This is a genomic window from Kluyvera fluvialis (genome assembly GCF_059725275.1).
Map to the genome: position 1 here is coordinate 2,581,241 of NZ_AP046142.1, position 56,166 is coordinate 2,637,406.

57 protein-coding genes (1 of these 57 running past the window's edge) are annotated in these 56,166 nt (G+C 51.1%); 26 read left to right on the forward strand and 31 right to left on the reverse strand.

Annotated features, from left to right (window positions below):
- Nucleotides 1–1,192, reverse strand: the start of a protein-coding gene (locus AC6I4B_RS12265) for a molybdopterin cofactor-binding domain-containing protein (RefSeq protein ID WP_497765451.1). It extends 2,015 nt beyond the left edge of the window; only the first 1,192 of its 3,207 coding nucleotides appear in the window; the start codon lies at nucleotides 1,190–1,192; the stop codon falls past the left edge of the window.
- 365 nt (nucleotides 1,193–1,557) lie between these two features.
- On the opposite strand from AC6I4B_RS12265, the gene AC6I4B_RS12270 reads away from it, so the two are divergent.
- Nucleotides 1,558–2,871, forward strand: a complete 1,314-nt coding sequence (locus AC6I4B_RS12270) for a glycoside hydrolase family 10-like protein (RefSeq protein ID WP_497765453.1) — start codon at nucleotides 1,558–1,560, stop codon at nucleotides 2,869–2,871.
- 250 nt (nucleotides 2,872–3,121) lie between these two features.
- Nucleotides 3,122–4,165, forward strand: coding sequence for a hypothetical protein (locus tag AC6I4B_RS12275; protein ID WP_497765454.1), 1,044 nt, complete (start codon nucleotides 3,122–3,124; stop codon nucleotides 4,163–4,165).
- A 61-nt stretch (nucleotides 4,166–4,226) separates the two neighbouring features.
- On the opposite strand, the gene cfa is transcribed toward AC6I4B_RS12275, so the two are convergent.
- Nucleotides 4,227–5,381, reverse strand: a complete 1,155-nt coding sequence (gene cfa / locus AC6I4B_RS12280) for a cyclopropane fatty acyl phospholipid synthase (protein WP_497765455.1) — start codon at nucleotides 5,379–5,381, stop codon at nucleotides 4,227–4,229.
- Between the two features lie 108 nt (nucleotides 5,382–5,489).
- On the opposite strand from cfa, the gene AC6I4B_RS12285 reads away from it, so the two are divergent.
- Nucleotides 5,490–6,293 carry a helix-turn-helix domain-containing protein gene (locus tag AC6I4B_RS12285; RefSeq protein WP_497765456.1) on the forward strand — a complete coding sequence of 268 codons (804 nt, stop codon included), beginning with the start codon at nucleotides 5,490–5,492 and terminating at the stop codon, nucleotides 6,291–6,293.
- Here the strand turns inward: AC6I4B_RS12285 and AC6I4B_RS12290 are convergent.
- Entirely contained in the window at nucleotides 6,290–6,640 is a 351-nt protein-coding gene (locus tag AC6I4B_RS12290; RefSeq protein ID WP_497765458.1) for a PerC family transcriptional regulator, read from the reverse strand. The genes AC6I4B_RS12285 and AC6I4B_RS12290 overlap by 4 nt on opposite strands.
- 224 nt (nucleotides 6,641–6,864) lie before the next feature.
- Between AC6I4B_RS12290 and AC6I4B_RS12295 the strand changes: the two genes are divergently transcribed.
- The gene (locus AC6I4B_RS12295; protein ID WP_497765460.1) at nucleotides 6,865–7,821 is read left to right on the forward strand and encodes a GlxA family transcriptional regulator; all 957 of its coding nucleotides are present in this window, start codon (nucleotides 6,865–6,867) and stop codon (nucleotides 7,819–7,821) included.
- Nucleotides 7,822–8,310: 489 nt separating this feature from the next.
- On the opposite strand, the gene AC6I4B_RS12300 is transcribed toward AC6I4B_RS12295, so the two are convergent.
- The 8 genes from AC6I4B_RS12300 to sad form a co-directional block, all read right to left on the reverse strand.
- Nucleotides 8,311–9,225 (reverse strand): bestrophin family protein, encoded by a 915-nt coding sequence (locus tag AC6I4B_RS12300; protein ID WP_497772132.1) that lies wholly within the window; start codon nucleotides 9,223–9,225, stop codon nucleotides 8,311–8,313.
- Nucleotides 9,226–9,471: 246 nt separating this feature from the next.
- Nucleotides 9,472–10,290, reverse strand: a complete 819-nt coding sequence (locus tag AC6I4B_RS12305) for a hypothetical protein (RefSeq protein ID WP_497765461.1) — start codon at nucleotides 10,288–10,290, stop codon at nucleotides 9,472–9,474.
- A 290-nt stretch (nucleotides 10,291–10,580) separates the two neighbouring features.
- Nucleotides 10,581–12,032 carry a tagaturonate reductase gene (locus AC6I4B_RS12310; protein WP_497765463.1) on the reverse strand — a complete coding sequence of 484 codons (1,452 nt, stop codon included), beginning with the start codon at nucleotides 12,030–12,032 and terminating at the stop codon, nucleotides 10,581–10,583.
- Nucleotides 12,033–12,146: 114 nt separating this feature from the next.
- Nucleotides 12,147–12,674, reverse strand: a complete 528-nt coding sequence (locus AC6I4B_RS12315) for a GNAT family N-acetyltransferase (RefSeq protein WP_497765465.1) — start codon at nucleotides 12,672–12,674, stop codon at nucleotides 12,147–12,149.
- 86 nt (nucleotides 12,675–12,760) lie between these two features.
- On the reverse strand, nucleotides 12,761–13,753 hold the full coding sequence (locus tag AC6I4B_RS12320) for a sensor domain-containing diguanylate cyclase (RefSeq protein WP_497772133.1): 993 nt from the start codon (nucleotides 13,751–13,753) through the stop codon (nucleotides 12,761–12,763).
- A gap of 165 nt (nucleotides 13,754–13,918) precedes the next feature.
- Complete coding sequence (locus tag AC6I4B_RS12325) at nucleotides 13,919–14,284, reverse strand: DUF4186 domain-containing protein (RefSeq protein WP_497765466.1); 366 nt, start codon at nucleotides 14,282–14,284, stop codon at nucleotides 13,919–13,921.
- The gene (gene glsB, locus AC6I4B_RS12330; RefSeq protein WP_497765468.1) at nucleotides 14,284–15,210 is read right to left on the reverse strand and encodes a glutaminase B; all 927 of its coding nucleotides are present in this window, start codon (nucleotides 15,208–15,210) and stop codon (nucleotides 14,284–14,286) included. The genes AC6I4B_RS12325 and glsB overlap by 1 nt, the downstream gene beginning before the upstream one ends.
- A gap of 70 nt (nucleotides 15,211–15,280) precedes the next feature.
- Entirely contained in the window at nucleotides 15,281–16,666 is a 1,386-nt protein-coding gene (gene sad, locus AC6I4B_RS12335) for a succinate-semialdehyde dehydrogenase (RefSeq protein WP_497765469.1), read from the reverse strand.
- A 106-nt stretch (nucleotides 16,667–16,772) separates the two neighbouring features.
- On the opposite strand from sad, the gene ptrR reads away from it, so the two are divergent.
- A complete protein-coding gene (ptrR, locus tag AC6I4B_RS12340) occupies nucleotides 16,773–17,639 on the forward strand; it encodes a putrescine utilization regulator PtrR (RefSeq protein ID WP_497765471.1) in 867 nt (288 codons plus the stop codon).
- A 31-nt stretch (nucleotides 17,640–17,670) separates the two neighbouring features.
- Here ptrR and AC6I4B_RS12345 read toward each other — a convergent pair whose 3' ends face one another.
- Nucleotides 17,671–18,465 carry a PhzF family phenazine biosynthesis protein gene (locus AC6I4B_RS12345; protein ID WP_497765472.1) on the reverse strand — a complete coding sequence of 265 codons (795 nt, stop codon included), beginning with the start codon at nucleotides 18,463–18,465 and terminating at the stop codon, nucleotides 17,671–17,673.
- A gap of 211 nt (nucleotides 18,466–18,676) precedes the next feature.
- On the opposite strand from AC6I4B_RS12345, the gene AC6I4B_RS12350 reads away from it, so the two are divergent.
- Nucleotides 18,677–19,876, forward strand: coding sequence for a sugar transporter (locus AC6I4B_RS12350; RefSeq protein ID WP_497765473.1), 1,200 nt, complete (start codon nucleotides 18,677–18,679; stop codon nucleotides 19,874–19,876).
- Between the two features lie 42 nt (nucleotides 19,877–19,918).
- Here the strand turns inward: AC6I4B_RS12350 and AC6I4B_RS12355 are convergent, their stop codons facing one another.
- Nucleotides 19,919–20,587: a MarC family NAAT transporter gene (locus AC6I4B_RS12355; RefSeq protein ID WP_497765475.1), complete on the reverse strand. Its 669-nt coding sequence runs from the start codon at nucleotides 20,585–20,587 to the stop codon at nucleotides 19,919–19,921.
- 226 nt (nucleotides 20,588–20,813) lie between these two features.
- Here AC6I4B_RS12355 and marR point away from each other — a divergent pair, with 226 nt between their 5' ends.
- Genes marR through marB form a run of 3 tightly spaced genes read left to right on the forward strand, consistent with a single transcriptional unit; the run spans nucleotide 20,814 to nucleotide 21,895 of the window.
- On the forward strand, nucleotides 20,814–21,248 hold the full coding sequence (gene marR, locus AC6I4B_RS12360; protein ID WP_497772135.1) for a multiple antibiotic resistance transcriptional regulator MarR: 435 nt from the start codon (nucleotides 20,814–20,816) through the stop codon (nucleotides 21,246–21,248).
- 20 nt (nucleotides 21,249–21,268) lie between these two features.
- Nucleotides 21,269–21,652: an MDR efflux pump AcrAB transcriptional activator MarA gene (marA, locus tag AC6I4B_RS12365; protein ID WP_497765476.1), complete on the forward strand. Its 384-nt coding sequence runs from the start codon at nucleotides 21,269–21,271 to the stop codon at nucleotides 21,650–21,652.
- 30 nt (nucleotides 21,653–21,682) lie between these two features.
- On the forward strand, nucleotides 21,683–21,895 hold the full coding sequence (gene marB / locus AC6I4B_RS12370) for a multiple antibiotic resistance protein MarB (RefSeq protein WP_497765477.1): 213 nt from the start codon (nucleotides 21,683–21,685) through the stop codon (nucleotides 21,893–21,895).
- 386 nt (nucleotides 21,896–22,281) lie between these two features.
- Here marB and eamA read toward each other — a convergent pair whose 3' ends face one another.
- A complete protein-coding gene (gene eamA, locus AC6I4B_RS12375; protein WP_497765479.1) occupies nucleotides 22,282–23,184 on the reverse strand; it encodes an O-acetylserine/cysteine exporter in 903 nt (300 codons plus the stop codon).
- A gap of 193 nt (nucleotides 23,185–23,377) precedes the next feature.
- Between eamA and ydeE the strand changes: the two genes are divergently transcribed.
- Nucleotides 23,378–24,568, forward strand: a complete 1,191-nt coding sequence (gene ydeE / locus AC6I4B_RS12380; protein ID WP_497765480.1) for an efflux MFS transporter YdeE — start codon at nucleotides 23,378–23,380, stop codon at nucleotides 24,566–24,568.
- A 120-nt stretch (nucleotides 24,569–24,688) separates the two neighbouring features.
- On the opposite strand, the gene AC6I4B_RS12385 is transcribed toward ydeE, so the two are convergent.
- Entirely contained in the window at nucleotides 24,689–26,176 is a 1,488-nt protein-coding gene (locus tag AC6I4B_RS12385; RefSeq protein WP_497765482.1) for a PhoPQ-activated protein PqaA family protein, read from the reverse strand.
- Between the two features lie 271 nt (nucleotides 26,177–26,447).
- On the opposite strand from AC6I4B_RS12385, the gene mgtS reads away from it, so the two are divergent.
- Entirely contained in the window at nucleotides 26,448–26,543 is a 96-nt protein-coding gene (gene mgtS / locus AC6I4B_RS12390; protein WP_497765483.1) for a protein MgtS, read from the forward strand.
- A 648-nt stretch (nucleotides 26,544–27,191) separates the two neighbouring features.
- On the opposite strand, the gene dcp is transcribed toward mgtS, so the two are convergent.
- Nucleotides 27,192–29,237 (reverse strand): peptidyl-dipeptidase Dcp, encoded by a 2,046-nt coding sequence (gene dcp, locus AC6I4B_RS12395; protein WP_497765484.1) that lies wholly within the window; start codon nucleotides 29,235–29,237, stop codon nucleotides 27,192–27,194.
- A gap of 280 nt (nucleotides 29,238–29,517) precedes the next feature.
- On the opposite strand from dcp, the gene AC6I4B_RS12400 reads away from it, so the two are divergent.
- From AC6I4B_RS12400 to AC6I4B_RS12415, 4 genes are all read left to right on the forward strand, one after another.
- Nucleotides 29,518–29,958: a hypothetical protein gene (locus AC6I4B_RS12400; RefSeq protein WP_497765486.1), complete on the forward strand. Its 441-nt coding sequence runs from the start codon at nucleotides 29,518–29,520 to the stop codon at nucleotides 29,956–29,958.
- Between the two features lie 7 nt (nucleotides 29,959–29,965).
- Complete coding sequence (locus tag AC6I4B_RS12405) at nucleotides 29,966–30,268, forward strand: hypothetical protein (protein ID WP_497765487.1); 303 nt, start codon at nucleotides 29,966–29,968, stop codon at nucleotides 30,266–30,268.
- Nucleotides 30,269–30,405: 137 nt separating this feature from the next.
- Nucleotides 30,406–31,155 (forward strand): bifunctional NADP-dependent 3-hydroxy acid dehydrogenase/3-hydroxypropionate dehydrogenase YdfG, encoded by a 750-nt coding sequence (gene ydfG, locus AC6I4B_RS12410; RefSeq protein ID WP_497765488.1) that lies wholly within the window; start codon nucleotides 30,406–30,408, stop codon nucleotides 31,153–31,155.
- A gap of 92 nt (nucleotides 31,156–31,247) precedes the next feature.
- Nucleotides 31,248–31,934, forward strand: a complete 687-nt coding sequence (locus AC6I4B_RS12415) for a GntR family transcriptional regulator (protein WP_497765490.1) — start codon at nucleotides 31,248–31,250, stop codon at nucleotides 31,932–31,934.
- A gap of 80 nt (nucleotides 31,935–32,014) precedes the next feature.
- On the opposite strand, the gene AC6I4B_RS12420 is transcribed toward AC6I4B_RS12415, so the two are convergent.
- From AC6I4B_RS12420 to AC6I4B_RS12445, 6 genes are all read right to left on the reverse strand, one after another.
- A complete protein-coding gene (locus AC6I4B_RS12420) occupies nucleotides 32,015–33,475 on the reverse strand; it encodes a mannitol dehydrogenase family protein (RefSeq protein WP_497765492.1) in 1,461 nt (486 codons plus the stop codon).
- Nucleotides 33,476–33,643: 168 nt separating this feature from the next.
- Nucleotides 33,644–34,921 carry a TRAP transporter large permease gene (locus AC6I4B_RS12425; protein WP_497765493.1) on the reverse strand — a complete coding sequence of 426 codons (1,278 nt, stop codon included), beginning with the start codon at nucleotides 34,919–34,921 and terminating at the stop codon, nucleotides 33,644–33,646.
- Nucleotides 34,912–35,400: a TRAP transporter small permease gene (locus AC6I4B_RS12430; RefSeq protein ID WP_497765495.1), complete on the reverse strand. Its 489-nt coding sequence runs from the start codon at nucleotides 35,398–35,400 to the stop codon at nucleotides 34,912–34,914. The genes AC6I4B_RS12425 and AC6I4B_RS12430 overlap by 10 nt, the downstream gene beginning before the upstream one ends.
- A gap of 48 nt (nucleotides 35,401–35,448) precedes the next feature.
- Nucleotides 35,449–36,432 (reverse strand): C4-dicarboxylate TRAP transporter substrate-binding protein, encoded by a 984-nt coding sequence (locus tag AC6I4B_RS12435; RefSeq protein ID WP_497765496.1) that lies wholly within the window; start codon nucleotides 36,430–36,432, stop codon nucleotides 35,449–35,451.
- A gap of 194 nt (nucleotides 36,433–36,626) precedes the next feature.
- Nucleotides 36,627–37,841 (reverse strand): starvation-sensing protein RspA, encoded by a 1,215-nt coding sequence (gene rspA / locus AC6I4B_RS12440; RefSeq protein WP_497765498.1) that lies wholly within the window; start codon nucleotides 37,839–37,841, stop codon nucleotides 36,627–36,629.
- 161 nt (nucleotides 37,842–38,002) lie between these two features.
- A complete protein-coding gene (locus tag AC6I4B_RS12445; RefSeq protein WP_497765499.1) occupies nucleotides 38,003–38,329 on the reverse strand; it encodes a YnfA family protein in 327 nt (108 codons plus the stop codon).
- Between the two features lie 151 nt (nucleotides 38,330–38,480).
- Here AC6I4B_RS12445 and AC6I4B_RS12450 point away from each other — a divergent pair, with 151 nt between their 5' ends.
- The gene (locus AC6I4B_RS12450) at nucleotides 38,481–38,822 is read left to right on the forward strand and encodes a DUF1283 family protein (protein ID WP_497765501.1); all 342 of its coding nucleotides are present in this window, start codon (nucleotides 38,481–38,483) and stop codon (nucleotides 38,820–38,822) included.
- A gap of 55 nt (nucleotides 38,823–38,877) precedes the next feature.
- Here the strand turns inward: AC6I4B_RS12450 and AC6I4B_RS12455 are convergent, their stop codons facing one another.
- Both AC6I4B_RS12455 and AC6I4B_RS12460 read right to left on the reverse strand, forming a co-directional pair.
- Nucleotides 38,878–39,201 carry a YmdA family protein gene (locus AC6I4B_RS12455; RefSeq protein ID WP_497765503.1) on the reverse strand — a complete coding sequence of 108 codons (324 nt, stop codon included), beginning with the start codon at nucleotides 39,199–39,201 and terminating at the stop codon, nucleotides 38,878–38,880.
- Between the two features lie 313 nt (nucleotides 39,202–39,514).
- On the reverse strand, nucleotides 39,515–40,225 hold the full coding sequence (locus AC6I4B_RS12460; RefSeq protein ID WP_497765505.1) for a YnfC family lipoprotein: 711 nt from the start codon (nucleotides 40,223–40,225) through the stop codon (nucleotides 39,515–39,517).
- 103 nt (nucleotides 40,226–40,328) lie between these two features.
- On the opposite strand from AC6I4B_RS12460, the gene AC6I4B_RS12465 reads away from it, so the two are divergent.
- The 6 genes from AC6I4B_RS12465 (at nucleotide 40,329) to clcB (ending at nucleotide 46,672) form a co-directional block, all read left to right on the forward strand.
- On the forward strand, nucleotides 40,329–40,583 hold the full coding sequence (locus AC6I4B_RS12465) for a DUF1161 domain-containing protein (protein ID WP_497765507.1): 255 nt from the start codon (nucleotides 40,329–40,331) through the stop codon (nucleotides 40,581–40,583).
- Between the two features lie 195 nt (nucleotides 40,584–40,778).
- Nucleotides 40,779–43,214, forward strand: coding sequence for a selenate/tellurate reductase subunit YnfE (gene ynfE / locus AC6I4B_RS12470; RefSeq protein WP_497765508.1), 2,436 nt, complete (start codon nucleotides 40,779–40,781; stop codon nucleotides 43,212–43,214).
- A 10-nt stretch (nucleotides 43,215–43,224) separates the two neighbouring features.
- Nucleotides 43,225–43,842 (forward strand): DMSO/selenate family reductase complex B subunit, encoded by a 618-nt coding sequence (locus tag AC6I4B_RS12475; protein ID WP_497765509.1) that lies wholly within the window; start codon nucleotides 43,225–43,227, stop codon nucleotides 43,840–43,842.
- Between the two features lies 1 nt (nucleotide 43,843).
- Nucleotides 43,844–44,701, forward strand: coding sequence for a DmsC/YnfH family molybdoenzyme membrane anchor subunit (locus AC6I4B_RS12480; protein WP_497765511.1), 858 nt, complete (start codon nucleotides 43,844–43,846; stop codon nucleotides 44,699–44,701).
- Nucleotides 44,702–44,748: 47 nt separating this feature from the next.
- Entirely contained in the window at nucleotides 44,749–45,363 is a 615-nt protein-coding gene (dmsD, locus tag AC6I4B_RS12485; RefSeq protein ID WP_497765512.1) for a Tat proofreading chaperone DmsD, read from the forward strand.
- A gap of 13 nt (nucleotides 45,364–45,376) precedes the next feature.
- A complete protein-coding gene (gene clcB / locus AC6I4B_RS12490; RefSeq protein WP_497765514.1) occupies nucleotides 45,377–46,672 on the forward strand; it encodes a voltage-gated ClC-type chloride channel ClcB in 1,296 nt (431 codons plus the stop codon).
- Here the strand turns inward: clcB and bioD are convergent.
- From bioD to ynfL, 3 genes are all read right to left on the reverse strand, one after another.
- Nucleotides 46,616–47,320, reverse strand: coding sequence for a dethiobiotin synthase (gene bioD, locus AC6I4B_RS12495; RefSeq protein ID WP_497772136.1), 705 nt, complete (start codon nucleotides 47,318–47,320; stop codon nucleotides 46,616–46,618). The genes clcB and bioD overlap by 57 nt on opposite strands.
- 130 nt (nucleotides 47,321–47,450) lie before the next feature.
- Complete coding sequence (gene mlc / locus AC6I4B_RS12500) at nucleotides 47,451–48,668, reverse strand: sugar metabolism global transcriptional regulator Mlc (RefSeq protein WP_497765515.1); 1,218 nt, start codon at nucleotides 48,666–48,668, stop codon at nucleotides 47,451–47,453.
- Nucleotides 48,669–48,777: 109 nt separating this feature from the next.
- Nucleotides 48,778–49,695 carry a multidrug efflux transcriptional activator YnfL/SxtR(Kp) gene (gene ynfL / locus AC6I4B_RS12505; protein ID WP_497765516.1) on the reverse strand — a complete coding sequence of 306 codons (918 nt, stop codon included), beginning with the start codon at nucleotides 49,693–49,695 and terminating at the stop codon, nucleotides 48,778–48,780.
- Nucleotides 49,696–49,810: 115 nt separating this feature from the next.
- On the opposite strand from ynfL, the gene ynfM reads away from it, so the two are divergent.
- The 4 genes from ynfM to AC6I4B_RS12525 all read left to right on the forward strand — a co-directional run bounded on the left by ynfM (nucleotide 49,811) and on the right by AC6I4B_RS12525 (nucleotide 52,850).
- Entirely contained in the window at nucleotides 49,811–51,061 is a 1,251-nt protein-coding gene (ynfM, locus tag AC6I4B_RS12510; RefSeq protein WP_497765518.1) for a multidrug efflux MFS transporter YnfM/SxtP(Kp), read from the forward strand.
- Nucleotides 51,062–51,291: 230 nt separating this feature from the next.
- Nucleotides 51,292–51,768, forward strand: coding sequence for an acid resistance repetitive basic protein Asr (gene asr, locus AC6I4B_RS12515; protein ID WP_497765519.1), 477 nt, complete (start codon nucleotides 51,292–51,294; stop codon nucleotides 51,766–51,768).
- Nucleotides 51,769–51,840: 72 nt separating this feature from the next.
- Nucleotides 51,841–51,924, forward strand: coding sequence for a small membrane protein YdgU (gene ydgU / locus AC6I4B_RS12520; RefSeq protein WP_455648420.1), 84 nt, complete (start codon nucleotides 51,841–51,843; stop codon nucleotides 51,922–51,924).
- Nucleotides 51,925–52,025: 101 nt separating this feature from the next.
- On the forward strand, nucleotides 52,026–52,850 hold the full coding sequence (locus tag AC6I4B_RS12525) for a trypsin-like serine peptidase (RefSeq protein WP_497765521.1): 825 nt from the start codon (nucleotides 52,026–52,028) through the stop codon (nucleotides 52,848–52,850).
- Here AC6I4B_RS12525 and AC6I4B_RS12530 read toward each other — a convergent pair.
- From AC6I4B_RS12530 to AC6I4B_RS12545, 4 genes are all read right to left on the reverse strand, one after another.
- On the reverse strand, nucleotides 52,847–55,012 hold the full coding sequence (locus AC6I4B_RS12530) for a putative bifunctional diguanylate cyclase/phosphodiesterase (protein WP_497765523.1): 2,166 nt from the start codon (nucleotides 55,010–55,012) through the stop codon (nucleotides 52,847–52,849). The two genes, AC6I4B_RS12525 and AC6I4B_RS12530, sit on opposite strands and share 4 nt — an antisense overlap.
- A gap of 92 nt (nucleotides 55,013–55,104) precedes the next feature.
- On the reverse strand, nucleotides 55,105–55,434 hold the full coding sequence (gene mdtI, locus AC6I4B_RS12535) for a multidrug/spermidine efflux SMR transporter subunit MdtI (RefSeq protein ID WP_497765524.1): 330 nt from the start codon (nucleotides 55,432–55,434) through the stop codon (nucleotides 55,105–55,107).
- Nucleotides 55,421–55,795: a multidrug/spermidine efflux SMR transporter subunit MdtJ gene (mdtJ, locus tag AC6I4B_RS12540; protein ID WP_497765526.1), complete on the reverse strand. Its 375-nt coding sequence runs from the start codon at nucleotides 55,793–55,795 to the stop codon at nucleotides 55,421–55,423. Before mdtJ ends, mdtI begins: the two co-directional genes overlap by 14 nt.
- A 96-nt stretch (nucleotides 55,796–55,891) precedes the next feature.
- The gene (locus AC6I4B_RS12545) at nucleotides 55,892–56,023 is read right to left on the reverse strand and encodes a protein YdgV (RefSeq protein ID WP_497765527.1); all 132 of its coding nucleotides are present in this window, start codon (nucleotides 56,021–56,023) and stop codon (nucleotides 55,892–55,894) included.
- Between the last annotated feature and the right edge of the window lie 143 nt (nucleotides 56,024–56,166).

Sequence of the window (56,166 nt, forward strand, 5' to 3'; positions counted from 1 at the left end):
GGCCGGTAACAGACGCATCTCCCTGACGTAAGGCGTTTATCTCACGCACGGTGACCGGCGACATATTCAGGTACTCGGCAATTTCATCCATCAGTGATTCATTCGCATAAACCACCTGCGGCGAACCAAAACCCCGCATTGCGGAGGTGTAACTGTTGTTGGTGTACACCGCCGTAACGTCGATATACACGTTCGGAATGGCATATGGCCCAGCGGCCTGCACCGACGAGCGCCAGGTGACAAACGGCGATGACGCCGCATAGCCGCCGCTGTCCGCCAGAATCTTCACCTGCATCGCCTGAATATGACCGTTGTCGTCTAACCCGACTTTATATTTCATCTTGTACGGGTGGCGTTTGCAGCTTTCAATAATCGACTGTTCGCGGGTATAGGCGAATTTCACCGGCCGCCCGGTCAGGCGAGTTAGCAGCGCCGAGCGGCAGGCCAAATGGTCAATTACATCATCTTTACCGCCGAACGAGCCGCCCATCACAGCGCGTTTGACGTTAATCAGGCTTTGCGGGCAGCCCATAAACTTAGCGACAAAACTGCGAACGCGGTGCGGGTTTTGAATAGAGCCAGAAATGACCAGACTGCCGTCTGTAGGGTCAAGCCAGCTCAGCACTACTTCGGGTTCAATATAAGCGTGCTCCTGAAAACCCACTTCATATTCCCGTTCCAGAATATGGCGTGATTGCGCAAAGCCTTTTTCAACATCCCCTTTGATAGTGTGATGATGCGCGGCAATGTTGTCGCTGCGCTCGGGGTGAATGCGGCGTGCATCTGGCGCAAGCGCGGCTTCAACATCGGTTAACGGCGCGTATGGCGTATAACGCACGCGGATTTTATCGGCGGCCTCGCACGCCGCTTCGTAGGTTGTGGCCGCGACCACAGCGATAACGTCGCCGTGAAAAACCACCTCATCTTTAATGATTGGCAGGTAATCTTTGACGATAATGCCAACCACCGGCGTACCGGGGATATCCTGCCAGGTGGCGATTTTAACCCCCCCCTCGACCGCCAGCGCTTCGCTTAAGTCGAGTTGCTCAACTTTACCTGCCGGAATATCCGCATAACGGCAGACGCCGTAGAGCATATCTGGCAGGGTGATATCATCGCCGTAAATGGCGGTTCCTTTGACCTTTGCCAATCCATCCACGCGTCCTGGCGACGCTGAACGCAAAGCACACATAACGTTCCCCTTATTATCAAACCGGTAAGTCACTCACGGGAGAAGCCCATCGGCACTGATAAATCCAAGATTTGTGCCAGAAATCAAAGAGGTGGCTGTTAGCGTGTGTTTTTGTGATTAAGCGCGCGGAAAACAGCACTCAGAAGCGGAGTTGTTTTACTCAAAGGATAAAAAGCAGCGGTATTGTGTGCCTGGCAATGCGGATATTCTCAAAGTAATAATCATCGATTATCAAAATAATAATTCATGCGGCATAAGCGTTAGCCTATCCCTAAAGACGATATTTGATACGCGCCAGGTAATTGACTTCGCCGCGAATAGTACGAAAATGTCCCCCACTCGTGATAACCCGAATAATGGCCTCTATGACATTTCGTTCTTTTCGTTTTTCCCGCCTGGTAACGGTGAAAAAGGCTGGCGCATTGATTGCCGCCGCACTTTTATTGGTGAGCTGTGATACCAAATCGCCAACCACCCCGTCATCGACGGTCAATCACGGCAAAAATCAGCATAACCCACAGCCGATGCGTGGCGTGTGGCTGACCACCGTATCTCGCCTCGATTGGCCGCCAATGAGTTCGATTAACGTGGTGAGCGCGTCAGCGCGCGCTATCCAACAGCAAACGGCACTGACCTATAAACTCGATAAGCTCAAAAGTCTGGGCATCAACACTGTTTTCTTCCAGGTAAAACCAGACGGTACGGCGCTCTGGAAATCTGACATTTTGCCCTGGTCAGACATGCTAACCGGCAATATCGGCGAGTATCCGGGCTACGATCCGCTGCAATTTGTCCTCGACGAAGCGCACAAGCGCGGGATGAAAGTTCATGCATGGTTTAACCCGTATCGCGTTTCAGTCAATACGAAACCCTCAACCATTGCAGAACTTAATAGCACGATGTCGATGACGCCGCCGAGCGTGTACGTGCAGCACCGCGATTGGATCCGCACAGCGGGTGATCGCTTCGTGGTTGATCCCGGTATTTCTGAAGCACGTGACTGGATAACTCGCATCGTGGCAGAAGTGGTGTCGCGCTACGACGTCGATGGCATACAGTTTGATGATTATTTCTATAGCGAATCGCCACGTTCCGTGATGAACGATAACGCGACATTCCGCCAGTACGGACAGGGTTTTGCCTCGAAAGCCGACTGGCGTCGATATAATACCCAGCAGTTGATTGCAAAGGTTTCTTACACTATTAAGCAGTTAAACCCGAATGTCGAATTTGGCGTCAGCCCGGCAGGCGTATGGCGTAATCGCTCGCACGATCCGGCAGGGTCAGATACGCGCGGCGCAGCGGCATATGATGAATCTTACGCCGACACCCGCCAGTGGGTGCAACAAGGCTTGCTGGATTACATTGCCCCGCAGTTGTACTGGCCCTTTGCTCGCGACGCTGCGCGTTATGACGTGCTGGCAAAATGGTGGGCCGACGTAGTGAAACCGACCAATACCCGGTTATATATCGGCATCGCGTTGTACAAAATAGGTGAACCGTCGAAGAATGAGCCAGACTGGGCGATTGAAGGCGGCGTGCCGGAACTGAAAAAACAGATCGACTTTAACGAGTCGGTAGCCAATATTGATGGCACGATTCTGTTCCGTGAAGCCTATCTTGAACAGCCGCAAACTCAACAGGCTGTCGATTACCTAAAAAGCCGTTGGGGCAATTAATTCCCCATAGTAGTTGTGGACAATTAATTACCTATAGTAAAGGCCGTAGATGCGCAATATTTGTTGTGTCTCCACGGCCTTTTCATTAACAAACAGCAACGTAGTCAGGTTCATCGGTTATCTGGAGGTAAGCACGGGGAAATACGGTAATCACCTGTGTGTTTTTATATTCAAGAAATGTAAAAATCTCGAATGAGAATTTCCATTAGGATTTGACCGATCTCCCCCTCCATATATGAGAAAATAACAGATGGAAATAAATACAAATACAGTGGCCTTCAAACCAGTGTCTGATTTTATTGAATCTGCCCGGAGTGACAGGCGTGAGCAGATGTCACCTATTGCACGATTAGTCGATTTAATTCTCTCATATATAGGGATTCGTCCCACTGACTCAAAATATTCTGAATCCTTTGCTAAAGAACTGTCAGAGCATTTGCACACAATAATGATAGAACATACTCGGCAGAGCATTACGCTGAGAGATGGCATAAGTCTGTCCGTCGATCCTGATAAAAGGACCGCTGTATTGCGTTCTCCATATGGAAAGGAGGCCAGCATTCCTTATCCTCTACTGCTGACAATCTGCATGAATGTTCATCTGGATGCTCAGCATTTTCAGAATGAAGGGGTTATCTATCCGGCTTCTATATCTTATAAAAAATGTTTGCCAGAAAAAGAAATTGATACATTCCTGGCAGATCAGAAGCGGGGTTTTAACGCAAATACAACCATAAACTATCGTGTTGAAAATGGTCAGGAACCTCACTATCTCGATAATAACAGTTTATCTACCCTCGCGAATATCTTAGCCGCCCGGACAAACAACCAGGAAAACGATATTACGCAAAGTAATGTCAACTCATCACATCCTCAGAATATAGATAAAATAGAGGATTTTAACGATACCGACATCAACCGCATTGTATCGGTCTGCAATCAAGGATTTATGTCTATCGTGCCCAATAATCTCGTCCTGGGTATCCGCAGTGCAAGTGGAGACATCAATATCATCGGTGCTGAACCCGTGGTAGGGCTACTGCATAAAACAGAAATACCGTATACATTAGTTACGCAATTACTATGCCGCACCTCGCTACCACAAGAGTCGCCAGTAAACCACACACTAATAGGTGACGATATCACCTCAACATGGTCTGGCGTTGGACTCCCTATCTATGACCAGACCAGACAGGAATGGGAATACACGAAATGTGATATAACCGTCTCTGATTTCAGAAACGGCACGGCTTTTATGAGTTTGAATTTCCACTCGCCTGAGGAAATTTTTTAAAAAAGGTTGCAGCGCAACGTTTAAATAAAGGCCGCCACTCGGCGGCCAGCGTAATATTAATCTAACGGTACACGTACATTCCACCCTGAGTACCACGGCTGAAAAGCACCTGCCACAGTTCAATATCTCTGGCGCGGAACGCCCCGGCACAAGCACACAGATAGTAGTTAAACATCCGGCGGAAACGCGGCGTATATTGCGGCGCTAACTCTGGCCATGCAGCGTTAAAACGCTGGTGCCATGCCATCAGCGTTTTGTCGTAATCACTACCAAAGTTGTGCCAATCCTCCATGATTAAGCGTGATTCACTGACATTCGCAATCTGGCGAATCGATGGCAGGCAGCCGTTCGGGAAGATGTATTTATTGATCCACGGATCAACGTTAACCCCTGTCTGGTTGCTACCAATGGTGTGCAGCAAGAATAAGCCGTCAGATTTCAGGCAACGATCGACCACGCTGAAATAGGTGTCGTAGTTTTTCGGCCCGACGTGCTCAAACATACCGACAGAAACGATGCGATCGTAGGTTTTATTCAGATCTCGATAATCCTGAAGCAGGATGGTGACATCCTCACCTTCGCAGCGTTGCTGCGCCATTTTTTGTTGTTCACGGGAAATCGTCACCCCCTCTACGCTAACGCCATAATTACGCGACGCGTAGGCGGCAAGCCCACCCCAACCACAGCCAATATCCAGCAAGGTCATGCCTGGTTTAAGCTGCAACTTTTCACAAATCATTTTTAATTTGGCGTTTTGCGCCTCTTCCAGTGATTTTGCTTCTTTCCAGTAACCACAAGAATACTGCATGTGCGGATCCAGCATCAGCGCAAACAGATCATTACCGATATCGTAATGTTCTTTACCCACAATCCATGAGCGGTTACGAGACTGGAGATTAAATAACCGAGCACTGGCAATGCGTAAAATATCTTTCAGATTGCCCGGCATTTTTTTATCGAGTTTGGCTTCAAGAATTTTGCAAAATAAAATATCCAAACGCTCACAATCCCACCATCCTTCCATATAGCTTTCCCCGAGGCCTAAAGAACCCTGGCGAAATACGCGCTTGAAGAAGTCCGAATGATGGATCTGAATATCCCATGGCCGCGATCCGTTAATCTTAATATCGGCCTGACTGAGCAGGTCGTTACCCATCCGCGACCAGTTATCATTTAATTCATCAATATTTATAACGTCTGAGCAAACGGTGGCCATGATCTCTTTCCATAAACAGTGTGTATACGATGGCGAAGATTATTATTGATAACGTGATGGTATGTATTATGATGCGAGGACAATATTTATCGAATAGACGCCATCACAATGGATGACCGCCCTTCTTTTACACCAGGCCAAGCCAAACAGTGGATTTCATCGCAAGATGACTCGATGAAAGAGCTGCCGCAGTCGGTCTATTTTCGCTCTTACGTGCTGGAAGCCAACAACCACGTTGACCAGCATAGCCATTCGTTTGCCCAGTTTCACTTTGCCCGTAAAGGCAGTATGCGTATTGATGTTGCGGGGAAATGCTGGGTGATTCCCGCCCACTATGGCATCTGGATCCCGCACAATACTCCCCATGCGGTGTGGGCGTTAGATGACGTGTATCTGGAGAATCTGGATATCGAAGCGGACTTTCTGCCTGAACCAATTGATGAGTGTAAAGTGGTGGCAATCAGTGATTTTGTTCGCGAATTTATCCATTATGCCACCACTAAAACGCCAGAGCGCTACGATATTGATGGCAAAGAGGGACGGCTTGTCAGTGTGCTAATTGATGTGATTTTGCAGCTACCGGAAGTCGAACTGATGCTCCCCTGGCCGCAAAACACGACCTTAATGAAGGTGTGCAGAACCATTCAGGAGTCGCCTGGGTTAGAGCATTCGATGGAGTATTGGGCCAGCCAACTTGGCATGTCGCCTCGTACGTTCTCGCGTCATTTTAAGAAAGAAACTGGGATGCCCTTTAGCGCGTGGAAGCAAAAAATGCGTATTCTTGAATCAGTAATTTTCCTGAAGAAAAATAAAAATGTTACCGCCGTGGCGTTGGAAGTCGGCTATTCCAGCACGGCGGCATTTAGCTATGCATTTCGTCAGGCGTTGGGTGTGCCCCCATCCTGTTATTAACGGATGGATTTACCTCTGGGATTATATTTATAGATAAATGCACTGGATCTTCCAGTCATATGCTGAATTTCTTTAATGCTATACCCCTGACGGAGGAGTTGCCTGATTTTTATCTTATCGCGCTCAACATCTTTTTTCTTGGAGTTACAAGGAGCAATCTCACTAGTGGATTTCATTTGCAGTTGAAGGTTGCAATCATTTATTTTTTCCCTGGCCAGATGGCACTGTTCTCTATCAGCAAGAAAGCTGGTGGATATTTCTTGCCAGATACGCAGCGCACGGCGATAAAATCCTTTAGCTTCGTTTAGCTGAGCAAGCATAATTAGAGAATTAACTTCTGCAGTCATAATTGAAAACCCACAAGTGAATGAGTAACACGAATACGCGCATGGCTTATCTTATTCACATAATAAATATAAATTAACTATCTTGTCTATGCCTATTACCCCGTCATTTCTATACTTATTTTTCATGATTACTATGCCTTAAGGGCATTATTCGGCACAAAAGTTGGCCCAATTCCACCGAAAGTTGTCTTTCAGACAACGGCAGGATACAAGGAAACAGAGTGATGGCCACTACCACCGTCGGCATTGTTGCCAGTGAAGGATTTAGTACCTTTCACTTTTCCGTCCCGCTCATTTTGTTTGGCGCTAGCGCAGGTGATAAACCCCGCTTTATGCGCCGTATTTGTGCACAAACGCCAGGGCTGGTGTGGTCGAAAGAAGGCACAGCGGTGCAAGCCGAGGATGATTTTTCTGTGCTGGCGCAGTGTGACATTGTTGTCGTTCCGTTCTGGCGTCATGTGGATGAAAAACCATCAACTGCACTACTGAACGCGCTGATTGCCGCACGTGATAATGGTGCAACGCTGGTTGGCCTGTGTCTTGGCGCTTTTGCTCTGGCCTATGCTGGCCTGCTCGATAACCGCCGCGCGGCAACGCACTGGGAGTTTGAGAAAGATTTCCAGCGCCTTTTCCCCCAGGTGAAGCTCGACGTTAACGTGCTGTATACCGATGATGACGGGTTGATTACCTCCGCAGGAACGGCGGCGGCGATGGACTGCTGCCTGTACGTTATTCGCCAGCGGTTCGGGGCGAATGTCGCCAACCAAATTGCTCGCAAAATGGTCACTCCACCCTACCGTGAAGGCGGCCAGGCGCAATACATTGAGCAGGTAGTGCCGCACAGCACCAGCGATCAGCGCATCAATCAGTTGCTGGAGTACTTACAGCACAACGTTGAACAGACGCATAATATTGATTCCCTGGCACAACGAACCGCCATGAGCCGCCGGACGTTAACTCGTCATTTTCAAAAAGCGACGGGAATGTCGATTGGTGAATGGATAACCACAGAGCGGCTTCGGCGCAGCCAGGTTCTGCTGGAGAGCAGTTCGCTGCCGATTGAACGAGTAGCGGAACAGTCTGGTTTCCAGTCCTCGATTACTTTTCGGCAGGTTTTTCGTGAGAAACTGGGCGTCAGCCCCGGTGAATGGCGGAAAACGTTTCAGGGCGCGCGGGTGTAAATGGAAAGGCAATGTTATCCACAGAAACGGTGCACAACCTTGTGGGTAATTAGCCTAAAAGCCGTTGATTATTGGGTGGTTCGCACGTTGTACAAGAGCACAGCAGTTTCTGCGCCCGAACCGGATGTTCAGCTTACCAGTTGAAGGCGCGAACTAATGATAAGTCCCAGGCCGTGGCAAACAGTGAAATGAACACGATAATGTTAACGGCGGTTTCGATTCTCTTTTCCATCTTGATTCTCCCTATGTCGATGTAACCATTAAACACGGAAAACCTTAATGATTTATTCTGCACATTGTGGCTAAAGCGTAACACATTATCGTACGTAATCATCCGCCACGATGAATTCATCATAAAGATTACGGGCTGGGTTACGGACACGAGTATGCCAGTAGATGCGTGATCATTTTTGACCTTTGGCCTCGTTTAGCACAAATAGAATGAGTTGTCGGGCAATTTCCTGCCCGCAGAGCGAGCAGATCCTCAAATTAGGTTAATTGATAGTGCTTATCGGCGGTTATCCGGGTTGGTATCTGCGATTCATCGTTCATTTGCAGTAAATCAATCTCGATGGCGTTACAGATGGCATCCAGCGGTAAGTCATTATTTTCCATACCGAAAGGTTCTTCTAGTTCTTCCGCCAGAGTGTCCAATGCGATAAAGGTATAAGAAATAAGCACTGACACAAAGGGCGTCATGTAATGCAGGTCAACCACCAGAGCAAACGGCAGCATGATGCAGAACAGGTACACAGTACGGTGCAAAATCAGCGAATAAGCAAACGGCACTGGCGTGTTCTGGATTCGTTCGCAGCCCGCGAGGACGATAGACATATCATTAAGGCGAATATTTAGACTGTGAAACAGGATATCCGATAGCGCGCCCGCGCGGCGGCGTTCCGCCAGCCACTCCCCCATAATCAGCAAGATGCGGTTAGCCGGTGATTGTGCGGCTAAAACCTGCGCTAAATGCGCTTTGGAGAGGTATTTTTCAAGTACAACACTCGTCGGCTGGCGGCGAAGCGTTAGCCGCAGGCAGTGCACGAAAGCAATTTGTAAACCGACAAATTCGCTCAGGTGGGCATCGGTATGCAGCGTATTTTTCACTTCTCGCAGCAAAGAACGTGAAGCTATCATTAATTGCCCCCACAACTGGCGAGCCTCGACATAGCGGGCGTAACAGGCGTTATTACGAAAACCGAGGAAGATAGCGATAGCCACCCCGAGAATGCTGAACGGCGCGACCGTCAGCTTAATACCCAGCGATGAATACCACGGCAGAATAAGGATAACCACTATCGACAACAGGAAGTTGAGCAACAACCGGGAGATGATTTTTGGTAAAACGGAGCCGTGCCAGACTAAAATGCGGGCCAGCCAATGCTGGTGAGGACGAACGATCATGTTTTTTTCAATCAGGTTAATAAGTTGTTTATTAAACGTGATCTTCGTCATGTATTCAAGCCAATCTCTCACTTTCATTTTGTTTAGCAGAGGTTCTACGGCGGAACCGTCGAAATTTCCGTCACTCTCGTTTCACCCCGGGAACTCGCGTCCCCAGGTTGGTAATTTCAGGTGTAGTGCCCACGCTCACGGAGCGCCTACACCTGTTACTCCTCTGTTGTTGCAACAGAGTCATCAAATGAATCGTTAAAAATGCTTTTTAAAAAACGCACCTGCGTCTTTTTTGTTAGCATTATCCACATTTCCGTCAGTGGCAATTTGAGCTGCATAGTAGGCGGCAAAACGACCACAATCATTACCATTTAACAGGGATTGCTCCCCACGATGTTCGACAGCCACAGAAAAATCATCACTAACCAGATTCGCCTTGCGAAGGGTTTCTGTTAAACGACCAGCACCGTCATAAAACGTATCAACAAAACCACCTTTAGAGTCATGAAGAACGGCGTTTTTTATCATGCCATTATTGATGTCTACTTCTAACAAAGTAAAATGCCCACGCGCACCAAATGGTCCATAGGTATTGCTCTGAGCGATGGGTATTAGCGCTTTTACCGAACCTTGTGGATACGCATCAGCTAATGCGGTATATGTTTGGATAAGAGAGCGGCCGCCCGACATATGTGCTGCGATAGAATCAGACTCTGGTAAGTCATGAGTCGTGGCGCAAACGACATAGGTATTCCCGGCAAATTGTTTTTCCCTGAAGAGAGTCTGATCCACTCCCCCTACTTCGAAACGTCCTTTATGCTGCCATCCATTTTCTTCTGAAAAAATCTTATCCAGGCCCCGATTTAATTGACCTGGCGATAGCTTTTCACCAAAAATACCTAAGAGTCTGTTGATTAAAGAGTTAAGCCATGAATAAAAACCCTTACTTTGTGGGTCGTTAACGATGTTAGCCAACTCCCCCTGTTCCTGATGCGTAAGAGGGGTGACGTCGTTAAAAGATAGCTCGCCAAAATCGCCCACTGCTAATGCATTTGATTCATTTGAAACAATCATAATAAGCCTCGTTAATGGAACACTTGCTCTCTCATCATATTTACAGTGTCGATTATTACTATCAGCGTTTAACCCTACTCAGCAACGAAACTGATTCAATAAAATCGCGCCGATTGCGCTATAGACCTTCTGGTAGAGGCATTTTCTCCATGACTTAATTAGCTCTCCGTTGTTTCATATGTTGAGGAGGTTTAAAATAATAAGTATGTTGTAACTAATAAGTCTATTTTGCTCTGCTTATGTCATAAAAAACCCGGCAAAGGCCGGGTTAAATTCGCGTTGTGGCGCCATTAGCACAGTGGTTTTACTGCCTCACGCATCCCCTTCGCCAGAATAGCGTCGAGATCGGCGGTGACTTGTTCGACCAATCCAGAAACCTGTGTAAGATCTTGTTCCCAGTGCTCGCTAACGGAAAGCACCGCGCTAACTAAATCACCTGTGCTGATTTGCTGACCACGATGCTGCGCCCACAGTTGCTGATAACGCTCAATCCAGTGCGCGTCGTCTTGTACGGGATAGGCTTCACCGTGACGTTCTGCACGATAGAAAGCAATCAGCGCCGCCAATGCAAAGGTCAGACGCGCAGGTAATTTACCGGTTGCCTTCTGCCCTGCCAGTAACTGCGGCAGAATACGAGTACGGAATTTCGTCATCCCATTCAGCGCGATAGACAGCAACTGGTGCTTAATGTACGGGTTGCGAAAACGCCCAGTCACAGCGCTGGCAAAAGATTCCAGCTCGTCTTTTGGCAGATCCAGCACTGGGATGATTTCCTGGTGAATCGCCTTTTCGACGAATGCGCAAATTTCCGCGTCATTCATTGCTTCGCCAACGGTATCAATACCCGCCAGGAATGCGACAGGCACCAGCGCGGTGTGCGCACCGTTAAGAATCGCGACTTTACGCTCTTTATACGGCTTGATGTCGTCAACAATCAGGACGTTCAGCGCCAGTTTGTCCAGACGCAGTTCGCTGGCCAACGATTTCGGCCCCTGGATAACAAACAGGTAGAAGTGCTCAGCCGTATCCAGGAAACCGTCTTTATAACCGAGTTCAGACTCCAGTTTTTCCGCTTCGTCTCGTGGGTAGCCGGTCACAATGCGGTCAACCAGCGTCGAGCAGAAAACGTTGGATTCATTCAGCCAAGCCATGAATTCTGTAGGCAGCGCCCACTCTTGCGCATAACGAACCACCAGTTCATGCAGCGCTTCGCCGTTATAGTCGATAAGCTCGCACGGAATGATCACCCAGCCTTTATCAGCAGCGCCGTTAAAGTGGCTAAAACGCTCGAACAGCAGACGCGTCAGTTTTGCCGGATAACTCACCGCTGGCGCATCATCAAATTTGTCACCGGCATGATAGCTGATGCCCGCTTCGGTGGTGTTGGAAAACACGAAGCGCATTTCCGGGTTATGAGCCAATTTCAGGAACTCTGCGTAGTCGCTGTAAGCACTGATCTCACGATTGACGGAACGAATCAGGCGAGCATCGCTAACCGCTTCACCCTCTTCATTCAAACCGCGAATGATTGTGGTGTACAGGCCATCCTGAGTGCTGAGTGACGGTGGAAAGTCGGTCGCGATTGGGCGAACGATAACCACACCAGAATTTAGGTCAGTGTGTTCATTCAGCAGGTCTACCTGCCAGTCAACAAACGCGCGCAGGAAGTTTCCTTCGCCAAACTGGATAATACGTTCAGGGTATTTGGCTCCGGGGAAATCATGACGGTTCAGTGTTTTCACAATGGGTTCCTTTCTGGATTAGTCATACAACCTGCTAAATTGGTCCAATAACTTATCAGATTTTCCTCTTATGAAACCCTGTTTTGATCAAAACTGAGAGAAGAAATGGCGAGTTTATAAAAATTTGTAAAAAATTGAGGTTGCCGTTAACTCACCGTCGGGCATCAGCGCATAACGCGGGATTTCGCCCACTTTTTGCCAACCGCATTGCTGATAGAAATGCTCTGCGCCGCTGCCTGTTGCGGTATCCAGCACCAACACCGTTTTGTGTGCATCGGCGGCAACGTCTTCCAATTGCTGCATTAACGCCCGCGCAACACCGCCACGACGGGCACGAGCGTGCACCAACAACTTGGCGACATCCGCACGATGCGGTTGGTTTTCTGGCTGGTCGATGATGAGCTGCACCGTGCCGATCACCTGCTGCCGGGCATCTTTCGCTACCAATACCACACGTTCATTACGCGCCACGCTGGCAGCACAGCGACGCCAAAAAGCCTGCGCGCTATCTTGCGAAAAAGGCAGCATAAAACTCACCGATGCGCCGCCATTAACGCAGTCCATCAGGACGTCGGTCAGTCCATCCAGATGAGCAAGAATATCGGCATCGGAAAAAGTGTGTAGCGTAAAAGAAAGGGTCATGGCGCGCTCTCGTGATGAAGAAAGCTCCACTATTACGTTAACTATTTGATAACGCAATAACCGTTGCCATTGCGTTTTCTTATACCTTAATGGGCGAAAATTTGGTTCTTACCGCGACGTTTAGCTTCGTACAACGCCGTGTCTGCCGCTTGCAGCCAGTCGGCAACTTCGTGCATCTCCGGCAAAGCGTCTGCAATCCCGATACTGAGCGTGATGGTCTGCTGGTTCCCCGGCCTGTCGGTTACCACTGCCGTGGCATCCATAATCCGCTGCGCAATCGCGCGCCCTTCTTCAAGCGTCGTGCGCGGCAGGAGTATAACAAACTCATCCCCGCCTAAACGCGCGGGCGTATCGGTGGCGCGCGTGGCAACTTGTAAAATCTGCGACACCGTTTTCAGCATCGCATCCCCCACTTTATGCCCGTAACGGTCGTTAATTTCTTTGAAATTGTCGAGATCGATAAACATCAGCAGTGAATGGCCACACTGCTGTTTCAGGCGGATCAGCTCCCAGTCAATACGCTGTTCCAGTAAGCGGCGATTGGCAATATCCAGCAGTGGATCAAGCATTGCAATGCGCTCAAGTTCCTGGCTTTTAAGACGCAGTTTAACGGCGATGCTGTCCGTCAGCAGGCTAAGTGCCAGCACATAGAGGGAAATCAGCGGCAGCGTAGCCAGCATGGTTTGCTGCGAAACAGCAGCGTAAAGCGGCATCCCGCAAGACAACCAACTAACCAGAAACACGCCCAACAAGATTATCGCCGCTTTGCGCATTAAGGGAATGCCGCCCGCCGAGAGGCGATCCGCCAGCAGGATCGTGGCGATCGTCACCGAAGGCAGCGGATTAAGCGCCATCATCGCAATCCAAAAACCACCGGCTGCTGCATCGAATAGCAGGTTCTGAAACTCAGCCTGCCGTGGAACCGGTGCACGTTTGGCGCGCAGATACGCAAGCGTAGGCCAGATAAAAGCATTGGCCGCCAACAGCAGCAGTAAAAGCTGCGGCTGATGACGTTCCGTAAGCACTGAAAAGATAGGAAGAAAACAGAGAAAAGTGCCGAGCAGCCGCATCAGATACATACGTCTGACAAACTGGGTTCCCGCTACCCCATTATTCGTGATTAGTTTGCCAAAAGTGTTCATAACACAAATTATTCCGATACGACGCCCGCCCTATCATATTGAGCCGCCGCTGTCGTTGCAAGCTATCAAAAACGATAGTTTTTCGGAATAAACTGAACGGCATCAGCTATCATTGCGGTTCATCTGAATCACCAGCCAGTGGTGGATCACGCCGACAATATAGTGCTGCTGCGCTTCGCTAAGCACCTGCCCCTGCGGGATTTGGTGCCATTTTTCCAGACAACCACGGCAGCATGTCGCCGTGGCATGTTGGGCGATGAACACCGGATGACCGCGCATCGGCGTTTGCTTACCATCGTTTTTGGGCAGCGCCGGAGCCAAACGCCGGGTGACAAAATCTGCCGCGTGGCTATCAATCACGTCCGGGCCTTTATCAATACAATACTGCCGTTCTTTTACGCCCAGGCGAAAGCGGCTGCGAAAGGTCGAGCGCTGTAGGCGCGAGAACAAACTTTCCAGAGCGTCCATCAGTAAACCGAGCGTCCTATCTGTTGAGTGAGTTTTTCCAGTACCGCGACCCCCGCCAGCGAGTTCCCCGTCTCGTCAAGTTCAGGGCTCCAGACGGCAATCGCCATTTCGTGTGGCACAATCGCCACCACCCCGCCCCCTACGCCAGATTTTGCCGGTAACCCCACGCGCCAGGCAAATTCACCCGCGTTTTGGTACATGCCGCTGGTCGCCATTAGCGCATTCACCTGGCGGGTTTGCATCGGTGAAATCACCGGCTTATCGAGGTGCTCAGCCTTACCCTGATTTGCGAGGAACAAAAACGTCTTCGCCAGCTCAACGCAGTTCATCTTTAATGCGCAGTAGTGGAAATAGTTTTGCAGTACCGTCGTCACGTCGTGATGGAAATTACCGAACGATTTCATCAGCCAGGCGATGGCGGCGTTACGCGCAGAGTGTTCAAACTCCGAGCGCGCAACCTGCACATCGTAGCCAATATCCGACACGCCGCTAAGCTGGCGAATAATTTCCAGCATTCGCTGGCGCGGCGCGCTTAATCGCCCTTGCAGCATATCGCACACCACCAGTGCTCCGGCGTTGATAAACGGGTTGCGGGGAATACCCTGCTCCATATCTAGCTGTAAAAGTGAGTTAAACGGTTGTCCAGACGGATCTTTTCCTACGCGAGACCAGATCTCCTCGGCCTGATAGTGGTTCATCGCCACCACCAGACTGAGGACTTTTGAAATAGATTGGATCGAGAAACGCTCGTTTGCGTCGCCGGCGCTAAAATGCTGGCCGTCTACGGTACTGATAGCGATCCCCAATTTATTGCCATCGATACAGGCCAGAGCCGGGATATAATCCGCAACTTTCCCCTGCCCAATCAATGGCCTGACGTCGTTGAGAATCGACGTCAGCATGGCATTATTGATAACCGTAGCCACTTACACTCCTTGCCCACAGGCTATTTTCGGCCTGGGATTATAGCAGAGCGTCGCGGCGACGTCGTTTGGTCTAGCGACGATCTTTCCATACCGTTTGCACGTTACAGAACTCACGCAGGCCAAAGTGCGACAGCTCGCGGCCAAAGCCGCTTTTCTTCACGCCGCCAAACGCAACGCGTGCATCGCTGGCGCTGTAGCCGTTGATAAATACCCCGCCGCACTCCAGTTCGTCGGCAAAACGCTGCGCTTGTTCGGTATCAGTCGTAAAGACGGTGGCCGATAAACCAAATTCACTGTCGTTTGCCAGCGCCAGCGCGTGGTCAGCGTCGCGCGCCACGGTAATCGCGGCAACCGGGCCAAACATCTCCTGACGGAATGCCGTCATCGTTGGCGCAACGTTCGCCAGCACGGTCGCCGGATAATAGTTGCCTTCGTCACCGAGTTTTTCACCGCCAAGCAGCAGCGTTGCGCCCTCTTTCACGGTCGCCATCACCTGCTGGTGCAGCTCGTCACGCAGATCAAAACGCGCCATCGGCCCTAAATAATTCGCTTCGTCGCATGGGTCGCCCATTTTCAGTTTTTCTGCCGCCGCGACAAATTTCTCGGTAAAGGCGTCAGCAATGCCCGCTTCGACGATAAACCGTTTCGCCGCAGCGCAAACCTGCCCGGTATTCTGATAACGACCGATAACCGCCGCCTGCACCGCCACATCCAAATCCGCATCATTCAGCACGATAAAGGGATCGGAGCCGCCCAGTTCCAGTACGCATTTTTTCAGTGCCGCACCGGCCTGAGCGCCAATCGCTTTCCCGGCGCGTACGCTGCCGGTAACGGTTACCGCCGCCACCCGTGGGTCGTTAATTATCTGCGTTACGCCGTCGTTAGTGGCATTCACCCAGTTAAAGACGCCTGCCGGTAAGCCTGCTTGCGCCACGATGTCGCCAATCAGCGCCGCACAGCCCATCACGTTTGGTGCATGCTTAAGGATATAGCTATTCCCCGCGAGCATAATAGGCACTGCGCCACGCAGCACCTGCCACAGCGGGAAGTTCCAGGGCATCACCGCCAGCACCGGGCCTAGCGGGCGATACTCAATCACCGCCTGGTTATTTTCAACTGGAGTAGCTTCCGTCGCCAGCATCGCAGGGCCGTGCTCGGCATACCAGTCACACAGATGCGCGGATTTCGCCACTTCGCCGCGCGCTTGATTAATCGGTTTACCCATTTCACGGGTAATGCATTGCGCCATCTCCTCGCCACGCTCGCGCAATACGCGCCCGATAGCCCGCAGCGCATCTGCGCGCTGGGCGACCGGCGTTTTACGCCACAGGCGAAAACCAGTATCTGCCAGAGTGAGGGTGATATCGACTTCAGCCGTTGTCGCCCACGGCAGCGAAGAGATGACTTCGCCGTTAGTTGGGTTAATGGAGATGGCATGAGTTGCGGGTGAATTCATCTTTTTTCTCTCTTCTGTACATTGCGCGATGATGACATCCTCGCCTATTCTGCCATTTATGAAAATTGAATAATATTAACCGAACCATTCACAATGCGAGAACACCATGGATTTAACCCAGTTGGAAATGTTCAATGCCGTCGCGCAGACCGGCAGTATCACGCAGGCCGCGCGAAAGGTGCATCGTGTGCCGTCAAACCTGACCACGCGCATTCGCCAGCTAGAGTCCGATCTCGGCGTTGAGTTGTTTATCCGCGAGAACCAACGCTTGCGCCTGTCACCCGCAGGGCACAGTTTTTTACGCTACAGCCAACAAATTTTAGCGCTGGTCGATGAAGCGCGGATGGTGGTTGCCGGAGATGAACCCCAGGGGTTGTTTTCATTAGGCTCGCTGGAAAGCACCGCCGCCGTGCGCATTCCAGAAACGCTGGCGCGCTATAACCAACGCTACCCGCGCATTCAATTCGATTTAGCCACCGGCCCTTCCGGGACGATGACCGACGGTGTGCTGGAAGGTACGCTGAGCGCGGCGTTTATTGACGGCCCGCTGATCCATCCAGGGCTGGACGGTATGCCGGTGTATCCCGAGGAGATGATGATTGTCGCCGCCCACGGCCACCCGCCTATTACGCGCGCCAGCGAGGTCAACGGCGCGAGCATTTACGCGTTTCGCGCAAATTGCTCTTATCGCCGCCATTTTGAAAGCTGGTTTCATGCCGACCACGCCACCCCAGGGCGCATCCACGAAATGGAGTCTTACCACGGGATGCTGGCCTGTGTGATTGCCGGAGCCGGACTGGCGCTTATGCCGCGCAGTATGCTGGAGAGTATGCCCGGGCATCATCAGGTTTCGGCGTGGCCGCTGGCCGAAAAATGGCGTTGGCTAACCACCTGGCTTGTGTGGCGACGCGGGGCGATGAGCCGCCAGTTAGAGGCTTTTATTGCCCTGTTGGATGAGCCTGCCGCGTCATAAGATTATTGATGGCGTGAACAACGCCGGTTAATCAGGCTGAATAACCGGCAATTTTCCCCTGCAAATAGGTTCTCGCCACGCCGCTCATCAGCACCCGGTCGTCTTGCCATTCACAGCGGATATCACCGCCACGCGCGGAGACCTGGCGCGCCAGCATCTCCTTTTTGCCCAGTTTCGCGCCCCAGTAAGGGATCAGCATCGTGTGTGCTGAGCCAGTGACGGGGTCTTCCCACACCGCTTCACCCGGCGAGAAAAAGCGGCTGACAAAATCATATTCACCGTCACCTGCCGCCGTCACCGACACTTTATGTTCATCAGGGATCATCGCGCCGATATCCGGCGTTAACGCCTCTACCTGCTGGCGGGTTTCCAGCTCAATCACCCACGCGCGCCCTTTGCGGGCATGAAGATAATGGTCAATTCCCAACGCACGCAGCATTTGCGCCGGTGGCGTAGCCTCTTGCGTCACGCCGACGGGGAAATCCAGCGTTAACCATTCACCGCTGCGCGCAACCGTCAGACGACCCGAAAGCGTATCAAAATGCACCCGTTCATCCGGGTAAGCTAGATGGTTAAATACGACGTGGGCACTGGCGAGCGTGGCATGACCGCACAGATTAACTTCATGACAGGTGGTAAACCAACGCAGCGCAAAACCACTTTGCTGTTTCACAATAAAGGCGGTTTCCGATTGATTATGCTGCTGAGCCATCTTTAGCAGAATGTCGTCTGCCAGCCAGTCGTTCAGCAGGCAGACCGCCGCCGCATTTCCGGCAAAAGGACGGTCGCTGAAGGCATCAACCATATAGAAATCAATCTCGTACATGCTTTTCCCCACCATAGGTATGTTGTTATAGCAACTTGACACAGTTTATTAACATCAACAAGTCTCTTTGCGTACTCCTCTGTATAATAAAAAGTGACAACGTCACGCAAAAACAAAATGAGAGGCCAGTCACAAAACGATTGTATTCCCCGCAATATTCGCTTTAAGATCGTTCATCTCTTCTTTTATTTAACGCCTCCGGTGCATTTCTATGACAACTAACACGGTCTCTCGGCGGATCGCGTGGCTTCGGGTAGTCACGCTGGCTATCGCGGCTTTTATCTTTAACACCACTGAGTTTGCTCCGGTCGGCCTGCTGTCCGACATCGCAGACAGCTTCGGTATGCAAACGGCTGAAGTCGGCATCATGCTGACCATCTACGCCTGGGTGGTGGCGCTGATGTCACTGCCATTTATGCTGCTCACCAGCCAAATGGAACGCCGCAAGCTGCTGATTGGGCTGTTTGTGGTGTTTATTGCCAGCCATGTGCTGTCGTTTTTAGCCCGGGACTTTACCGTGCTGGTTATCAGCCGTATCGGGATTGCCTTCGCCCACGCGGTGTTCTGGTCGATCACCGCCTCACTGGCCATCCGCATGGCGCCTGCTGGTAAACGCGCGCAGGCCTTAAGCCTGATTGCGACCGGTACGGCGCTGGCGATGGTCTTTGGTATTCCGATTGGCCGTATAGTTGGGCAATATTTCGGCTGGCGCTCCACCTTCTTTGCCATTGGCGTCGGCGCACTGATTACGCTGCTGGCACTGGTGAAACTGCTGCCGCGTCTGCCGAGTGAACATTCTGGTTCGCTGAAAAGCCTGCCGGTGCTGTTCCGCCGCCCTGCGCTGGTGAGCATTTATCTGCTGACGGTTATCGTGGTTACCGCCCATTACACTGCCTACAGCTATATTGAGCCCTTCGTGCAGACCGTTGCCGGATTAAGCGGCAATTTTGCCACCATGCTGCTGCTGATCCTCGGCGGTGCGGGGATTATCGGTAGCGTTATCTTCGGAAAGCTGGGCAATCTTCATGCGTCCGGGCTTATCAGCAGTGCTATTGGTCTGTTGCTGATTTGTCTGCTGCTACTGCTACCCGCCGCGCACGATGCCACGCATCTGGCGGTGCTCAGTATTTTCTGGGGAATTGCCATTATGGTCATTGGCCTGGGGATGCAGGTGAAAGTGCTGGCGCTGGCACCGGATGCCACCGACGTTGCGATGTCGCTGTTCTCCGGAATATTTAACATTGGAATTGGCGCGGGAGCGCTGTTAGGCAGCCAAATCAGCACTCATTTGTCGATGTCTTCTATCGGCTATGTGGGGGCCATTCCTGCCGTTGCAGCGTTGATCTGGTCGGTGGTTATTTTCCGCCGCTGGCCTGCGGCATCGCTGGAAGAACAGGCTCACCCGCACTAAGGATGACTCCGGCATCGCCGCCTTCACGATGCCGGAAATAGATTACGCGTGGTAGGTTGAGATAATTTCCAGCACGCCGTTAATAATAAACTGAACCCCCATACAAACCAGCAGGAAGCCCATCAGGCGGGAGATGGCTTCAATGCCCCCTTTCCCGACCAGACGCATAATCGCCCCAGAGCTGCGTAAGCAGGCCCACAAAATCACCCCCACCAGCGCAAAAATCAGCGGTGGCGCGACCATGATAACCCACTCCGGAAAATCCGCCCCGTGCTTCACCGTCGAGGCAGAACTGATGATCATCGCAATGGTTCCCGGCCCTGCCGTACTCGGCATCGCCAAAGGCACAAAGGCAATATTGGCCGAAGGTTCATCCTGTAGCTCTTCCGATTTGCTTTGCGCTTCTGGCGATTCATGCGCCTTTTGCTGCGGGAACAGCATCCGAAAACCGATAAAGGCGACAATTAATCCCCCGGCAATACGCAGGCCTGGTATTGATATACCAAATGTGTTCATCACAACCTGACCGGCGTAATAGGCCACCATCATGATGGCGAACACGTAGACCGACGCCATCAGCGACTGACGGTTGCGCTCCGCACTGTTCATGTTGCCCGACAGGCCGAGGAACAGCGCGACGGTCGTTAACGGGTTCGCCAGCGGTAACAGCACCACCAGCCCAAGCCCAATTGCCTGAAAAAGTTCCTTCATATGTATCCTAAAATCCTGTCTGTTTACGGAAAAAGCCTGCTTTACGTCGGTACTTCGCCCGTTGATAGCGCCATTTAGGCGCTGAGGGGCTAAGTAGAGGATATCCTATTTGCGGTCATATGCCGCGTTTTAGCAAATCGTGGCATCGCCCTATTCATTCAGTTGACTTATGGTTTCCCTGGAAATAATATCCACCGCAACTAAAGTACTTGCCAGGGCAACCATTGTGAACAGCACAAGCGATCTCTTCAATGAAATGATTCCACTTGGGCATTTGATTCACATGGTGAACCAAAAAAAAGATCGCTTACTCAACGAGCATTTATCGCCGGAAGACATTACCGCTTCGCAGTTCAGAGTGCTTTGTTCTATTCGTTGTAAAGGCAGTATCACCCCCGTGGAGTTGAAAAAAACCTTATCGGTGGATTTAGGCGCACTCACCCGCATGTTGGATCGTTTGTTGTGTCGGGGCTGGATAGCCCGGTTACCCAATCCAAACGATAAACGCGGGGTTTTGGTTCAGCTGACGCCGGAAGGCGCAGCCATTTGCGAACAATGCCACCTGGTCGTTGGGCAAAACCTGCATCAAGAATTAACAAAAAACTTAACGGCAAATGAAGTTGCAACGCTTGAACTTCTCCTTAAAAAAATACTGCCGTAAACAGAAGAAGAGGTAAGACGATGTCCAGACGTAACACTGACGCTATTACTATTCATAGCATTTTGGACTGGATCGAAGATAATCTGGAATCCCCGCTGTCACTTGAGAAAGTGTCCGAGCGTTCCGGTTACTCCAAGTGGCACCTGCAACGGATGTTCAAAAAAGAGACCGGTCATTCATTAGGTCAATACATCCGAACCCGCAAGCTGACAGAAATTGCCCAAAAATTAAAAGAAAGTAACGAGCCTATCTTGTATCTGGCTGAACGTTACGGTTTTGAATCGCAGCAGACGCTGACGCGGACGTTTAAGAACTATTTCGATGTGCCGCCGCACAAGTACCGCGTCACCAATATGCATGGAGAATCTCGCTATCTCCACCCTATTAATCACTGTGTTTGCTAATCGCCTGCAATAAGACGTATCGAGGAAATAATGAAATTGTCTGCTTCCGTAGCCTTCGCCCTGCTGGCGATGGCCTCTAGTTCAAGTTACGCGGAGCAACTCCCGGCACAAAACAGCGCCCAGAACCGCATGTTAATGCCATCGACAAGCTATCAATCGCCGTTTGATTTCAATCATATGGCTTCCGGTAGCGATAAGTCCGATGAACTGGGCGTACCGTATTACAATGAGAACAATCGCTAAAGATTATTGCCCCGCTCTCGCGGGGCTTTTTTTAGCCCTTAACCACCCACGTCAGTGCGGTCTTTGAATGAATAGCCTGTGTTGCTGAAACCGATGAGTCCCCGATGGAAATCGGCGAGACTGAGAAAGGAAGACAAGGTCAGACCGCCAGGGATGGCGGGCTGAGGCGAACCGAGACAGGAAGTCGAGTTTCGCCGTGCCGCAGGCTGGAGTTCGCAGGCGAGCGTAGTGCGAAGCACCGATTTCCCTGCGAGGCCGCAGGGATTGTCAAGGGGGACTCGGCAGTCCCCCTTGACCCGTTCACAGGAACAGCGGCTTCATGTTCTACAAAACATCAGGTGAACGGAATGTGGCGCTTAACTGACAAACATTACCCACTCTCGCGGTTAGCCCTTCACCGCCCGACGCAGCCCCGGCAAACGAAAACCAAAGACGTTAATCAACAGCCCCGCCATAATCAGCAGCGCGCCGACAAACTGCATCGCCGACAGCGTTTCATCCAGTAGCAGCGCCGCGCTCGCCAGCCCGACGACCGGCACTAACAGCGACAGCGGCGCCACGCGCCAGGTTTCATAGCGCCCGAGCAGCGAACCCCAAATGCCGTAGCCGACAATACTGGCAATGAAGGAAAGATAGGCCAGCGACAGCGCCGTAGTCAGGTTAATATGAATCAGGCTTTGCGCCATCTGTTGCGGGCCTTCAAAAATCCACGAGCTGAGCATAAACGGCACAATCGGAATCAACGCACTCCACACCACCAGCGACATCACGCCCGGTTTCGATTCATGGTGCATTATCTTCTTATTAAAGATATTGCCGCACGCCCAACACAGCGCCGCCCCAAGAGTCAGCATAAAGCCCAGCAGTTTGACGTGCTGCCCGTTCATGCTGGTTTCAATCAGCACCAGGACACCAAATATCGCCAGCGAAATGCCTACCCGTTGTTTGCGCTGTAGCCGTTCGCCAAAGGCAAACGCGCCGAGAATAATGGTAAAGAATGCCTGCGCTTGCAGCACCAGTGACGCCAGGCCCGCCGGCATCCCAAAGTTAATCGCGCAAAACAGGAAGGCGAACTGACCGAAGCTAATCGTCAGCGCATAGCCGAGCAGTAATGACAGCGGCACGCGGGGGCGCGGGATGAAAAACAGCGCGGGGAAAGCGACAAACAAAAAGCGCAAACCCGCCAGCAATAGCGGTGGCATTCCGTATAAACCGACTTTGATCACCACAAAGTTAAGCCCCCAAACCACCACTACCAGCAGCGCCAGTAGCCCATCTTTACGTGTCATAGCCGCCTCAATTTATTAAATTTATGTAAACACCAACAAAGTAACGAAAAATTCAACACAGGAATAGATCATTATTTCTGGCAGGCCAAAAGCGCACTAACGAACACGCCTTGTGCTATACAAGCGCCGGGTGGCGTGATATTTGTGAACACGATAATAAAACAACATAACAACAACATATTCAGGCAGGAAAATGAAAACAACGACCAGGCAATCGACGATTGCGCTGCTGGCATCGTCGTTACTGTTAACTATCGGACGCGGCGCCACCCTCCCTTTCATGACCATCTACCTTACGCGGCAATACGCCATGAAGGTCGATACCATCGGTTATGCAATGTCTATCGCGCTGGTTATCGGCGTGGTGTTCAGCCTCGGCTTTGGGATTCTCGCCGACAGGTTTGACAAAAAGCGCTACATGCTGGTCGCCATTGCCTTTTTTATCGGCGGGTTTGTCGCCATACCGCTGGTGCACAACGTGACGCTGGTGGTGTTTTTCTTCTCATTAATTAACTGCTCTTATTCGGTGTTTTCCACCGTACTGAAGGCTTACTTCTCCGATACGCTCACCGCCAGCACCAAAGCGCGCGTGTTCTCGCTGAACTATTCGTTTTTGAATATTGGCTGGACTATCGGCCCACCGCTCGGCACGTTGCTGGTGATGCACAGTATCAATCTGCCGTTTTGGCTGGCGGCGATTTGCGCGGCCTTTCCGCTGGTGCTTATCCAGCGCTATGTGGCGCGCCTCACCCCCGCAGAACTGAGCGCAACTCCGGTGGTCTGGTCACCTTCGGTGTTATTACACGACAGAGCGCTGCTGTGGTTTACCCTTTCCGGGCTGCTGGCCTCATTTGTTGGCGGCTCGTTTGCGTCTTGTTTATCGCAATACGTACTGTCGGTTGGCGATAGCCTGTTTGCGGAGAAAGTAGTGGCGGTGATTTTGCCGGTAAACGCGGCAGTCGTTGTCACCTTGCAGTACGCCATTGGCCGCAGGCTGACCGCCAACAATTTGCGCCCGTTAATGACATTTGGCACGGTCTGTTATGTGCTGGGTTTAGGCGGATTTATGCTCGCTGGCAATAACCTGTGGTTCTGGGGATTAGCCGCAATGGTGTTTACGCTGGGCGAGATTATTTATGCGCCTGGCGAATATATGCTGATCGATAACATTGCCCCGCCGGGGATGAAATCCAGCTATTTCTCAGCGCAAGCGCTGGGCTGGCTGGGAGCGGCGTTAAACCCGCTGTTAACGGGGCAGATTCTGACCCATTTCCCGCCGTTAACGCTGTTCCCAATTATGATGGTCGTTATCGTGCTGGCATGGCTGCTAATTTTCCGTGGCATAAAAGCCAGCGGCTGGCGCGCAGAACTTAACGCCGTCTAAGATTCAACCGTTCCCCCTCTCAGTGGCTCGATTGAAGGTTATGCATTTCTTCACGGTTTTTTTACAGGCGTCCCAGCGGTTTTTACCGCTGGGTTTAGAGATAGGCATTGGCGTTGCGGATTACGGCTTCATCAATGTCGGAGTCAATCCTCGTCCCTGGAGAGTCTGACAGGCCGCCCCTTTCGATTGAGGCGCGGTTTCTGGATATTTATCATCCGGCGTAATATACACCTGCGTTGTCGCCACATAGCCATCATCGAAAATGGCTTCAATATAGGTAGCTTTCCATCCATGCTCTGGCGTTGTTAGTGGAATGTTGAGCGTCTGACTGTCGCCAACCAGACTGATGGGCTTTGAACTGTATTTAATATCGCAGGCATAACGGAAATCCCTCGCGACTGGGTTTTTAGCCGTCCACTGTAGAATACTTGCCGGTTTTTCCGAGAAATTAACGTTCAGGACTTTCCCGATTTCACCACCGTCTTCCATTCTTTCGGCGATTTCAGGGAGTTTTTGCTGGTTCTGAAAACGGTTAACAAAAGTAATCAACGACTGCTCAGCCACGGAGAGAACGTCTTTATGGGTGGAGTTAGGTACAATCCGCAGGGACTTCAAACCAGGTAATCGGTCATAATAAAAATGGCCGTTGTCCGGCACATAGAAATCATCACCGCTGGCATTAATAATATATTTATCAATATCCAGACGGTTGTCCATCTCGGTATTTAAATAAGTGAGTGGGTCTTCTAGTGTCATCAGGCTTTCAAATACATCGGTATCAATCTGCTGGTCAATGCCCTGGTTATAATAGGGATAAAAGGCTATTGGCCAGTTTTGTCCGTATGATTTATACATATGCTTAAGTGAATTTTTAGTATCCAGCAGATCCATGGCAAAAGGAATGACGGCATCAACGTCCGGGTCCGACAGTGCAGTCAACCATGCAGCCCAGCCACGTTTTGAAGCGCCAGCGACCATATATTTTGTAATATTTTGCTGTGCCAGCTCTTCCTTCGCCAATCTGAAAGCCTGAGATACTGAGGCGGCCATAGGAATATGGAGAGAGGCGTACTTATATTTCTCTGGGTCGCTGATAAACAGTTTCCAGGAATACGCCACACTGTCGTCTTCGGCAAGAGGTGTTGTCACCCCTTGATAGCTGAGCGCTTGATTAGGAACGTTACTGACGGATATCACCACTGTACGCGTGGCAACCGCAATCCGTGAAAGCTGCTCCTCGCTAAAGTTCGTAGGAGCCACAGATTCACCCGCGCCATTATTGTTGCTGCCATTATTGATAACAACGAGCGCATTTTTTTCTCTTGCTAAATCAGGGATATAGATATCCACCCCGTTTTGCCAGCGCCCAGGGTAGACACCGCCTTGCGGAGGCCACGCCTGTGAATTCAGGTTATACCGCTGAAGCGTAACGCCGGGGAGTTGTGTTTTATCCAGGAGAGAATAATCGAGGGGAAGTGACGCAAGTGTTATCCGGTAATCCGAAATAGCATTGGTCAGCCCTGTTATCTGAGGCTTCTCTACGGGTGACGATGCCAGACAGGCTGGCGAAATAAACAACATCGCCAGATATGATGCCCTGATTTTCATCAGAAAACTCCTTTCAACGGAAAATAGAAACGCATTCATCTTCTATAAGATGTTTCAGGATCCCACAGCGCCAGACCGCTGGAAATCGGGTCAAATCCCGACTTGGTCGGTTTAGCAACCCTGTTTCCAGAAATATTTTGCAATAAACCCGCTCGCTTACAGAAAAAAGTTTACTGCAATAAATAATTAATTAAGAAGTGACGCCGTTCGTCTACATTCAAATGAGTAGGCTAAAAGATATGCGGTAATAATCGTTAAAGAAGAGGTCATCATGTTGGATAATATGCAAGTATTTCTGGTCGCGCTGGGGATTATTCTGCTTTCCGGTTTTCTGACTGCCTATTTTAGCGGAAAGTGGAATGATTAGCCGATGCCCGAGAAAGGCAAAAAAAACCGCCATTAATACTGGCGGTATAAATGCTTGCATGGATTAGGTTCTTTTCTACAACCACCCTACCACGACTTTATTCAACTGAAGCTAAACGACAAGTGCATTATTTAATGTTATCTGTTTCCATGCTTTCTTACTCTGACAGCCAGCCTGACGTCCTGCCCACAATCTGCCTGAACGAGCCTCTTGCAAGTCCTGGTGCTCAGGACGCAGGGTCCAGAGAGAGGAACGGCGTGCTTTTCGTGAGGATTTTTTCATGGTTGCCTCCGGGCAGATTGTCGATATTAAATCCATTAACTCAACGAGTTACACACTGATAATAGCAAGGTGAATGGCGAGTTTCTTCAACAACTGCACGTATTTGTAAAGACAGTGTGAGCTAGCCCATATTTTGATTTCGTGCCCCTACCGAAAATGTCAGGTTACTCAGTTGTTAATATTGCGTAAAATCATCCTGTTGTCATCCCCTCCAGAAATGATAGCAATAATGCTCTATTTATTTTGTCGGACTTAACCCGCCGACCCTGTGTGCGGGTTCTTTTTATGCCTGAAGCCTGATCCAACTGCGTTTATTATTGCCCCCGGCGTCGTCATACGCCACCGGGAGCCTCATTAAAACGACGTTTAGTCGCTTAATCCTCGGTTTTTCAACATCGGAGCAATACGCGGATCATGCCCTCGCCAGTCGCGATACAGTTGTTCTAAATCACTGCTGTTACCGCGCGATAAAATAGCTTCGCGGAATTGCTGACCGTTTTCACGGGATAATCCACCGTGCTCCACAAACCATTGATAACCATCATCCGCCAGCATTTGCGTCCACAGGTAGGCATAATAACCTGCCGCATAACCCCCGCCGAAAATATGCGAGAAATAACTACTCCGGTAGCGTGGTGGTACTGCGGCGAGATCGATATTTTCACGTTGCAATGTCTGCGTTTCAAACTGCTCCACATCACCTGGCAATGACGATGTTGGGACACTGTGCCAGTTCATATCCAGCAGCGCGGCACTCAGCAGCTCCGTCATATCGTAGCCTTTGTTGAAATTCGCAGCACGGAACAGGCTGTCGCGCAGCGCTTCCGGCATCGGCTCACCGGTTTCATAATGGCGAGCGTAATGCGCAAACACCTCTGGATGGCTGGCCCAGTGCTCATTTATCTGCGAAGGGAATTCGACGAAATCACGCGGCGTATTAGTACCAGATAACGTGGCATAGCGCTGGCGCGCGAACAGCCCGTGCAACGCATGACCAAATTCATGGAACAGCGTAATCACGTCATCCCAGGAGATTAGCGCCGCTTTACCCGCCGCTGGTTTTGGATAGTTGCAAACGTTATAGATAACCGGGCGAGTGCCAAACAACGTGGACTGTGGAATAAAGTTGCCCATCCATGCCCCGCCACTTTTGCTGTCTCGCGCGAAGAAATCACCGTAAAACAGCGCCATGCCTTGACCATCAGCGTCGAAAATTTCCCATACACGGACATCGGGGTGATACACCGGCAGATCGAAACGCTCGACAAAACGGATGCCAAACAACTGGCTTGCCGACCAGAATACGCCGTCGGTCAGGACGCGTTCCAGCGCAAACCACGGTTTGATTTGGGCTTCATCAATGGCGTATTTTTCACGGCGAACCTGCTCTGAATAATACAGCCAATCCCAGGCCTCGGCGGTGAACGGCGAGCTGCTGTTATCAATCAACGCCTGAATATCCGCCAGTTCAGCCTCAGCTCTGGCGCGCGCTGCCGGCGTAATTTGACGCATAAAATCAAATGCCGCTTTCGGCGTTTTCGCCATTTGATCCGCCATGCTCCAGCTGGCGTAATCGGCATAGCCTAATAGTTCGGCTTGTCTGGCGCGAATCGCCACCAGTTTCAAAATACGCTCGCGCGTATCATTGGCATCACCGCGCTGGTTACGTAGCCAACTGGCTTTGAACAGCTTTTCTCGGGTATCACGATGGTGTAATGACGCCAGCGCCGGTTGCTGAGTGGTATTCACCAGAGGAATTAACCAACGCCCCGATAACCCGCGCTCGGTAGCCGCAACGGCGGCGGCGGCAATTTCATCGGCGCTAAAGCCAGCCAACTGCTCTTCGCTTTCAATCACTACGCCGCCATGTTTCGCCGCCCCCAGCAAGCACTGATGGAACTGGCTACTGAGCGTTGCCGCCTCGGTATTCAACGTTTTAAGTTCAGCCTTTTCTGCCTCGCTAAGGGTTGCACCGGCCTGGATAAACTGCTGATACACCACCTCGACCAAACGCAGTGATTCCGCATCCAGACCTAAATCAGCGCGTTGCTGCCAAACCGTAAAGATACGCTGGAACAATGCATCGTTAAGGTAGATATCGTTAGCCAGCCCTGCCAGTTCCGCAGAGAAAGCTTCATCTAACCGTTGGATCTCGTCATTACTGTGCGCCGACGCCATCGCAAAGAAAACCGACGTCACACGGGAGAGCATTTCTCCGCTTTTTTCCAGCGCCAGAAACGTATTTTCAAAGTTCGCGGGCTGCGGATTATTGGCAATGTCGGCAATCTCCTGGCGCTTACGCTTCAGCGCTTCGTCAAAGGCCGGGCGATAATGGCTATCGTCAATCATATCAAACGGTGGTGCCTGATAAGGCAACGTACTGCTGGCAAAAAATGGATTCATAGCCGACATCTCGTGCTCCTGGTAAAAATAGGATCATAGAGTAGCAAGCCTTGATAGACCGCAATAGTTTCTGCCGAAAAGGCGTTAGAGACATCCCGTTGACAGCCTTCACCCCCACCTAAATCAGGGATACACCCTATTGTGACAAACAGGATTCACCACGTTATATAAACTGGAACAGGACTCACTCGCTCGCGTTTAAAATCATAGGAACTGACTTACTTCTCGCTTAGATTATTTCAACGACATTATCAGCATGAGTTAACCCTTTCATTAAGAGGACAGCCATATGAAAATTATACCGACAAATATCTCCGTTGATGATCTCTACACCAGAAAGGGCGCATCCGATAACGAACATCAAATCTTTTGGCAAAACATTTTTTCTTTTAATGGTTATCCTGAGTATGGCATACGATTATCATCATCTTTTGATGATCTCGTTGAATCAAACGATTGTATTTCAGATGAAGAAAGTGAAGCGCTTGATAACTATGTTGCAGAGTCCTGGGAATATATAAACAAATATCTTGCAAAGGATGACGCGCCCTATTCTGCCAGCCATTCAGAGCGAAAAGAAGCCCTGGAGCGTGTAATAGATAAGATGCCAACATCAGAACTTGATTTTTACAGGGCGGTGAAGACATCCGACAGAGATTTCTTCGCTAACCTGACTTATAAACTAGAAAATGACATAATAGAACCCGGCACTATATTGATTGACAAATAAATGTTTTTTGTCATTCACCAACAACCCATATTCGTTAAAAACTTTCGCCGGGGACAATATTAATGGCGATGTTGAGAATGGCTGCATTATATACAAACTCACAGGCGGTGTTAAGTCAATATCCAAAATATCCCCTACTGAAGAATTTGAAGGCATCGTTCCGCCAGAGAACCTGCTTGAAGTAAAACATGTCAGAAAATTAAACATTGACTTAAAGTCAGGTCAGACGCGGAACATATGGTTTATTGAATTAGAAAAGGCTCCATTAGCACCCAGACCTCACTTTGACTTCTATGGCAACCCTGTCTAATTGATGGTTACGAAATGGCGCATTAATTGGTTACCACTTGCCTGCGATGATGGGCAGTCATTGTTATTTTTTGCATAGTTAAGGGATTTACATTCTGCTATCGTGACGCAACACTCAAGCGTTGAAGGAACAGAGAGATGATCATACTGGTAACCGGCGCGACGGCGGGTTTTGGCGAAAGCATTACGCGCCGTTTTATTGCCAACGGACACAAAGTGATTGCGACTGGCCGTCGTAATGAGCGCTTAAAAACGCTGAAAGATGAGCTGGGCGACAACGTGTTAACGGTGCAGCTGGACGTGCGTAACCGCGCAGCCATCGAAGAAACCATTGCGAATCTGCCTGCTGAATGGCGCGACATTGATGTACTTGTGAATAACGCCGGTCTGGCGCTGGGGCTGGAACCCGCGCACCGCGCTAACGTTGATGATTGGGAAGATATGATCGACACCAACAACAAAGGTTTGGTGTATATGACCCGCGCCGTACTGCCGGGGATGGTTGAGCGTAACCGTGGTCATATCATTAATATCGGCTCGACTGCCGGTAGCTGGCCTTATGCGGGTGGCAACGTTTATGGCGCGACCAAAGCGTTCGTGCGTCAGTTTAGCCTGAATCTGCGGACAGACCTGCACGGCACTGCCGTCCGTGTCACCGATATCGAACCGGGTCTGGTTGGCGGTACTGAGTTTTCTAACGTTCGCTTTAAAGGCGATGATGCCAAAGCAGATAAAACCTACGAAAACGCCAATGCTCTGACACCAGAAGACATTACCGAAGCCGTTTGGTGGGTGGCTACGCTACCAAAACACGTCAACATCAATACCGTCGAAATGATGCCCGTCAGCCAAACCTTCGCAGGCTTGAGCATTCACCGCCAAAGTTAGTATTTAATCCCAACCCGACCACCGGTCGGGTCTGGGCTAGACAGCAAAAAAAGCGTAAAATAGCCGCTTAATCAGCTGACAAGAACGACTCAATGGCCGCCGAAACCCAACTGAACCCAACACAGCCCGTCAATCAACAAATCTATCGCATTCTTCGTCGCGATATTGTGCATTGCCTTATTGCGCCGGGCACTCCGCTGTCGGAAAAAGAGGTGTCGTTGCGCTTTAACGTCTCTCGCCAGCCGGTACGTGAAGCCTTTATCAAACTTGCCGAGAATGGGCTTATTCAAATTCGCCCGCAGCGCGGCAGTTACGTGAATAAAATTTCGCTTTCTCAGGTACGCAATGGTTGCTTTGTGCGCCAGGCTATCGAGTGTGCGGTTGCGCGGCGAGCGGCCACGATGATCAACGATGCGCAGAGCTACCAGTTAGAACAAAATCTTCACCAGCAGCGTATGGCTATTGATCGCCAACAGATTAATGACTTTTTCCAGTTGGATGATGAATTCCACCAATTGTTGTCGAATATTGCCGACTGCCAACTGGCCTGGGACACCATCGAGAATATTAAAGCAGCGATTGATCGGGTGCGTTATATGAGCCTCGACCACGTTTCTTCGCCAGAAATGCTGCTGCGCCAACATCATGAAATATTTTCCGCGCTGGAAAAACGTGACGCCGATGCGGTAGAGCATGCAATGACGCTGCATCTACAGGAAATCAGCGAGTCAGTGCTGTTGATTCGTCAGGAAAACCGCGACTGGTTTAGCGAAGAGTAACCGACGACGGGTCTTCAGTGATGAAGGCCTTCTGAAGAGAAAAATGCCGCCATAAATAGCGGCATTTTTTATGCGATAAATTACTGTGCGGCAAACGCAGCCACGGTGGCTTTTGCCCCTTTGCTCAGCAGCGACAGGTACGCACTTGTAACCTGTTCAACAAATTTAGCCTCTTTTGGCAGATCTTTACCGAAGATGGCTTCAATAGACAGCAATGCTTTCACACGGGATTCACCCTCTTCGCTTTGCTGAACCGTCGTCTGGATAACAGGCAGTAATGGGTCGCAAACTTCGATGGCATTGCCCTGCTCATCCACGCCGCCTACATAGCGCATCCAGCCTGCGACCCCCAGCGCCAGCAGCGCAAAACTGCTGTTATCCGCTAGATGCCAGCGCACAGAATCCAGCATACGCTGTGGCAGTTTCTGGCTACCGTCCATCGCGATTTGCCATGTGCGGTGGCGCAGTGCTGGGTTGGTATAACGCTCAATCAGCAGATCGGCATAGCGGCCCAGGTCAACGTTTTGCACTTTAAGCGTAGGAGCCTGCTCTTTCAGCATCAAATCGTGGGCTGCACGACGGTAATTTTCGTCACCCATGCAGTCATTGATATGCTGATAGCCTGCCAGGTAGCCGAGATACGCCAGGAAAGAGTGGCTACCGTTCAGCATACGCAGTTTCATCTCTTCGAATGGGATAACGTCGCTGACCAGTTCGGCCCCCGCCTTTTCCCACTGAGGACGCCCGGCGACGAAGTTATCTTCAATCACCCACTGACGGAACGGCTCACAGGCCACTCCCGCAGGATCACGAACACCGGTAATCTGTTCGATTTTATCCAGCGTTTCAGCCGTTACGGCCGGAACGATACGGTCAACCATGGTTGATGGGAACGTCACGTGAGACTCAATCCAGTCGGCCAGGCCCGCATCAACAGCGCGCGCATAGGCACACACGACGTTACGCATAACGTGACCGTTTTCCGGCATGTTATCGCAAGACATGACGCTAAATGCCGGTAAGCCAGCGGCTTTACGGCGAGCCAGCGCTTCAACAACGACACCCGGCGCAGATTTTGGTTGATGTGGATTTTGCAGGTCAGCAGCAATAAGCGGATGATCGAGCATCAGTTGGCCGGTTGCCGGAGAGTGGCAGTAGCCTTTTTCGGTGATAGTCAGGGAGACGATGGAAACCTGTGGTTCGCACATTTTCGCCAGTACGGTTTCAAGGCCATCTACCTGAGCGTGCAGCGCTTCTTTCACCACACCCACAACCCGAGCAGTCCAGGCATCAGCCGACATTTCTGCCACGGTGTATAAATTGTCCTGATGATTCAGGTCGGCAATCTGCTGCTCACCGCCGATCAGGTTAACTTCGGTATATCCCCAATCACTGCCGTGTTCTGCGGCGAGGATATCGGCGTATACTGCCTGATGGGCACGATGAAACGCACCAAAACCGAGGTGCACAATGCGTGGCACCAGCTTGTTGCGATCGTAGGTTGGGAGAGTTGCCTTCGCGGTTAATAGCTTATTCTGCATCTTTTTGACTCGCTGTAGAGAACGTTGATTGCCATACTAGTTTAACGAGACGTAATACCATATTTATTGATTTGAGTTAATTTCCAGACAATTGGTATGACATGATTTTCAAGTTATGTGACAGCCTTGGCAGGAATAGCTTCTCTGCCAAGACCAGATTTATCCCCTTCACATCAGGACTGAGGGTAAAAAGAGCGTGATCTGAGGGAAAAGCACCAACAACAGAATGAACATGAAGAATGCTATCAGATAAGGAACGGACGCTTTAACAAACGCAATCGAACTGCAATTAAGTATGCCGCAGACGGTATACATGCAAATCCCAACTGGCGGTGTGTTAGCCCCCAACAACGTCAGAACCACGAATACTAAACCAAAGTGGATAGGATCAAACCCCGCCTGGATGGCGATCGGCAGTAAAATTGGCGTCAGCAGTAAAATAATCACACTGCCATCAAACAACATCCCCGCCACCGCAATCAGGGTTAACAGCAGGAATAGAATTCCATATTTGTTGTCAGTAAATTGCAGTATCGTTTCGGCTAACTGTTGAGGGATCTGATCCAGAATAGTGATATGCCCCAGAATCGCAGCCGACATAATTAGCAGCATCACCACACCAATATCATTAATTGTTTGCTTCAGAACATCCCAAAGTGCCGCATTATCTAAGGCTTTGTAGACATAACGACCAATGATAAAAGAGTAGAGAACAATAAACGCCCCTGCTTCTGTGGTTGTAAAAATACCTAAGCGAATGACCACGATTAACACGACCGGGAACATCAGCGCCCAAAAGCTGTTTTTAAAACCCAACCAGACATTGTGCCACGTCGGTTTTTTATCAATTTCTGGCTTAATGTTCATCTTCTTTGCCAGTATGTAGTTCGTTGCCATCAGGATTATGGTCAGCAATAAACCAGGAAATATCCCGGCTATAAATAATTTACCAATGGAAACGTTACCGACAAAACCATACAGAATCAGCAAAATACTCGGCGGTATTGTCGCGGTAATTAGTGAGCTAAATGCAATAACCACCGCACTGAAGGCTTTAGGATAACCGCGTTCTATCATCGGTAAACCTAAAACACGAGACTGCATGGCCGCATCGGCAGTAGCTGAACCGGAAACCCCACCTAACAGACAAGCAAGTAGCACATTAATTTGTGCCAGCACACCAATCATCCAACCGGAGATAATGCGCGCAAAATCCAGCAGCCTTGTGGTTACACCAGACTTATTCAGTAAATTACCTACCAGCAGAAAAAGCGGAGTCGCCAGGATAGGGAATGATTGTGTAGGGGCTGAAAATTTTTGAAAGGCGATGCCAATGGGCAAAAAATCAGCGGTGAAAAAATAACTCAGGCTCGATATCGCAATGACCATTCCTACCGGCATACCGATCACCAGTAGAATAACAAACAGCACAACGGTTAAGAGCATATCTCCTCCCCATCATTATTTTCCTGTGCAATCGGCTGGCAGCCATTCATTAAAAATGACATTGAGGAAAAAAACATCAATAAACATCCCGTGGGTACTGAACTATTCAACCAGGCCAGAGATAACTCGCTAACCGGCAGTACTTGTTGATGGGTTGTCCATGTGAAACTGTAGCCGTACCACACGCCACATAGTAAAAAAACAAGAATGAGAATTTCATTAAGCCAGAGGAATATACGCTGTAATCGAGGCGGTAATAAAATAACAATGGCATCGATACCAATATGGCGACGGGTCTGGAATGCAGAGTCAATGGCCAGTACGCTAATCCACGCAAAAATAACCATCGAAATTTCCAGTGACCAGATGAGAGGATAACCAATAGCCCTCCCTATTCCACCCAATAGAATAATAATCACAATAGCCACCAGGCCAACTCGGGCACAGGTCAATTCAAGAGAGCGTAACATATTCATCATTACGATAACCCCAACCTAAAGAGCAGGGAGTCCCCTGCTTATTCGCCGTTAATTAATAACGCTTTCGACTTGTTTTTTCGCTTCGCTGAGGCCCAGTTTTTCAGGCACATATTTACAGGCATCAACAAACGGTTGAACATCAACGGTAGAGATTTTCATTCCTTTGGCCGCCATTTCATCCAGCATTTTTTCGCTAGCGACAAGGGTATTTTCTGATGCCAGGTTACCGTTATTTTCCGCCTCCTCTTTCAGAATCGCTTGATTCTCAGCGCTCAGCGTGGACAACCATTTTTGCGAAACAATAATGCCCGTCATTAAATGAATATGGTTTGTTTTGGTGATATTTTTGGTTATCTCATAAAGTTTTGATCCATATACCGCCGTTGGCTGAGCTTCTGCGGCATCAACGACTCCAGTTTGAATCGAGGAATAGATCTCCGACCAGGAAAGTGGCGTCGGCGAGCCGCCCATACATTTGATGGTTTCAATGGTCACTGGCGCTTCCAGCGCCCTCACTCTCACGCCCTGTAAATCCGCTGGCGTTGTCACTGGCTTCTGCGTTACCAGCATACGGGCGCCCTGATACCAGTTAAACGATAATGCGGTAAGGTCAGAATCCCTTGCCATTTTGTCGTTCCACTGCGCAAAAACAGGGCTATCAACGAATTTTTTTAACGTCGCATAATCTTTAAAAACAAAAGGTGCCGGAATAATAGCCATCTCAGGAACAAATTGAGCCAACCTGGCTCCATCAACAATCACACCAACATTACTGCCCGCCTGCGCATGTTGCAGTAATTCATTATCAGCACCAAGCTGCCCACTGGAAAATAACTTAATTTTCACCTCACCTTTCGTACGCGTCTCTACCGCTTTTTTAAAACTCTGAAGCCCTTTATAAATAGGATCATCTGGCGATAATGACGTACTGACATTTAATGATTCGGCACTCCAACATACACTTGCAGCTAATAGAGGAATAAGGCCGCCCCATTTCATCAGCCGGGGTACAGAGAAGTTCCTTCTTTTCATGCTGTTCACCTAAATTTATAAGTATGTTTATCAGAATTAATTACCTCAATGACACCGTCAGATTCCCAACCAACAATCCACTCTAACTCATTCATCAAAGTAACATTTATTTAAATTGGCCTATTTACGTTATTCAACTCACGGCAATAAAAGTACCCACCGCTAAATTTTCATTTATTGTCTTTCTCCTCTGATTACCAGTTCCACAACGTGCCATCTTCAAGACGCGCGACCGGCAAATAGGCAGGGTCATACGGGTATTTCGCAGCCCGCTTTTCGTCGAACTCAATACCTAAACCCGGTTTGTCGCCTGGATGCATATAGCCGTTGTCAAACGTCCAGTTATGCGGGAAAACGTCCAGCATTGGCTCGGAGTAGCCCATATATTCCTGAACGCCAAAATTAGGTACCCACAGATCAAAGTGCAGCGCAGCCGCCATGCACACCGGAGAGAGATCGGACGGACCGTGGGAACCAGTGCGCACCTGGTATAGCGAGGCGAAATCAGCAATGCGGCGCATACCGGTAATCCCCCCCGCATGAGTCAGAGTGGTACGGATATAATCAATCAGTTGTTCTTCAATAAGCTGTTTACAATCCCAGATGCTGTTGAACACTTCCCCCACGGCAATTGGCGTTACCGTGTGCTGGCGAATCAGGCGGAAGCATTCCTGGTTTTCTGCCGGAGTGGGGTCTTCCATCCAGAACAGACGATATTGTTCAATACTCTTACCGAAACGCGCGGCTTCAATCGGCGTCAGGCGATGGTGCATGTCGTGCAGCAGATGCTCATTAAAACCAAATTGATTACGTACAGCATCGAACAGCTTCGGAGTGAAATCGAGGTATTTTTCCGTTGACCACAATTGTTCTTCTGGCCACTGCCCTTTGGTTGCGGGTTCATAGGCCAGCCCTTTACCTTTTGACATGCCGTAGGTGGTTTTCATGCCTGGCACGCCGCACTGTACGCGAATGGCCTTAAAGCCCCTTTCTTGATGACGCGCGTAGTCCTCTAACACTTCATCAATGGTGCGCCCGGTGGTGTGGCAGTAAACCATTACGCCTTCACGCGATGCGCCACCCAGCAGTTGATACAACGGCATATTGGCCGCTTTGGCTTTGATATCCCACAGTGCCATATCGACGGCGGAAATGGCCGACATCGTCACCGGGCCGCGACGCCAGTAAGCGCCTTTATAAAAAAACTGCCAGATATCTTCGATACGGTGCGCGTCGCGCCCGACTAACTGCGGGCACAAGTGATCTTTCAAATAGGATGCAACCGACAGCTCGCGGCCATTCAACGTGGCATCGCCGTAGCCGACCAACCCGCTATCAGTGGTGATTTTCAGCGTGACAAAGTTACGACCAGGGCAGGTTACAAAAACCTCAGCACCCACAATTTTCATCTTCAATCCTTACATCTCATCGGTTAGTGCGCCGAACTTACGCCCCGAGCAACTACCATACAAGTATAATGATCAAAATTTATCAGGAAGGATCACAAAAAATGAGGTTTTTTTATGCAAAAAGTGGGAGGGTTTACCGTGAAATGTGAGGCGGCGTGGTGTTAAGCGCGGCCCCAGCCAGCAACAATAATCAGCATACCGCAGAGCGCTACTGCCGCGCCCAGCCAGTCGTAGACGGTCAGTTTTTCACCTTCAACCACCCGCAGCCACAGCAGTGCCGTAAAGATATATACGCCGCCATACGCTGCATACACGCGCCCGCTGGCAGCAGGATGCAGTGTTAAAAGCCAGACAAACATTGCCAGCGCCAACCCAGCGGGAACCAATAATAATGGTGTAGCGCCCCGCTTTAACCAAAGCCACGGCAAATAGCAGCCGATGATTTCACACAGTGCGGTAGCAAAAAATAACAGAGAGGTCTTTAACATCTTTAATCATCATCAACATACGGGATTATCTATCATACGCAAAAATGGCCAGCATACGACCACGGGATTTTCGCGGGTATGACAGCCCCAAGAGATGTAGTAGACTGCATATCAGGAATTATCGTTTTCACCACGTCAAAGGAACCCGAAAATGAAAATTACACTTGGCAAACGCCTGTGCCTGACGGCGATGCTGACGCTGGGTGCCGTCGTGTACACCGCTTCAGCGTCTGCCCAAACCAACAAGCTGGTTATTGAATCTGGCGATAGCGCACAAAGTCGTCAGGAAGCGGCGATGGACAAAGAGCAGTGGAATGACACTCGCCAACTGCGCCAGAAAGTGAACAAACGTGCTGAAAAAGAGTGGGATAAAGCCGACGTGGCTTTTGATGCCCGCGATAAATGCCAGCAAAGCGCCAACATTAATGCGTACTGGGAACCTAACACCCTTCGCTGCCTAGATCGCAGTACCGGGCGAACCATTAATCCGTAATGTGTGCTTATTCGTTATAAAGGCCCGTTCATTCGGGCCTTTATTTTTTTGTGGGTTAGCGATATTCCACGGTCATGACTGCCAGACTTTTTTGTTTATCGAGATAGGTCATGTTTACCGACGCGACCTGCTGAAAATCGCGTGAAACCGCCTCTAAATGCCGCGTGGAAAAATGACGTGTCTGCCGATGCCCGTTTTTCTCGCAAGATAGCGTCACTTGCTGTTGTTGACCATCTATAAAGCAGGGTTCTTCCACAATCTGCCCCGTAAAATGAATCACCCCATCGGCGGCTTTTACACGCGTCAACGTTGATAAAGAAAATAGAATAAGCGTAGCAAGCCACGCATTGACGCTAAACTTGAGTAAAAACTGATGCATTATTATTATCCAAATAACAAATTTCGTCGAAGGATTAGACTGTTATGCGCAGTAAAATAATATCATTGGAATTAATGACAATACATTTACCATGATTAAACCACAGCCCCTTCACTGATGAGAGGAGACTTATTGTTGTGATTAATTGGTTTATTGTCTAACGAGAAAAGTAACAAAAAATATATTTTGCAGAACGTATAAACAGAATAGCAAAGTGATATTAAGTCAATAAGCCATTTGGCCGATACGATGAATATAAATACGCTACGAGGGTATTAGTATTCATCGGTTATACGGCTTTAATATAGCGGAATTAGTAATATTGGATGGCATTTTTTATGGTATAGCGCTGAGTCACGACCGGTTTTACACTTTGATCCACCACCATCAAGTCACAACTGACTGGATTGTCGTGGCGGTCGTAGTCACAGCTCTGTTTTACGTTACCAATGGGCTGCTTATCGAGCAGGCTGACGGCGGTGTAATCGAGCTTTTTGCGCCCATCTTGCGATGGCGTCGATACCACGGTGAGCGTTTTATCTTTAACCGTTGAGGTTTTACCTAGCGGGTATCCTTCACTGTCGTAGCGATAATCTATTTCGCTGTCTTTACTCACCGCTTTTACCACAAAACCATTATCGTCGGTTTCCCATGCCACACCCGCAGCAGGAAACTCTGCTAATTGGCATTTACCCTGAAGGCGCACACGCTTTTCATTGGTGATGCCATCTAAATAATAGTTAGCATTGAGCACTAACAACGCGCCGGTATCTTCTTCGATATTATGAAACTCCAGCATGTCAAAGCAGCCTTCAGGTGAAAGCTGGGCGCTGACTCGCTTCGCCACTTCGCCCTTTTCATTCAACAGGGTTTGGCTGAAATCCTTCACCGGGCCGCGCAGCGGATCAAAATCGAACTCATTTGAAAAGCTGGCCATTTCTGGGGTGAATGCCTCCGGCGAATCATTGCTATCACAGCCACTCAGAATCGTAAGCGCAGAGGCCAGTAAAATACATTTTTTCACACCGCTATCCTGTTTCGGGAGTAATCCCAATCATATTAGCAAATACAATAATTTACACTAGCGATGCTATACTTTTTCCGTGTCCAATGAAAAGGAGTCGATCATGAGATCTTCACGTTGGTTACTGGCTATGGTACTGGCGGCCCCGCTGTCTGCATTGGCTGCCGTGCCAGATTCCTGCGAACGCGTCAGAAGCGATATCCAGCAAAAGATTGAGCGCAACGGCGTCGCGCCAGGCGCTTTTACGCTTGATATTGTGCCAAACGATCAGGCCGATCAATCTGGCGCACAGGTCGTAGGCCACTGCGCTAACGACACTTTCAAAATTACCTACACCCGCACCGATAACGCTCAGTAATACTTCGCTGCCTCCGCTGGAGGCAGCGCCCTCTGCCGCCTGGCGGAAAAATACGCGACCCACACCCTACCCCATTGCGAGTAATATCCACTTTGACCGAGGATAATACTTGTATACCACTTACCAGGTATCATCGTCCCATAATTAGTCTGTCTCTGAGTTCATGCTGAAATCACAATAATTATGGAGTGAGTAATGTCTAACCAGGAAAAGCCAGGGGGGCTAAGTCGGCGTACCCTGATTAAATCGTCGGCCATCGGTTCTTTAGCGCTTGCGGCAGGAGGGTTATCGTTACCCTTCTCTCTGCGCGCAACTGCCGCCGCCGTGCGACAAGCCGGGCAACCGGAGGACAAAGTGGTTTGGGGCGCGTGCTCCGTTAACTGCGGTAGCCGTTGTGCGTTGCGTTTGCATGTAAAAGACGACGAAGTTTATTGGGTCGAAACCGACAATACTGGGCATGATATCTATGGCGATCACCAGGTTCGCGCCTGTTTACGTGGCCGCTCTATCCGCCGCCGTATCAACCACCCTGACCGCTTAAACTACCCGATGAAGCGAGTCGGTAAGCGCGGTGAAGGGAAATTCGAACGGATCAGTTGGGAAGAAGCGCTCGATACTATCGCCAATAACCTTAAACGTATCGTTAAAGATTACGGCAACGAAGCCGTTTACATTAACTACTCCTCCGGTATCGTCGGCGGCAATATGACCCGCTCCTCGCCGACGGCCTCCCCCATTATGCGTTTAATGAACTGCTATGGCGGCTCATTAAACCAATACGGGACTTACAGCACCGCACAAATTGCCTGCGCCATGCCTTACACCTACGGCACTAACGACGGCAACAGCACCTCCGATATTGAAAACAGTAAGCTGGTGGTGATGTTTGGTAATAACCCAGCTGAAACCCGCATGAGCGGCGGCGGGATTACCTATTATCTCGAACAGGCGCGTGAACGTTCGAATGCGCGCATGATCGTTATCGATCCACGCTATACCGACACCGCTGCCGGTCGTGAAGACGAGTGGATCCCCATTCGCCCCGGTACTGATGCCGCGCTGGTGGCGGGCATTGCCTGGGTGCTGATTGATGAAAACCTGGTTGACCAACCGTTCCTCGACAAATACTGCGTAGGCTATGACGAAAAAACGCTGCCAGAAGGCGCACCAGCGAACGGTCACTACAAAGCGTACATTCTCGGCCAGGGTGATGACGGCACGGCTAAAACGCCGCAATGGGCGTCACGTATTACCGGTATTCCAGCCGATCGCATCATTAAACTGGCGCGAGAGATTGGCAGCACCAAACCGGCTTATATCTGCCAGGGTTGGGGGCCGCAGCGCCAGGCAAACGGTGAGCTTGCCGCACGCGCTATCGCCATGCTGCCGATTCTGACCGGTAACGTTGGGATTAACGGCGGCAACAGCGGCGCGCGCGAGTCCACCTATACCATCACCATTGAGCGTTTTCCGGTGCTGAAAAACCCGGTGAAAACGGCGATTTCGTGCTTTACCTGGACCGATGCCATCGCACACGGCCCTGAGATGACCGCCCTGCGCGATGGTGTGCGCGGTAAAGATAAGTTGGATGTGCCGATCAAGTTCCTGTGGAACTATGCGGGTAACACCATCATTAACCAGCATTCGGACATCAATAAAACCCACGAGATTTTGCAAGACGACAGCAAGTGCGAAATGATCGTGGTTATCGAAAACTTCATGACCTCATCAGCGAAGTATGCCGATATCCTGCTGCCGGATCTCATGACGCTGGAGCAAGAAGACATTATCCCGAACGATTACGCCGGGAATATGGGCTACCTGATCTTTATCCAACCTGCTACCTCGCCGAAGTTCGAGCGCAAACCGATTTACTGGATCCTCAGTGAAATCGCTAAACGCCTCGGCGACGAGGTTCATCAGAAATTCACCGAAGGGCGCACCCAGGAGCAATGGTTGCAGTATTTGTACGCCAAAATGGTCGCCAAAGACCCAGACCTACCAAGCTACGATGCGCTCAAGAAAATGGGTATCTACAAGCGAAAAGATCCGAACGGCCACTTTGTCGCCTACAAAGCATTCCGTGACGATCCGGTGGCTAACCCACTGAAAACACCATCGGGCAAAATTGAAATTTACTCCAGCCGCCTGGCAGATATCGCCGCAAACTGGCAGTTGGAAAAAGACGAAACCATCAGCCCGCTGCCGGTTTACGCCTCAACCTTTGAAGGCTGGGATGACCCGATGCGTAGCCAATTCCCGCTACAGTTATTCGGTTTCCACTACAAGGCGCGCACCCACTCCAGCTACGGCAACGTTGACGTTTTAAAAGCGGCCTGTCGCCAGGAAGTGTGGCTGAACCCTATCGATGCGCAAAAGCGCGGCATCCAAAATGGCGACATGGTACGCGTATTCAACGCGCGCGGTGAGCTGCGTATTCCGGCAAAAGTGACGCCACGCATCATGCCAGGCGTTTCCGCAATGGGCCAGGGCGCATGGCACGATGCACAGATGGACGGCGACCGTATCGACCACGGTTCCTGCATCAATACGCTGACCACTCACCGCCCGTCGCCGCTGGCGAAAGGCAACCCGCAGCATACCAATCTGGTTGAGATCGAGAAGGTATAAGGACTAACCAATGAGTACGCAATACGGATTTTTCATCGACTCCGCCCGCTGCACAGGCTGCAAAACCTGCGAGCTGGCGTGTAAAGATTACAAAGACTTAACCCCGGACGTCAGCTTCCGTCGTATTTACGAATACGCGGGCGGTGACTGGCAGGAAGACAACGGCGTCTGGCATCAGAACGTTTTTGCCTACTACCTGTCGATTGCCTGCAACCACTGCGAAGATCCGGCCTGCACCAAAGTGTGCCCGAGCGGCGCAATGCACAAGCGTGAAGACGGCTTTGTGGTGGTGGACGAAGATGTCTGTATCGGCTGCCGCTACTGCCATATGGCCTGTCCGTACGGTGCACCGCAGTACAACGCCGCCAAAGGCCACATGACCAAGTGCGACGGCTGCCATGAACGTGTGGCTGACGGCAAAAAACCGATTTGCGTCGAGTCCTGCCCGCTGCGCGCGCTGGATTTTGGCCCAGTTGAGGAACTGCGCCAGAAACACGGGCAACTGGCGGCGGTTGCGCCACTGCCATCGGCGCACTTCACCAGACCGAGCATTGTGATTAAACCGAACGCCAATGCACGTCCGTGCGGCGATACTACTGGCTACCTGGCCAACCCGAAGGAGGTCTGAGATGGGAAGCGGATGGCATGAATGGCCGTTAGTACTGTTTACGGTACTGGGGCAATGCGTTGCGGGCGCCACGATAATCACCGGCATGGGCTGGCTCGCCGCGCGCCATGAAACGGCAGATCAACGGCGCATTGTGCTGAAGATGTTTTTCCTGTGGCTGGTAATGGGCATCGCCTTTTTTGCCTCGGTATTGCATTTAGGCTCCCCACTGCGCGCGTTCAACTCGCTAAACCGGATCGGTTCGTCGGCATTAAGCAATGAAATTGCCAGCGGCTCGCTATTCTTTGCGGTCGGTGGTTTTTGGTGGCTGTTGTCGGTGCTCGGCAAAATGCCTGCGGCGCTGGGGCGTATCTGGCTGATGGTCAGCATGGTGCTGGGGCTGCTGTTCGTTTGGGCAATGACACGCGTTTATCAGATAGATACCGTGCCAACCTGGTATAATGGTTATACGACGGCCTCGTTCTTCTTAACCGTCGTGCTCACTGGGCCGCTGTTTGCCGCCCTGCTGCTGAGACTGGCGAACGTGCCCTTTAACGGCAAATTCTTTGCGTCGTTAAGCGTGCTGGCGCTGCTGGTCAGCCTGGCCACGGTGGTGATGCAAACTGCTGATCTGGGCCTGATTCACAGCTCGGTACAGCAGGCCAACGCCCTGCTGCCTGATTGGGGCACATTGCAGGTCTGGCGCTTCGTGCTGTTGACGGCAGGCTTAGGCTGCTGGATTTGCCCACTGCTGCGTCGCGTTTCGCCGCGTACCACTGGGCTGGCGCTGGGCCTACTGTTAGTGCTGGCGGGTGAACTGATTGGCCGTGGGCTGTTTTACGGCCTGCATATGACCGTAGGCATGGCAATTGCCGGGTAATGTTTCGGTGCGGGAGCCATCCCGCACACTTTTAAGGAAATGCAGTAATGAATGACGTTCAGCAACATGACGCCTTAGCTTTCTCGGCCCGCGTGCTTGGGGCTCTTTTTTATTTTGCACCAAATAGCCCACTCGCTGAGCCGCTGGTTGCCGCGTTTACCGATGGCGAATGGGCGTCGCAATGGCCTTATGCCGTAGAAAATGAACAGGCATTGTCTGCCGGTTTTTCTGCTCCTTGCGATGAGCCGCTAACGGAAGCCTGGCAGCGGTTGTTTATCGGCCCGTCTGCGCTCCCTTCTCCGCCGTGGGGTTCTGTCTGGTTAGACCGTGAAAATGTGTTATTTGGCGACTCCACTCTGGCGCTGCGTCAGTGGATGCGTGAAAACGACATTGCCTTTGATGTGCAACAAAACGAGCCGGAAGACCATTTCGGGACGCTGTTGATGCTCGCCGCCTGGCTGGTCGAAAACGATCGCCAGCCCGCATGCGAACAACTGTTAGCCTGGCATCTTCTGCCGTGGGCTAAGCATTTTCTCGCCGAGTTTATCGCCAAAGCCGACCATCCCTTCTTCTCCGCTCTGGGGCAACTGGCGCAACAAACGCTGGCACAATGGCAGTCTCAGCTATTGATCCCGGTCGCTGATAAAAAATTGTATCGCTGAGCCTCACCCCACAATGCAGCGTCTTCATCACTATCCCGACATAAAGGCGATGTTTCGCCGGTTGTTGATTGCCAGCGTCATTGGTGTCCTCGCGGCACTTGCGGTGGCGCTATTTCGCCACGCCATGTACCTGCTGGAATGGTTATTTTTAAGCAACGACAGCGGCAGCCTGGTGAACGCCGCCGAAGGGTTAGTGTGGTGGCGACGGTTGATTACGCCGGCACTGGGTGGGCTGGCAGCCGGTACGCTGCTGTGGGGCTGGCAACGCTATACCCGCCAGCGTCCACACGCACCCACCGATTATATGGAAGCACTGGAAAGCGACGAAGGCCAGTTCGACTACGGCGCAAGTCTGGTGAAGTCCAGCGCTTCGCTGCTGGTTGTCGCCAGCGGTAGCTCCATTGGTCGTGAAGGGGCGATGATCCTGCTGGCTGCGCTGGCGGCGTCGTTTTTTACCCAACGCTTCACCCCTAAAGCTGAATGGAAATTGTGGATTGCCTGCGGAGCCGCCGCCGGTATGGCCAGCGCCTATCACGCACCGCTGGCGGGTAGCCTGTTTATCGCCGAAATTCTGTTCGGCACATTAATGCTCGCGTCGCTGGGGCCGGTGGTTATCGCCGCCGTGGTCGCCCTGCTCACCACGCAACTGCTCAACGGGGGGGCAGAATTGCTGTATCACGTGGGGGCATTACCGGCGCTCGGCGCTCGCCATTACGCGCTCATGCTGGCCACCGGTCTGGCGTGTGGGCTGGCGGGACCGTTATTGATTTGGCTGATGGGGATAAGCCATCGTGGTTTTGTGGCGTTGAAGTTTTCTCCGCCGTGGCAGTTGGCGCTGGGTGGGTTACTGGTGGGGTTATTGTCGCTGCTAACCCCCGCCGTTTGGGGCAATGGCTATAGCGTGGTGCAAAACTTTTTACTGACGCCGCCCGGTTTTGCGCTCATTGCCGGTATCTTCATCTGTAAACTGATTGCCATTCTTGCCAGTAGCGGCTCCGGCGCACCCGGTGGAGTATTCACGCCAACACTGTTTATCGGCCTGGCGGTAGGGATTTTATTGGCGAATTTGTGGAATCTCGGTTTCCCAGGTCAGCCTGATATTGCGCTGTTATTGGGAATGACGGGGATGGCGACACTGCTGGCGGCAACGACTCACGCCCCTATCATGTCTACACTGATGATTTGTGAAATGACCGGGCAGTATACGCTGCTACCCGGTTTGTTGATTGCTTGCGTTATTGCATCGGTGCTGTCACGCACCTTGCGCCAGGACTCTATCTACCGTCAGCACGTTGCTGAGCATCGTTAAGTTGACGTACTGGCTCAGCTCACGCTGCTCCGGGCGTGGTAAATAGGGCAGCTCGCCAATCAACGGTGCGGGCAGTTTTTTACTCAGCACGTCGATGATTTCCGCGTAATGCGCCAATCCAGGGTTGATGCGGTTTGCGACCCAGCCAATCAACGGCAAGCCGTCATTAGCAATGGCTTGCGCGGTCAGCAAGGCGTGGTTAATGCAGCCTTCCTGAATACCGACCACCATCAACACGGGCAATTGTTCCTGCACCACCCATTCCGAAAGCGGGCGAAGGTCGTTCATCAGGCTACGCCAGCCGCCGGTTCCCTCAACCACTACGTTATCCACCTGGCGGCTAAGATTGGCTAAGCCATCGGACAGCAGGCTGTAGTTGATAGGACAACTGTGCGCCACGCTGCTCTCTTCTTCGCTGAGCGCAATCGGGTTTATCGCCTCATAAGGCAACGCCAGCGATGAAACGCTTTGCAGCACCAGCGCGTCTTTGTTACGCAGCCCTTCTGGCGTCTCCTTGCTGCCTTTTGCTACCGGCTTGTAGCCTGCCACACGTTTCCCGCTGGCGGCGAGCGCCTGTAATAGCGCACGAGAAACTACCGTCTTACCGACAGAAGTATCAGTTCCAGTAATAAAGAAACGATTTAGCATCACTAATTGACTCCACAGCTATGCCGATAAAATATCAAGACAGGAAATAATTCAACGTGTGAAAGTCTACGTGATGCGTAAGACGCCCGGATTGAGATAGCGCAATTTTTTGCAAAACTGGAAAAAATTGTTAACCCTGTAACAGTCTAATTAGCAATGTTCCGTTATAGAGCGCGTCTTTCACCAGCGCCGCCCCCGCCATTGTGCCTCGGTTAGAGAACTGGGTCTGCTCAACGGTGGTGTGTTTGCTGTAGGCAGGCAGCGATTGTTGACGAATACAGTCGGCAATCGCCGGAAACAGAATCTCGGCGGCCTGGTTAAACGGCGAGCCAATCAAAATTTTTTGCGGGTTAAACAGGTTGACCATGATGGCCAAAATGCGCCCCACGTTCGTCCCGATACTGCTGATAATGTCTTTCGCCAGCAGGTCGCCCTGAAGCGCCGCCTGGCACAGCCAATCAACGGTTAACGGCTGCTGATGCAACATCGAACTCATCGACTGCTGCATTCTCACTTGCGTTAATTCCAGCACACTTTCGACGCTGGCAATAGTCTCAAGACAACCGTGGTTGCCGCAATAACAGCGCTTGCCGTAAGGATCAACTTGCGTGTGGCCAATCTCCACCAGGCTACTGCTGCCCGCGTGCAACAGGCGACCATCGGTGATAACCCCCGCGCCGACGTTATGGTCGATAACCACCTGAATGACATCCCGCGCCCCGCGTGAAGCACCGAACAGCGCCTCAGCCATCGTCCAGGCGCTGATGTCATGCTGGATATACACCGGCACACCGGTATGCGCCTCCAGAGTTTCCCCCAGCGGCACATCGGCAACATCATAAAACGGCATCTTATGGATGATGCCATTTTCGGTATCAATAATACCCGGCAGCGTAATCGCAATCGCTGTTAAACGCTCCAGCAGGCTTTGGTGACGGATAAAAAACTGATCGATATGCGCCAGGACACGGCTTAAGAACGGAATTTCATCTTCTAACGCCAGCTCAAGCAGTTCTTCCACCACCAGCTTGCTGCTGAGGTCGCGCAGCGCGAGGTGGATTTCACCACGGCTGATGCGCACCGACAAATAATGCCAGGCTTCCGTTTCTACCATCAGCCCAACCGCCGGTCGCCCACGGCTCCCCGCGTCCTGAATTTCAGTTTCCTGAACCAGGTGCGCTTCCAGCATTTCGCGGACTATTTTCGTGATACTGGCAGGCGCGAGTTGCGCAAAACGAGAGAGGTCGATACGCGATACCGGGCCGAGCTGATCAATAAGGCGATATACCGCCCCCGCGTTGGTCTGCTTGATTTGATCGATATGGCCTGGCTGACTATCCGCTACCACCTTGCACTCCCTTATTTTCGCGCTTCGAAATAAACTTTGGGCTATGGTGAAGTACTTCAACGGCCTGCGTCAAATTTTTACTTAGCCTTGTGATTTACTGCACATTTTTTTACACTTTTGGCAGCGAAACGCTCACCTTTGCCGCATTCAGTAGATGTTGTTTAAAACGCTCCGCCGCCTGGCTTAACTCATGATGTTTTGACCACACCAGCCACATTTCCGATACCGCATCCTCTTGCGCGATGGGAACCCAGCGCATTTCATAGAGCTGCACCCGCCGAAAAGAGGCCGGCAAAATCGACACCCCCAGCCCCGCCGCCACCAGGCCAATAATGGTCATCGCCTCGCCCACTTCCTGGGTTATGGTCGGCGTCACGCCATAGCGGCGCATCAGGCCCAGAATATCGTCATACAGCCCCGTCCCAACGTGCGGGTCGAAAAAGACAAACGGCTCTTTCGCCAAATCAACAAGGCTCACCACCGCCTGGTTTGCCAATGGATGATCGCGATGGATCATCGCCAGCAGTGGCTCGCGCAGAATAACCTGCCAGTCGAGGGTATCGGGAAGCTGTGTGTTACGCATAAGCCCCAGATCCAGCGCCCCTTCAGTCAATGGCAAAATCTGTTCGCGTGTATTCGTTTCACGTGTCTGGATATGCACATCCGGGTAGCGCTGGCGAAAGGCCGAAAGCGTATCGGACACCGCCTTAATAAAGGGCGCGGATGAGGTAAAACCGATGTGCAGTTCACCGGTTTCACCCTGATGTAAACGGCTGGCTCTGGCTGCCGCCTCGTTGACCTGCAACAAAATCTGCCGACTATCGGCAAGAAACTGACGCCCCGCCTCGGTCAGGCTCACGCTGCGGTTAGTCCGGGCGAATAACCGCGCGCCGACTTGCTGTTCAAGTATTTGAATTTGCTGGCTGAGCGGCGGCTGAGAAATATTGAGCCGTGCCGCCGCACGCCCAAAATGCAGTTCCTCTGCAACGGCGACGAAATAGCGCAAATGTCGAAGCTCGATATTCATATTTTAAAAGTATTAATTGAGATTATTAATATATTAGACAGAATATTTACATTTTCCTACCCTGATTATGTGACCTAGGTCGCCATTACCTTTTGTTTTTACCAAGGATCTTCCCGTGAGCCGTACAACGACCGCAGACCATACTCCAGTTATTGATGTCCGCGATGATACCCCCACTCCTTCAAACACCTTTATCCGTCGAGGCACGCCGCCGTTTATCCGCGTCACGCTGGCACTGTTCTCCGCAGGGTTAGCCACCTTTGCCCTTTTGTACTGTGTGCAACCGATTCTGCCCGTACTGTCCCATGAGTTTGGTATTTCTCCCGCAGGAAGCAGTATTTCGCTGTCTATCTCTACCGCGATGTTGGCGGTCGGCCTGCTGTTTACGGGGCCATTATCCGACGCCATTGGGCGCAAACAGGTGATGGTCATCGCGCTACTGCTGGCCTCGTGCTGTTCGCTGCTGTCCACGGTGATGACCAGTTGGCACGGGATTCTGATTATGCGCGCGCTGATTGGCCTCTCGCTCAGTGGCGTGGCGGCGGTCGGTATGACCTATCTGAGTGAAGAAATTCATCCCAGCTTTGTCGCATTTTCGATGGGGCTGTACATCAGCGGTAACTCGATTGGCGGCATGAGCGGGCGTCTGTTAACGGGGGTCTTTACTGACTTTTTCGGCTGGCGCGTCGCGTTAGCGGTTATCAGTGCGTTTGCGCTGGCGGCCGCCATTATGTTCTGGCGTATTCTGCCGGAATCACGCCACTTCCGCCCCAGCTCGCTAAAACCGAAATCCCTGTTGATTAACTTCCGTCTGCACTGGCGTGATCGTGGCTTGCCGCTGCTATTTGTCGAAGGTTTTCTGCTGATGGGCGCGTTTGTCACCCTGTTTAACTACATTGGTTATCGCCTGATGCTGTCGCCGTGGTCGCTGAATCAGGCGGTTGTCGGCCTGTTGTCGGTGGCTTACTTAACCGGAACCTGGAGTTCGCCAAAAGCCGGGATGATGACCACTCGCTATGGTCGCGGGCCGGTGCTGATTTTCTTCACCGGGATTATGTTGCTCGGCTTGCTGCTGACGCTGTTCTCGCCGCTGTGGGTCATTTTCCCGGGTATGCTGTTGTTTTCCGCCGGTTTCTTCGCCGCCCACTCGGTGGCCAGTAGCTGGATTGGGCCACGCGCACGACGCGCCAGAGGCCAGGCCTCCTCGTTATATCTGTTCAGTTACTATTTAGGTTCCAGTATTGCCGGAACACTAGGCGGCGTATTCTGGCACCAGTACGGCTGGAACGGCGTCGGTGGTTTTATTGCCCTGCTGCTGGTTGGCGCGCTCATAACCGGGACAATACTGCACAGGCGTTTACGCTAACCCTAGACGGCGGAGCGAATATCTCCGCCGTTTATCATTCAGGCCTATCTCATAGAACCTCAGTTTAGATCGGGTTGTCACCACTGCCCCATTATCTTGTACATTGATGTTGTACATTCCGTTACACGCCGATACCAATCACTCACGGAAAGCCGGACAACTCACGGATATAGTTATTTCAACGGCCCCGCAGTGGGGTTGAATGAAAAAACCAATTCGAGGGTATTAGAATGAAAAAAGTATTAGCTCTGGTTGTTGCCGCTGCTATGGGTCTGTCTTCTGCTGCATTCGCTGCTGACGCGACTGCCACTCCAGCTCCGGCTGCTACGGCGACCGCGACCCATGCGGCTCCGGCAAAAGCGACTCATCACAAGCAACACAAAAAAGCAGCACCAGCTCAGAAAGCTCAGTCTGCGAAAAAACACAAAAAAGCGGCGGCTAAACCCGCTGTAGATCAGAAAGCTCAGGCCGCTAAGAAACACAAAAAAGCTGCGACTAAACCAGCGGTAGAGCAGAAAGCTCAGGCCGCTAAGAAACACAAAAAAGCCGCGACTAAACCAGCGGTAGAGCAGAAAGCTCAGGCTGCTAAGAAACACAAAAAAGCTGCAACTAAACCAGCGGTAGAGCAGAAAGCTCAGGCTGCTAAGAAACACAAAAAAGCCGTGAAACACCAGGCGCCAAAAGCGGCTGCTCAACCAGCGGCTTAATGGCAACCGGCAGTACATTGTTGATGATACATCGGCGCTATTACAGCGCCGATTTTTTCCCGGAGAGCAATCATGTTGCGACGCTATCGTTTCGAGCTCATCCTGGCTTTACTGATTGTCTGCGCACTCATCGCCACGCAATTTTTCTTTTACTGAGCGTAGTTCGCTGATTTTACTCCCGCTTTTCATTTCTCCCGTCTATAGTAGTCTCATTGGGTTTAGTTTTTATAATCATAATTGCCCCACCAGAGAGTGATATGCGTACAGCCTTTGTGTGTTGTTTACTGGGATCGTTGTCCGTACTACCGTTTATTTCTCACGCTGATGACAGTGATAGCGATATCAGCGCGAAAGATATCAAAACCCTGTTTTTCGGCCAGGACGATCGCACCCTTGTTCCTGATCCGGCGCAAGAGCCGTGGGATGCCATTGGTCAGTTAGAAACAGCGAGCGGCAATTTATGCACGGCCACGCTCATCTCCCCTCACCTGGCGCTAACCGCCGGGCACTGTCTACTTGAGCCGCCAAGCGGCAAGCTGGACAAAGCGGTTGCGTTGCGTTTCGTGTCGCAAAAAGGGAGCTGGCGCTATGAAATTCACGGCATTGAAGGCCGCGTTGAGCCATCGCTGGGGAAACGGCTGAAAGCCGATGGCGACGGCTGGATTGTTCCGGCCTCTGCCGCACCGTGGGATTTTGGCCTGATAGTGCTGCGTTATCCGCCATCAGGAATTACCCCACTGCCTTTATTTACCGGTGATAAAGCCGAGTTAACCGCCGCGCTGAAGGCCAACGGTCGAAAAGTGACGCAATCCGGCTATCCGGTCGATCACCTCGATGCGTTGTACAGCCACCAGGACTGCATTGTCACCGGCTGGGCGCAAGCGTCGGTACTTTCTCACCAGTGCGATACGCTGCCAGGCGATAGCGGTTCACCGCTGCTGCTGAAAACCGACGCCGGTTGGCAGGTGATTGCGGTACAAAGCTCAGCCCCCGCCGCCAGCGACCGCTGGCGAGCCGACAACCGCGCCATTTCAGTTACCGGTTTTCGCGATAAACTGGAAGCACTGGCCGGCGACCGCTAACTGTGCCGTTGCTGCTGGCGTAATGCCAGCAGCGATGACAGCGGCATCGGTTCGCTGAAGTAAAACCCCTGAAGCTGGTCACAGCCCGCTAAGCGCAGCAACTTCATCTGTTTTTCGGTTTCTACCCCTTCGGCAATCACCGTCATTCCCAACGCGCTGGCGATACGAATCGTGCCCCCCACCAGCGCCGCCGCCTGATCGTCGTTATCCACCAGCCCCGCCAATGATTTATCAATTTTAATAGTATCGAAGTTAAAACGGCGCAAATAGCCAATGCTTGAATATCCGGTGCCAAAATCATCGAGCGCCACGGCGGTTCCCAGCGCTTTCAGGTTGGCGATAGCCGCGCGCGCGCGTTCCGGTTTCTCCAGAACGTAGGTTTCTGTCACTTCAAGCTGCAAGCGTGCGGGCGGGAAGCCCGATGACTTCAACACGCTGGAGACTTTGTCTTCAAACTCCGGGTCGCGGAACTGCGCTGGCGAGATATTCACCGACAGCTTTAAATCATTGTGGCCTAATAGATCCCGACAGGCGCGCGCCAGCACAAACTGCCCGAGCGAGTAAATCAGCCCGCTGGTTTCGGCGATGGCGATAAAGGCATCAGGCATCAACTCGCCTTTCTGGCGGCGCGGCCAGCGCACCAGCGCTTCAACACCAATCATCACCTGAGAACGGGCACACACAATGGGCTGATACCAGACCTCAAACTCATCGTGTTCCAGCCCATAGCGAATGTCGCTTTCAATCGACAACTGATATTCCCGCACGCTATTTAATTCAGCGTCGTAATGGGTTATCCGCCCTTTGCCGGTGATTTTAGAGTGATACATGGCGATATCCGCCTGGCGAAACAGTTCAGAGCTGGAGCTTGCCTGTAATGTCCCGCTGGCAATACCAATGCTGGCGCTAATATGCAGCGTTCTCTCACCAATACGGATTGGCGCGTTGAGGTAGTCCAGCACGCGTCCGGCGAATGCCGATGCCCGCGCTTCAGATTGTTCGCCGCCAACGGTCATGGCAAATTCATCGCCGCCCATCCGCGCCAGCATTCCGCCGCGAGGAACCAGCGTTCGCAACATATCCGCGATGCGAATAATCAAAAGGTCGCCGATATCATGACCGTAAATATCATTCACATCCTTAAAACCATCGAGATCGATAAACACCACCGTTTTCGCTTCCCGATCGCCACGCAGGCTAATCCGCTCCAGTTGCTCAATCAACGCCCGACGATTAGGCAGATGGCTCAGCCAGTCGGTCAGCGCAATTTCACGCGCCTGCCGTTCGCCGCGCGCCAGCTTCCACAGCCCCAGGCTGCTGAGCATGATAAACAGCAAAATCAGCCCTGCCGCCAGTAACACGATTTGGCGAATTTGCGGCGAAGCAGCGCTCGCGGCTTCAGCGCCTGGTTGGCGAAGCTGCCAGTTCAGCCAGCCCACCACTTGTTCGCCCGACGTGCGCACCGGAATGTTGTATTGATTTTGCGGTGCATCGACCAGGGTGAGGTTTTCAATCTGAAAGGTGTTGCCCAAATTACGCAATAGCGTCGGGTTGATATGGCGGGTAATCACCAGATAGCGACGGGTGGCATCATAAACCTGCAAACGCCCCACCATCGGGCGAATCAGGCCAATGCCGATAAAGGCGATACCTTCACGGGTACGAGTAATACCTGCGTAAATATTTTTACCGCGACGCAGCGCATCTTCATTATTCGCAATCAACGCCCGCAGGCCATCGCCAAAAAAACTGAGGTCACGTTCGTTAAATGGCGCGCTAAGAAAAGATCCCCACAGCACCTGATAATGCTCGTCCAGCACGAACGTACCGTCGTAGAGGTTATTGATTTTAAAGCCCGCGCCCCAGGTGTTATACAGCCAGGTGGTATCCAGTTTTGGGGCATAAACCTCACGCACGGCGTCATCCCAAATGGCATTATCAATCACCAGCGACGAGACGCGGTTAATCGACGTTTGCATCGCCCCTTCCACGGAAAGCGCCGAGCGATGGGCATCAATGTCATTAGTTTTGGTGCTAATTAGCTGCTGTGAGAGGTACAACAAGGAAATAATAGAGAATATCAGGCCAATGCCTGCTAAAAAGATCATCACAAACAGCGTTCTGGCCGTGGCGATATTGCGCCAGTGTGACGGATTAAACATGAACCACCCTCGCATACGCTTTGGCAACCCTTTGTTACAAGCGTAATACAGCCGGGCAATTTCGCTGCCCGATTTCTCAGGCAGCGATCACATCAGGCTAGTTTTATCATTACCATGCCGACCAACAGCAGGCCAAGACCAATCCAACCTTTGTGATTGAGGCGTTGTCCGAAGAGGATCCAGCCTGCCGCTAATGTCGCCGCAACCCCGAATCCCCCCCAGATGGCGTAGGCCACCGACAGGTCGATGCCCTTCACCGCTTGCGACAGCGCGCTGAACGCGGCCAGTACGGCGACCAGCGAAAGAATGCCGTACAGCTTGCGGCGGAAGCCGTCAGAAAACTTGAGGAAAATATTAGCGACAATTTCCAGAACAATGGAACCTGCCAGCCATGCGCCGTGAACCCACTCAAACTGCTGCATGGTCCACCTCTTTTTCCATCACTTTGCGTTTTGGCGGCGATTTCAGCGTGCCGGATTTAATCAGCACAATCCCGACAACCAACGTCACCAGACCGGTCGCTTTCATGACTGTCAGACTTTCATCAAACAGCAACACGCTAAATAAGGTAATCAGTAAAATACCGACCCCTTCCCACAGCGCGTACGCGACACCGAGGGCAATCTTTTTAATTGCGAATGAAAGGAAAATATATGAGAGGGCGATCATCGCCAGCATTAAAATAAAACCAGTATTGCCATCACTCACGCTCGCCCATTTCATAGACAGCGTACCCGTAATTTCAGCAACAATGGCCAGGGCTAATAAAATCCAGTAAAACATAGTCCTTCTCCTGCATGAGAATATAATCCGTAGCAGCTCGCGGCGATGCGCAAACTGAAAAAAATGATTAAAATTTAGCTCAAACGAAGAAGAGGACTAAAGCGCATTGCGCCAGTGCTGCTCACCACAAAAGGCAAAAAAGGAAGGAAAAACAGAAGGTTTGGTAAAGATGTACGGCCTGAACATATTGTCCATAAAATTACAATTACCCGCGGTATTGCTTCTCATCGTTGCGGATTAAAATTGTCCTCAGTAGTTAAACACAGCTAACTTTTAACACAGTTGTCAGAATAACTCAAAATGTTTTCAAATCTTTACTATGAGGATTTGATGTTTATGCATTTATAATAAGTTAGTTCTTAAATCGCCTA

What these genes read in the sequence shown, in the direction of transcription:
- AC6I4B_RS12270 (WP_497765453.1), top strand. Translation starts at nt 1,558, where the DNA reads ATGACATTTCGTTCTTTTCGTTTTTCCCGCCTGGTAACGGTGAAAAAG.
- AC6I4B_RS12275 (WP_497765454.1), top strand. Translation starts at nt 3,122, where the DNA reads ATGGAAATAAATACAAATACAGTGGCCTTCAAACCAGTGTCTGATTTT.
- cfa (WP_497765455.1), bottom strand. Translation starts at nt 5,381, where the DNA reads ATGGCCACCGTTTGCTCAGACGTTATAAATATTGATGAATTAAATGAT.
- AC6I4B_RS12285 (WP_497765456.1), top strand. Translation starts at nt 5,490, where the DNA reads ATGGATGACCGCCCTTCTTTTACACCAGGCCAAGCCAAACAGTGGATT.
- AC6I4B_RS12290 (WP_497765458.1), bottom strand. Translation starts at nt 6,640, where the DNA reads ATGACTGCAGAAGTTAATTCTCTAATTATGCTTGCTCAGCTAAACGAA.
- AC6I4B_RS12295 (WP_497765460.1), top strand. Translation starts at nt 6,865, where the DNA reads ATGGCCACTACCACCGTCGGCATTGTTGCCAGTGAAGGATTTAGTACC.
- AC6I4B_RS12300 (WP_497772132.1), bottom strand. Translation starts at nt 9,225, where the DNA reads ATGATCGTTCGTCCTCACCAGCATTGGCTGGCCCGCATTTTAGTCTGG.
- AC6I4B_RS12305 (WP_497765461.1), bottom strand. Translation starts at nt 10,290, where the DNA reads ATGATTGTTTCAAATGAATCAAATGCATTAGCAGTGGGCGATTTTGGC.
- AC6I4B_RS12315 (WP_497765465.1), bottom strand. Translation starts at nt 12,674, where the DNA reads ATGACCCTTTCTTTTACGCTACACACTTTTTCCGATGCCGATATTCTT.
- AC6I4B_RS12320 (WP_497772133.1), bottom strand. Translation starts at nt 13,753, where the DNA reads ATGTATCTGATGCGGCTGCTCGGCACTTTTCTCTGTTTTCTTCCTATC.
- AC6I4B_RS12325 (WP_497765466.1), bottom strand. Translation starts at nt 14,284, where the DNA reads ATGGACGCTCTGGAAAGTTTGTTCTCGCGCCTACAGCGCTCGACCTTT.
- sad (WP_497765469.1), bottom strand. Translation starts at nt 16,666, where the DNA reads ATGAATTCACCCGCAACTCATGCCATCTCCATTAACCCAACTAACGGC.
- ptrR (WP_497765471.1), top strand. Translation starts at nt 16,773, where the DNA reads ATGGATTTAACCCAGTTGGAAATGTTCAATGCCGTCGCGCAGACCGGC.
- AC6I4B_RS12345 (WP_497765472.1), bottom strand. Translation starts at nt 18,465, where the DNA reads ATGTACGAGATTGATTTCTATATGGTTGATGCCTTCAGCGACCGTCCT.
- AC6I4B_RS12350 (WP_497765473.1), top strand. Translation starts at nt 18,677, where the DNA reads ATGACAACTAACACGGTCTCTCGGCGGATCGCGTGGCTTCGGGTAGTC.
- AC6I4B_RS12355 (WP_497765475.1), bottom strand. Translation starts at nt 20,587, where the DNA reads ATGAAGGAACTTTTTCAGGCAATTGGGCTTGGGCTGGTGGTGCTGTTA.
- marA (WP_497765476.1), top strand. Translation starts at nt 21,269, where the DNA reads ATGTCCAGACGTAACACTGACGCTATTACTATTCATAGCATTTTGGAC.
- marB (WP_497765477.1), top strand. Translation starts at nt 21,683, where the DNA reads ATGAAATTGTCTGCTTCCGTAGCCTTCGCCCTGCTGGCGATGGCCTCT.
- eamA (WP_497765479.1), bottom strand. Translation starts at nt 23,184, where the DNA reads ATGACACGTAAAGATGGGCTACTGGCGCTGCTGGTAGTGGTGGTTTGG.
- ydeE (WP_497765480.1), top strand. Translation starts at nt 23,378, where the DNA reads ATGAAAACAACGACCAGGCAATCGACGATTGCGCTGCTGGCATCGTCG.
- AC6I4B_RS12385 (WP_497765482.1), bottom strand. Translation starts at nt 26,176, where the DNA reads ATGAAAATCAGGGCATCATATCTGGCGATGTTGTTTATTTCGCCAGCC.
- mgtS (WP_497765483.1), top strand. Translation starts at nt 26,448, where the DNA reads ATGTTGGATAATATGCAAGTATTTCTGGTCGCGCTGGGGATTATTCTG.
- dcp (WP_497765484.1), bottom strand. Translation starts at nt 29,237, where the DNA reads ATGTCGGCTATGAATCCATTTTTTGCCAGCAGTACGTTGCCTTATCAG.
- AC6I4B_RS12400 (WP_497765486.1), top strand. Translation starts at nt 29,518, where the DNA reads ATGAAAATTATACCGACAAATATCTCCGTTGATGATCTCTACACCAGA.
- ydfG (WP_497765488.1), top strand. Translation starts at nt 30,406, where the DNA reads ATGATCATACTGGTAACCGGCGCGACGGCGGGTTTTGGCGAAAGCATT.
- AC6I4B_RS12415 (WP_497765490.1), top strand. Translation starts at nt 31,248, where the DNA reads ATGGCCGCCGAAACCCAACTGAACCCAACACAGCCCGTCAATCAACAA.
- AC6I4B_RS12420 (WP_497765492.1), bottom strand. Translation starts at nt 33,475, where the DNA reads ATGCAGAATAAGCTATTAACCGCGAAGGCAACTCTCCCAACCTACGAT.
- AC6I4B_RS12425 (WP_497765493.1), bottom strand. Translation starts at nt 34,921, where the DNA reads ATGCTCTTAACCGTTGTGCTGTTTGTTATTCTACTGGTGATCGGTATG.
- AC6I4B_RS12430 (WP_497765495.1), bottom strand. Translation starts at nt 35,400, where the DNA reads ATGATGAATATGTTACGCTCTCTTGAATTGACCTGTGCCCGAGTTGGC.
- AC6I4B_RS12435 (WP_497765496.1), bottom strand. Translation starts at nt 36,432, where the DNA reads ATGAAAAGAAGGAACTTCTCTGTACCCCGGCTGATGAAATGGGGCGGC.
- rspA (WP_497765498.1), bottom strand. Translation starts at nt 37,841, where the DNA reads ATGAAAATTGTGGGTGCTGAGGTTTTTGTAACCTGCCCTGGTCGTAAC.
- AC6I4B_RS12445 (WP_497765499.1), bottom strand. Translation starts at nt 38,329, where the DNA reads ATGTTAAAGACCTCTCTGTTATTTTTTGCTACCGCACTGTGTGAAATC.
- AC6I4B_RS12450 (WP_497765501.1), top strand. Translation starts at nt 38,481, where the DNA reads ATGAAAATTACACTTGGCAAACGCCTGTGCCTGACGGCGATGCTGACG.
- AC6I4B_RS12455 (WP_497765503.1), bottom strand. Translation starts at nt 39,201, where the DNA reads ATGCATCAGTTTTTACTCAAGTTTAGCGTCAATGCGTGGCTTGCTACG.
- AC6I4B_RS12465 (WP_497765507.1), top strand. Translation starts at nt 40,329, where the DNA reads ATGAGATCTTCACGTTGGTTACTGGCTATGGTACTGGCGGCCCCGCTG.
- ynfE (WP_497765508.1), top strand. Translation starts at nt 40,779, where the DNA reads ATGTCTAACCAGGAAAAGCCAGGGGGGCTAAGTCGGCGTACCCTGATT.
- AC6I4B_RS12475 (WP_497765509.1), top strand. Translation starts at nt 43,225, where the DNA reads ATGAGTACGCAATACGGATTTTTCATCGACTCCGCCCGCTGCACAGGC.
- AC6I4B_RS12480 (WP_497765511.1), top strand. Translation starts at nt 43,844, where the DNA reads ATGGGAAGCGGATGGCATGAATGGCCGTTAGTACTGTTTACGGTACTG.
- dmsD (WP_497765512.1), top strand. Translation starts at nt 44,749, where the DNA reads ATGAATGACGTTCAGCAACATGACGCCTTAGCTTTCTCGGCCCGCGTG.
- clcB (WP_497765514.1), top strand. Translation starts at nt 45,377, where the DNA reads ATGCAGCGTCTTCATCACTATCCCGACATAAAGGCGATGTTTCGCCGG.
- bioD (WP_497772136.1), bottom strand. Translation starts at nt 47,320, where the DNA reads ATGCTAAATCGTTTCTTTATTACTGGAACTGATACTTCTGTCGGTAAG.
- ynfL (WP_497765516.1), bottom strand. Translation starts at nt 49,695, where the DNA reads ATGAATATCGAGCTTCGACATTTGCGCTATTTCGTCGCCGTTGCAGAG.
- asr (WP_497765519.1), top strand. Translation starts at nt 51,292, where the DNA reads ATGAAAAAAGTATTAGCTCTGGTTGTTGCCGCTGCTATGGGTCTGTCT.
- ydgU (WP_455648420.1), top strand. Translation starts at nt 51,841, where the DNA reads ATGTTGCGACGCTATCGTTTCGAGCTCATCCTGGCTTTACTGATTGTC.
- AC6I4B_RS12525 (WP_497765521.1), top strand. Translation starts at nt 52,026, where the DNA reads ATGCGTACAGCCTTTGTGTGTTGTTTACTGGGATCGTTGTCCGTACTA.
- AC6I4B_RS12530 (WP_497765523.1), bottom strand. Translation starts at nt 55,012, where the DNA reads ATGTTTAATCCGTCACACTGGCGCAATATCGCCACGGCCAGAACGCTG.
- mdtI (WP_497765524.1), bottom strand. Translation starts at nt 55,434, where the DNA reads ATGCAGCAGTTTGAGTGGGTTCACGGCGCATGGCTGGCAGGTTCCATT.
- mdtJ (WP_497765526.1), bottom strand. Translation starts at nt 55,795, where the DNA reads ATGTTTTACTGGATTTTATTAGCCCTGGCCATTGTTGCTGAAATTACG.
- AC6I4B_RS12545 (WP_497765527.1), bottom strand. Translation starts at nt 56,023, where the DNA reads ATGAGAAGCAATACCGCGGGTAATTGTAATTTTATGGACAATATGTTC.